Origin of the sequence: Nocardia sp. NPDC051787, from assembly GCF_040681325.1 — a bacterium.
In the GTDB taxonomy this organism is placed as follows: Bacteria; Actinomycetota; Actinomycetes; order Mycobacteriales; family Mycobacteriaceae; genus Nocardia.
Map to the genome: position 1 here is coordinate 1 of NZ_JBFAYO010000014.1, position 57,671 is coordinate 57,671.

The 57,671-nt window shown below is 68.3% G+C and carries 52 protein-coding genes and 1 pseudogene (1 of these 53 running past the window's edge); 42 read left to right on the forward strand and 11 right to left on the reverse strand.

Annotation, left to right across the window (positions count from 1 at the left end; genetic code table 11):
• The first annotated feature begins 879 nt into the window (after positions 1–879).
• The 6 genes from AB0M45_RS16640 to recN all read left to right on the forward strand — a co-directional run bounded on the left by AB0M45_RS16640 (position 880) and on the right by recN (position 7,118).
• Positions 880–1,836, forward strand: coding sequence for a hypothetical protein (locus AB0M45_RS16640; RefSeq protein WP_364329056.1), 957 nt, complete (start codon positions 880–882; stop codon positions 1,834–1,836).
• 531 nt (positions 1,837–2,367) lie between these two features.
• Positions 2,368–3,258, forward strand: a complete 891-nt coding sequence (locus AB0M45_RS16645) for an HAD-IIA family hydrolase (RefSeq protein WP_364329059.1) — start codon at positions 2,368–2,370, stop codon at positions 3,256–3,258.
• Positions 3,259–3,271: 13 nt separating this feature from the next.
• Positions 3,272–3,577, forward strand: a complete 306-nt coding sequence (locus tag AB0M45_RS16650; RefSeq protein WP_364329062.1) for a hypothetical protein — start codon at positions 3,272–3,274, stop codon at positions 3,575–3,577.
• Position 3,578: 1 nt separating this feature from the next.
• Positions 3,579–4,400, forward strand: a complete 822-nt coding sequence (locus tag AB0M45_RS16655; protein ID WP_364329065.1) for a TlyA family RNA methyltransferase — start codon at positions 3,579–3,581, stop codon at positions 4,398–4,400.
• The gene (locus AB0M45_RS16660; RefSeq protein ID WP_364329068.1) at positions 4,397–5,356 is read left to right on the forward strand and encodes an NAD kinase; all 960 of its coding nucleotides are present in this window, start codon (positions 4,397–4,399) and stop codon (positions 5,354–5,356) included. Before AB0M45_RS16655 ends, AB0M45_RS16660 begins: the two co-directional genes overlap by 4 nt.
• Entirely contained in the window at positions 5,334–7,118 is a 1,785-nt protein-coding gene (gene recN / locus AB0M45_RS16665) for a DNA repair protein RecN (protein WP_364329071.1), read from the forward strand. The genes AB0M45_RS16660 and recN overlap by 23 nt, the downstream gene beginning before the upstream one ends.
• A gap of 3 nt (positions 7,119–7,121) precedes the next feature.
• On the opposite strand, the gene AB0M45_RS16670 is transcribed toward recN, so the two are convergent.
• Positions 7,122–7,541, reverse strand: coding sequence for an SRPBCC family protein (locus tag AB0M45_RS16670; RefSeq protein WP_364329074.1), 420 nt, complete (start codon positions 7,539–7,541; stop codon positions 7,122–7,124).
• Positions 7,542–7,780: 239 nt separating this feature from the next.
• Here AB0M45_RS16670 and steA point away from each other — a divergent pair, with 239 nt between their 5' ends.
• The 13 genes from steA (at position 7,781) to AB0M45_RS16735 (ending at position 22,111) form a co-directional block, all read left to right on the forward strand.
• Positions 7,781–8,992, forward strand: a complete 1,212-nt coding sequence (gene steA, locus AB0M45_RS16675) for a putative cytokinetic ring protein SteA (protein WP_364329077.1) — start codon at positions 7,781–7,783, stop codon at positions 8,990–8,992.
• 13 nt (positions 8,993–9,005) lie between these two features.
• Positions 9,006–9,950: a copper transporter gene (locus tag AB0M45_RS16680; RefSeq protein WP_364329080.1), complete on the forward strand. Its 945-nt coding sequence runs from the start codon at positions 9,006–9,008 to the stop codon at positions 9,948–9,950.
• Positions 9,951–10,192: 242 nt separating this feature from the next.
• Positions 10,193–11,914: a CTP synthase gene (locus tag AB0M45_RS16685; RefSeq protein ID WP_364329083.1), complete on the forward strand. Its 1,722-nt coding sequence runs from the start codon at positions 10,193–10,195 to the stop codon at positions 11,912–11,914.
• Positions 11,915–11,989: 75 nt separating this feature from the next.
• Positions 11,990–12,667, forward strand: coding sequence for an NUDIX hydrolase (locus AB0M45_RS16690; protein ID WP_364329086.1), 678 nt, complete (start codon positions 11,990–11,992; stop codon positions 12,665–12,667).
• Positions 12,668–12,673: 6 nt separating this feature from the next.
• Positions 12,674–13,627 (forward strand): site-specific tyrosine recombinase XerD, encoded by a 954-nt coding sequence (xerD, locus tag AB0M45_RS16695; RefSeq protein ID WP_364329089.1) that lies wholly within the window; start codon positions 12,674–12,676, stop codon positions 13,625–13,627.
• 278 nt (positions 13,628–13,905) lie between these two features.
• Positions 13,906–14,370, forward strand: a complete 465-nt coding sequence (locus AB0M45_RS16700) for a cupin domain-containing protein (RefSeq protein WP_364329092.1) — start codon at positions 13,906–13,908, stop codon at positions 14,368–14,370.
• Positions 14,371–14,531: 161 nt separating this feature from the next.
• Positions 14,532–15,506 (forward strand): ParA family protein, encoded by a 975-nt coding sequence (locus tag AB0M45_RS16705; RefSeq protein ID WP_364329095.1) that lies wholly within the window; start codon positions 14,532–14,534, stop codon positions 15,504–15,506.
• A gap of 710 nt (positions 15,507–16,216) precedes the next feature.
• A complete protein-coding gene (locus AB0M45_RS16710; RefSeq protein ID WP_364329530.1) occupies positions 16,217–17,080 on the forward strand; it encodes a segregation/condensation protein A in 864 nt (287 codons plus the stop codon).
• Between the two features lie 13 nt (positions 17,081–17,093).
• Positions 17,094–17,750, forward strand: a complete 657-nt coding sequence (gene scpB, locus AB0M45_RS16715) for an SMC-Scp complex subunit ScpB (RefSeq protein WP_364329098.1) — start codon at positions 17,094–17,096, stop codon at positions 17,748–17,750.
• A gap of 9 nt (positions 17,751–17,759) precedes the next feature.
• Positions 17,760–18,833: a pseudouridine synthase gene (locus AB0M45_RS16720; RefSeq protein WP_364329101.1), complete on the forward strand. Its 1,074-nt coding sequence runs from the start codon at positions 17,760–17,762 to the stop codon at positions 18,831–18,833.
• Positions 18,834–18,868: 35 nt separating this feature from the next.
• Positions 18,869–19,576: a (d)CMP kinase gene (cmk, locus tag AB0M45_RS16725; RefSeq protein WP_364329533.1), complete on the forward strand. Its 708-nt coding sequence runs from the start codon at positions 18,869–18,871 to the stop codon at positions 19,574–19,576.
• Positions 19,573–20,991, forward strand: a complete 1,419-nt coding sequence (gene der, locus AB0M45_RS16730) for a ribosome biogenesis GTPase Der (RefSeq protein ID WP_364329104.1) — start codon at positions 19,573–19,575, stop codon at positions 20,989–20,991. Before cmk ends, der begins: the two co-directional genes overlap by 4 nt.
• Positions 20,992–21,352: 361 nt before the next feature.
• A complete protein-coding gene (locus AB0M45_RS16735) occupies positions 21,353–22,111 on the forward strand; it encodes an acyl-ACP thioesterase domain-containing protein (RefSeq protein WP_364329107.1) in 759 nt (252 codons plus the stop codon).
• Positions 22,112–22,113: 2 nt separating this feature from the next.
• Here AB0M45_RS16735 and AB0M45_RS16740 read toward each other — a convergent pair whose 3' ends face one another.
• Together AB0M45_RS16740 and AB0M45_RS16745 are read right to left on the reverse strand one after the other, a co-directional pair.
• Positions 22,114–23,562: a mannitol dehydrogenase family protein gene (locus AB0M45_RS16740; protein WP_364329536.1), complete on the reverse strand. Its 1,449-nt coding sequence runs from the start codon at positions 23,560–23,562 to the stop codon at positions 22,114–22,116.
• Between the two features lie 88 nt (positions 23,563–23,650).
• Positions 23,651–24,679: an NAD(P)/FAD-dependent oxidoreductase gene (locus AB0M45_RS16745; protein WP_364329109.1), complete on the reverse strand. Its 1,029-nt coding sequence runs from the start codon at positions 24,677–24,679 to the stop codon at positions 23,651–23,653.
• A 251-nt stretch (positions 24,680–24,930) separates the two neighbouring features.
• Between AB0M45_RS16745 and AB0M45_RS16750 the strand changes: the two genes are divergently transcribed.
• Genes AB0M45_RS16750 through AB0M45_RS16760 form a run of 3 tightly spaced genes read left to right on the forward strand, consistent with a single transcriptional unit; the run spans position 24,931 to position 26,679 of the window.
• Positions 24,931–25,410, forward strand: coding sequence for a DNA starvation/stationary phase protection protein (locus AB0M45_RS16750; RefSeq protein WP_364329112.1), 480 nt, complete (start codon positions 24,931–24,933; stop codon positions 25,408–25,410).
• Positions 25,383–25,850, forward strand: a complete 468-nt coding sequence (locus AB0M45_RS16755) for an anti-sigma factor (RefSeq protein WP_364329115.1) — start codon at positions 25,383–25,385, stop codon at positions 25,848–25,850. The genes AB0M45_RS16750 and AB0M45_RS16755 overlap by 28 nt, the downstream gene beginning before the upstream one ends.
• Positions 25,840–26,679: an RNA polymerase sigma factor SigF gene (locus AB0M45_RS16760; RefSeq protein ID WP_364329118.1), complete on the forward strand. Its 840-nt coding sequence runs from the start codon at positions 25,840–25,842 to the stop codon at positions 26,677–26,679. Before AB0M45_RS16755 ends, AB0M45_RS16760 begins: the two co-directional genes overlap by 11 nt.
• Positions 26,680–26,681: 2 nt before the next feature.
• On the opposite strand, the gene AB0M45_RS16765 is transcribed toward AB0M45_RS16760, so the two are convergent.
• Positions 26,682–27,011, reverse strand: a complete 330-nt coding sequence (locus AB0M45_RS16765; RefSeq protein WP_364329121.1) for a hypothetical protein — start codon at positions 27,009–27,011, stop codon at positions 26,682–26,684.
• Between the two features lie 297 nt (positions 27,012–27,308).
• On the opposite strand from AB0M45_RS16765, the gene AB0M45_RS16770 reads away from it, so the two are divergent.
• On the forward strand, positions 27,309–29,330 hold the full coding sequence (locus AB0M45_RS16770; protein ID WP_364329539.1) for an AMP-binding protein: 2,022 nt from the start codon (positions 27,309–27,311) through the stop codon (positions 29,328–29,330).
• Positions 29,331–29,406: 76 nt separating this feature from the next.
• Here AB0M45_RS16770 and AB0M45_RS16775 read toward each other — a convergent pair whose 3' ends face one another.
• Both AB0M45_RS16775 and AB0M45_RS16780 read right to left on the reverse strand, forming a co-directional pair.
• Positions 29,407–30,771: a wax ester/triacylglycerol synthase family O-acyltransferase gene (locus AB0M45_RS16775; protein ID WP_364329124.1), complete on the reverse strand. Its 1,365-nt coding sequence runs from the start codon at positions 30,769–30,771 to the stop codon at positions 29,407–29,409.
• Positions 30,772–30,967: 196 nt separating this feature from the next.
• Positions 30,968–31,618: a hypothetical protein gene (locus AB0M45_RS16780; protein WP_364329127.1), complete on the reverse strand. Its 651-nt coding sequence runs from the start codon at positions 31,616–31,618 to the stop codon at positions 30,968–30,970.
• Between the two features lie 254 nt (positions 31,619–31,872).
• Between AB0M45_RS16780 and AB0M45_RS16785 the strand changes: the two genes are divergently transcribed.
• Complete coding sequence (locus AB0M45_RS16785) at positions 31,873–32,385, forward strand: hypothetical protein (protein WP_364329130.1); 513 nt, start codon at positions 31,873–31,875, stop codon at positions 32,383–32,385.
• Positions 32,386–32,445: 60 nt separating this feature from the next.
• Here AB0M45_RS16785 and AB0M45_RS16790 read toward each other — a convergent pair whose 3' ends face one another.
• Together AB0M45_RS16790 and AB0M45_RS16795 are read right to left on the reverse strand one after the other, a co-directional pair.
• The gene (locus AB0M45_RS16790; protein ID WP_364329133.1) at positions 32,446–33,225 is read right to left on the reverse strand and encodes a hypothetical protein; all 780 of its coding nucleotides are present in this window, start codon (positions 33,223–33,225) and stop codon (positions 32,446–32,448) included.
• Between the two features lie 144 nt (positions 33,226–33,369).
• Complete coding sequence (locus AB0M45_RS16795) at positions 33,370–33,744, reverse strand: helix-turn-helix domain-containing protein (protein ID WP_364329136.1); 375 nt, start codon at positions 33,742–33,744, stop codon at positions 33,370–33,372.
• A gap of 349 nt (positions 33,745–34,093) precedes the next feature.
• Between AB0M45_RS16795 and AB0M45_RS16800 the strand changes: the two genes are divergently transcribed.
• From AB0M45_RS16800 to AB0M45_RS16815, 4 genes and pseudogenes are all read left to right on the forward strand, one after another.
• Complete coding sequence (locus tag AB0M45_RS16800; RefSeq protein WP_364329139.1) at positions 34,094–34,645, forward strand: nuclear transport factor 2 family protein; 552 nt, start codon at positions 34,094–34,096, stop codon at positions 34,643–34,645.
• A 5-nt stretch (positions 34,646–34,650) separates the two neighbouring features.
• A complete protein-coding gene (locus tag AB0M45_RS16805) occupies positions 34,651–35,901 on the forward strand; it encodes a hypothetical protein (RefSeq protein ID WP_364329142.1) in 1,251 nt (416 codons plus the stop codon).
• A 25-nt stretch (positions 35,902–35,926) separates the two neighbouring features.
• Positions 35,927–37,537 carry an acyl-CoA synthetase gene (locus AB0M45_RS16810; protein WP_364329145.1) on the forward strand — a complete coding sequence of 537 codons (1,611 nt, stop codon included), beginning with the start codon at positions 35,927–35,929 and terminating at the stop codon, positions 37,535–37,537.
• A 22-nt stretch (positions 37,538–37,559) separates the two neighbouring features.
• Positions 37,560–38,112 (forward strand): annotated as a pseudogene (locus AB0M45_RS16815) (steroid C27-monooxygenase); the annotation flags it as partial.
• 8 nt (positions 38,113–38,120) lie between these two features.
• On the opposite strand, the gene AB0M45_RS16820 reads toward AB0M45_RS16815, so the two are convergent.
• Positions 38,121–39,482 carry a cytochrome P450 gene (locus AB0M45_RS16820; protein WP_364329148.1) on the reverse strand — a complete coding sequence of 454 codons (1,362 nt, stop codon included), beginning with the start codon at positions 39,480–39,482 and terminating at the stop codon, positions 38,121–38,123.
• Positions 39,483–39,635: 153 nt separating this feature from the next.
• Here AB0M45_RS16820 and AB0M45_RS16825 point away from each other — a divergent pair, with 153 nt between their 5' ends.
• Positions 39,636–40,847, forward strand: a complete 1,212-nt coding sequence (locus AB0M45_RS16825; protein WP_364329150.1) for an MCE family protein — start codon at positions 39,636–39,638, stop codon at positions 40,845–40,847.
• Positions 40,848–40,928: 81 nt separating this feature from the next.
• Here the strand turns inward: AB0M45_RS16825 and aztA are convergent, their stop codons facing one another.
• Positions 40,929–41,612: a zinc ABC transporter ATP-binding protein AztA gene (aztA, locus tag AB0M45_RS16830; protein WP_364329153.1), complete on the reverse strand. Its 684-nt coding sequence runs from the start codon at positions 41,610–41,612 to the stop codon at positions 40,929–40,931.
• A gap of 23 nt (positions 41,613–41,635) precedes the next feature.
• On the opposite strand from aztA, the gene aztB reads away from it, so the two are divergent.
• From aztB to AB0M45_RS16850, 4 genes are all read left to right on the forward strand, one after another.
• The gene (gene aztB, locus AB0M45_RS16835; protein WP_364329156.1) at positions 41,636–43,678 is read left to right on the forward strand and encodes a zinc ABC transporter permease AztB; all 2,043 of its coding nucleotides are present in this window, start codon (positions 41,636–41,638) and stop codon (positions 43,676–43,678) included.
• Positions 43,675–44,592: a zinc ABC transporter substrate-binding protein AztC gene (gene aztC, locus AB0M45_RS16840; RefSeq protein ID WP_364329159.1), complete on the forward strand. Its 918-nt coding sequence runs from the start codon at positions 43,675–43,677 to the stop codon at positions 44,590–44,592. The genes aztB and aztC overlap by 4 nt, the downstream gene beginning before the upstream one ends.
• 24 nt (positions 44,593–44,616) lie before the next feature.
• Positions 44,617–45,786, forward strand: a complete 1,170-nt coding sequence (aztD, locus tag AB0M45_RS16845) for a zinc metallochaperone AztD (protein WP_364329162.1) — start codon at positions 44,617–44,619, stop codon at positions 45,784–45,786.
• 95 nt (positions 45,787–45,881) lie between these two features.
• Positions 45,882–47,729 (forward strand): hypothetical protein, encoded by a 1,848-nt coding sequence (locus AB0M45_RS16850; RefSeq protein ID WP_364329165.1) that lies wholly within the window; start codon positions 45,882–45,884, stop codon positions 47,727–47,729.
• On the opposite strand, the gene AB0M45_RS16855 is transcribed toward AB0M45_RS16850, so the two are convergent.
• The gene (locus AB0M45_RS16855; protein WP_364329168.1) at positions 47,730–48,677 is read right to left on the reverse strand and encodes a hypothetical protein; all 948 of its coding nucleotides are present in this window, start codon (positions 48,675–48,677) and stop codon (positions 47,730–47,732) included. It lies immediately after the preceding gene.
• Positions 48,678–49,317: 640 nt separating this feature from the next.
• Here AB0M45_RS16855 and AB0M45_RS16860 point away from each other — a divergent pair.
• The 9 genes from AB0M45_RS16860 to dmpG form a co-directional block, all read left to right on the forward strand.
• The gene (locus AB0M45_RS16860; RefSeq protein ID WP_364329171.1) at positions 49,318–49,536 is read left to right on the forward strand and encodes a helix-turn-helix domain-containing protein; all 219 of its coding nucleotides are present in this window, start codon (positions 49,318–49,320) and stop codon (positions 49,534–49,536) included.
• An 81-nt stretch (positions 49,537–49,617) separates the two neighbouring features.
• Positions 49,618–49,827 carry a hypothetical protein gene (locus tag AB0M45_RS16865; RefSeq protein WP_364329174.1) on the forward strand — a complete coding sequence of 70 codons (210 nt, stop codon included), beginning with the start codon at positions 49,618–49,620 and terminating at the stop codon, positions 49,825–49,827.
• Between the two features lie 936 nt (positions 49,828–50,763).
• Positions 50,764–51,870: a reverse transcriptase domain-containing protein gene (locus tag AB0M45_RS16870; protein ID WP_364329177.1), complete on the forward strand. Its 1,107-nt coding sequence runs from the start codon at positions 50,764–50,766 to the stop codon at positions 51,868–51,870.
• Between the two features lie 304 nt (positions 51,871–52,174).
• On the forward strand, positions 52,175–53,044 hold the full coding sequence (locus AB0M45_RS16875; RefSeq protein ID WP_364329180.1) for an alpha/beta hydrolase: 870 nt from the start codon (positions 52,175–52,177) through the stop codon (positions 53,042–53,044).
• A complete protein-coding gene (locus AB0M45_RS16880) occupies positions 53,041–54,069 on the forward strand; it encodes a VOC family protein (protein WP_364329183.1) in 1,029 nt (342 codons plus the stop codon). The genes AB0M45_RS16875 and AB0M45_RS16880 overlap by 4 nt, the downstream gene beginning before the upstream one ends.
• On the forward strand, positions 54,066–55,838 hold the full coding sequence (locus AB0M45_RS16885; RefSeq protein ID WP_364329186.1) for a bifunctional 3-(3-hydroxy-phenyl)propionate/3-hydroxycinnamic acid hydroxylase: 1,773 nt from the start codon (positions 54,066–54,068) through the stop codon (positions 55,836–55,838). Before AB0M45_RS16880 ends, AB0M45_RS16885 begins: the two co-directional genes overlap by 4 nt.
• Positions 55,835–56,692 (forward strand): fumarylacetoacetate hydrolase family protein, encoded by an 858-nt coding sequence (locus tag AB0M45_RS16890; RefSeq protein WP_364329189.1) that lies wholly within the window; start codon positions 55,835–55,837, stop codon positions 56,690–56,692. The genes AB0M45_RS16885 and AB0M45_RS16890 overlap by 4 nt, the downstream gene beginning before the upstream one ends.
• Positions 56,689–57,633 (forward strand): acetaldehyde dehydrogenase (acetylating), encoded by a 945-nt coding sequence (locus AB0M45_RS16895; RefSeq protein WP_364329192.1) that lies wholly within the window; start codon positions 56,689–56,691, stop codon positions 57,631–57,633. The genes AB0M45_RS16890 and AB0M45_RS16895 overlap by 4 nt, the downstream gene beginning before the upstream one ends.
• A protein-coding gene (dmpG, locus tag AB0M45_RS16900) for a 4-hydroxy-2-oxovalerate aldolase (protein WP_364329195.1) crosses the window boundary here: on the forward strand, positions 57,630–57,671 show its start. It continues 972 nt past the right edge of the window; 42 of the gene's 1,014 nt are visible here — the first part of the coding sequence; the start codon lies at positions 57,630–57,632; its stop codon lies off the right edge, out of view. The genes AB0M45_RS16895 and dmpG overlap by 4 nt, the downstream gene beginning before the upstream one ends.

Sequence of the window (57,671 nt, forward strand, 5' to 3'; positions counted from 1 at the left end):
CCATTCCGAACCCGGAAGCTAAGCCTGCCAGCGCCGATGGTACTGCACTCGACAGGGTGTGGGAGAGTAGGACACCGCCGGAACATCCTTCACGATAGGGGACCCAGAATCTGGGTCCCCTATCGGCGTTTGAGCACCGGGTAGTGCTCGGACGGAAATTGCCGTGCCCGGGTCCCACAGCGGGTACGTGATTGAATTTGTGGGTCCAACAGATTTTCACGCGAAATCCAGAAAGGGAGCACCGTGCCGGAACAAAACGACGATCGGAAGCCCTTCCGGCGTGGCGCTCCCGACTCCGGGTCCGGTCGGCGAGGCGATAGCGATGATGCGAGCCGACGGGGCGGTGGATTCAAGCGGCGGGCCGATTCCGGTGACCGCGGCAGCTTCACACGAGGAGGAGAGTCGGGCGGCTACGGTCGGCGCGACGATTCCTCCGACCGTGGTGGTTCCCAGCGACGCGACACCTCGGGCGGGTTCGACCGCCGGGGTGAGGGTGAGCGCGGCCGCCATGACCAGCGCGGCAGCTCGTCCGGTGGATTCCGGCGCCAGGGGCCCGGTGACCGTGGTGGTGAGGGCGGCACCTACCGCCGCGGAGACGATGGGCCGAGGCGAGGCGGATTCGAGCGCCGCGACGATTCCGGTGCGCGGGGCGGCTTCACCGGCCGCGGCGGGTCAGGAGATCGTGGTGGCTTCAAACGTTCCGAGGACTCCGGAGAACGTGGCGGCTTCAAACGCCGGAGCGATGCCGGTGACCGGCGCGATGAGTCCCGCGGCGGCTTCCGCTCGGGTGAAAAGTCGAGTCCTCGTGGTGATTCCGATCGAGGTGAGGCTCGGGGCGGATTCCGGCGTCGCCGCGACGAAACCGGCGACCGGAGCGATGTGCGCCGCGGCGAGCCCGGTGGAGGCGGACGGTTCGGACGCCGTGGTGGCTCCGACGAGTCCGGCGATGCCGGGCGGCGTGGCGAGTCGGGCTTCCGGCGTCGGGATGACGCGGATGATCGGCGCCGCCCGAGTACGGATCGGGGTGCCGATGCGCGCCGTAGCGGGACGGATCGTGACGACTGGGCATCGCGCGGCGAGGGGTCACAGGACCGTCGTCGTGGCGGCGAAGGGGCCCATGTCGGCGGCGGCCGGTCGTTCGACCGGCGTCCCCCGCGTCCGGAGGAACCCGATCTGCCGGACGACGTTCAGGCGACCGATCTCGATCCGGCCGTCCGGCGTGACCTGCTCAGCCTGGACAAAGGCAATGCCGAGACGGTCGCACGCCATCTCGTGATGGCAGTACGGCTCGTCGACGACGAGCCGGGTCTGGCTCTCGCGCACGCCCGGGCGGCCCGGCAGCGTGCCGGTCGGATCGCGGTGGTTCGCGAGACCGCGGGGGTCGTGGCCTACCACGCCGGTGAATGGGCGGAGGCTTTGTCGGAGTTGCGGACGGCCCGCCGGATGTCCGGTGGTTCCGGCCTGCTGGCCGTGATGGCCGACTGTGAACGCGGTCTCGGCCGACCGGAACGCGCGATCGAACTCGGCCGCAGCGAGGAGGGGCGTGCCCTGCGCGGAGACGAGGCAACTGAACTGCGGATCGTCGTCGCTGGCGCACGGATGGATCTGGGCCAGTACGACCAAGCGGTCGTAACGTTGCAGACCTCGGACCTCGACCCGTCCCGCACCGGTTCGGCCGCGGCCCGCCTCTTCTACGCCTACGCCGACGCCCTGGTCGCCGCGGGACGGACGGATGAGGGACTCACCTGGTTCCTCAACGCCGCATCGGCCGACCTGGACGGCGAAACCGACGCGGAAGAGCGCGCCGCCGAACTCACCGGCGACATCGATCTCTGACCGGCGATCCGGGCAGCACGCCCGATCGCAGCGAGCATCGGTTCGCGTTGGCTGGTTGCGGCACCGCCGTGCTCGCGGCTGCGAACGTTGGTGGCGACGGCGATGCCGTCTCGAGGATCGAGTCGGCTCCGCTGCGTCGCGCGATTTCCGCGGTCCAGACCGTAGCGGTGTGCACGGTCGCGGCGGCCATCGGACGGATCCGGCAGTGGGCCGGCTGAATGGGACGGTGCGACGGCCCGGATTCGCCGCAGCTGGCATCGCGCAGGGGGTGACTCCGGCGATGAGGCTCGAGTTGGGCTGGCGTCAGCGAGGGTTGTGGCGCCAGCCCGGTGCCGCCCTCCGTGTGGTGTATGTGGATTGCGTGATGGCGCTGGGTATCCGGCTTGGCGAGTGGCTGACGCCACGTCATTCCGGTCGGCCGTCTGGCGTAATGTTCGAGTGTCTCGGACTCGCCGAGCGGCTGTGCTGCTGGAGAGCCCGGCGGAATGCGAGTCGGCACAGCGCCGATCGGTGACACGGAGTGAGAGTGGTGTGAAGCGACTACGGGATCGCTACCGAGCCCTGCTGCTGGATCTGGACGGCACGCTGTATCGCGGGCACGAGGTGATCGAGGGCGCGCCGGACGCGTTGACCGCGAGCGGGGACGCGGCCCAGCGGCTGGTGTACGTCACGAACAATGCCAGCCGGGGACCGGCGATAGTGGCCGCGCATTTGGCCGAACTCGGCTTCCCCGCGTCCGCCGATGACGTGGTGACCAGCGCCCAAGCGGCCGCCCGGCTGCTGGCCGAGCGACTCGACCCCGGCGCACCGGTGCTGGTCGTCGGTACCGACGATCTGGCCGCCGAGGTGGACGCCGTCGGGCTGCGCTCGATCCGGCGTTTCGACGGCGCCGCGCCGGCCGCGGTGGTACAAGGCCATTCACCCCATACCGCATGGCCGGACCTGGCCGAGGCCGCCTATGCGTTGCGTGCGGACGCGCTGTGGGTCGCGGCGAACACCGACAAGACATTGCCGAACGAACGTGGCCTCGCGCCCGGCAACGGTGCGATGGTCGCCGCGCTGCGGGCCGCGTCCGACCGGGAGCCGCTCGTGGCGGGCAAGCCGTACCCGCCCCTGCTGGAGGACGCGCTCATCCGGGCGGACTCCCGCAGCGCACTGGTGGTCGGCGATCGCCTCGACACCGACATCGAAGGCGCAAACCGTGTCGGCCTCGACGCGCTGCTGGTGCTGACCGGCGTCAGCACCCTGGACGAGCTGCGCGAGGCACCGGACGAGCGGACCCCTACCTATGTCTCCGACTCGCTGGACGCTCTCAACCACGCACCTATCGACCTCGACCCGGATACCGACCTCGGTGCGGTCCTTCGGCGTAACCCGGGACGAGCTGTGACGGTCCGCGCGTCCGGTTCGGAAATCCGATAGCGTTGACGCCACGATGACTACACCTACGCCCCGTCCGAACGTTCCCGGAACGCCCGCTGGTGGGCATGGTCCCAGGCCCGGGGTCCCATTGCCCGGTCAGCATCCGGGTGCGCAAGGGCGCCCGGAGCCGGCCGACCCGGATCGGATCCGCGACGAGGTGGACAGTCTGCTCGCCGAGCTCGAGCGACCCGGCTCGAGCGGGGCGGCGCCCGCTACCGACAGCGCCGAAGCCGGAGTCGATATCACCCGGCGCGCTCGCATCCTGGAGCAGGCACATGACGTGCTCGTACAGGCACTGGCCACGGTGGACAAGATCTGAGGTGGCCAGACGCACGCGGGTGGACGCGGAACTGGTTCGCCGCGGATTGGCCCGATCGCGAGAGCACGCGGTCGAGCTGATCGGTGCGGGCCGCGTCCTGATAGCCGGAACGGTCGCGGTGAAGGCGGCGACCGCCGTCGAGGCGGGCACGCCGCTGCTGGTGCGCGAGGAACCCGACGAGGTCTCCTGGGCCTCACGCGGGGCCCACAAGCTGCTCGGCGCGCTGGAGCGGTTCGAGCCGGAGGGGTTGTCCGTCACGGGCAAGCGCTGCCTGGACGCGGGCGCGTCCACCGGTGGTTTCACCGACGTGCTGCTCAGCCGGGAGGCGCGGGAGGTGGTCGCGGTCGACGTCGGCTACGGGCAGCTGGTCTGGCGCCTACGCAACGACGAGCGCGTGCGGATCCTCGATCGCACCAACGTGCGCAACCTGACACCCGAAACAATCGGCGGCACGGTCGAACTGGTGGTGGGGGATCTGTCCTTCATCTCGCTGGGCTTGGTGCTGCCCGCGCTGGCGGCCTGCACGGCGCCGGACGCCGACCTGCTGCCGATGGTGAAGCCGCAGTTCGAGGTCGGCAAGGAGCGCGTCGGCTCCGGCGGCGTCGTGCGCGATCCGGAGCTGCGTGCCGAAGCGGTGTGCGCGGTCGCGGCCTCCGCCGCGGCCCTCGGCCTGCGTACCGTCGGCGTTGTGGCGAGCCCGCTACCAGGTCCGTCCGGCAATGTCGAATACTTCTTGTGGCTGCGCAACGACGGGCAGTGGGAATACGACCGCGAGCTGGTGGCGGCGCTGGTCGAGCGTGCGGTTGAGGAGGGTCCACAGTGAACGCGCCGGCCAAGCCCTGCGGCCGGGAGATCTTGCTGGTGTCCCATCCGGGGCGGGCGGAAATCATCGAGACCGCCCACCGGGTGGCGAAGATCTTCGCGGAGGCGGGCATCTGCCTGCGCGTGCTCGCCGACGAGGCGGACAGCACCCGATTCGAGGCCGAGCCGGGTGGCTATCCGGTGCGCGTGGTCGAGCACGGCCCGGAAGCGGCGGTGGGCTGCGAGATGGTGCTCGTGCTCGGCGGCGACGGAACCTTCCTGCGCGCCGCCGAGCTGGCGCGTCCCGCGGCGGTGCCGGTGCTCGGGATCAATTTGGGGCGCATCGGTTTTCTGACCGAGGCCGAGGCCGAGCACTTGGACGAGGCGCTTGCCCAAGTGGTCCGGCGCGATTACCGGATCGAGCATCGGATGACCATCGACCTCACCGTCCGGGTCGACGACGAAGCGGTCGAGAGCGGCTGGGCGCTGAACGAGGCGAGCATCGAAAACGCCTCCCGCATGGGTGTGCTGGAAGTGGTGCTCGAAGTGGACGGACGGCCGGTGTCGGCGTTCGGCTGCGACGGCATTCTGATCGCCACGCCGACCGGATCGACGGCGTACGCCTTCTCCGCGGGCGGCCCGGTGGTGTGGCCGGAACTCGAAGCGCTGCTGGTCATCCCGAGCAACGCCCACGCCCTGTTCGCGCGGCCGCTGGTGACCAGCCCGGATTCGCGGATCGCGGTCGAATCGGTGGCCACCGGACACGATGCGATAGTTTTCCTGGACGGCAGGCGCACGCTCGCACTGCCCAGCGGCGGCCGAGTGGAGGCGGTTCGCGGCGCCGAGCCGGTGCGCTGGGTGCGGCTGGACTCCGCACCGTTCGCCGACCGGATGGTGCGCAAGTTCCAATTGCCCGTGACAGGCTGGCGTGGCCGACGGCGAACGGAGAGCACACGTGCTGACAGAGATCAGGATTGACGGCCTTGGCGTCATTTCCACGGCGACCGCGCAGTTCCATGCCGGACTGACCTGCCTGACCGGCGAGACCGGCGCGGGTAAGACCATGGTGGTGACCAGCCTGCATCTGCTCAGCGGCGCGCGCGCGGACGCGGGCCGGGTCCGGCTCGGCGCGTCCCGTGCCGTGGTGGAGGGCCGATTCACCGTCGAGGACGTCAACGAAGCCGCCAAGGCCGAAGTCACGCGAGTGCTGGAATCGGCCGCGGCCGAGCAGGACGACGACGGCAGCATCATCGCGATCCGGACGGTCGGCAGTGACGGACGTTCCCGTGCGCATCTGGGCGGGCGCGGCGTGCCCGCCTCGGTGCTGGCCGATTTCACCGCGCCCCTGCTCACCGTGCACGGCCAGAACGATCAGCTGCGTTTGCAACGCCCCGACCAGCAGTTGTCCGCGCTGGACCAGTTCGCCGCCGACGCGGTGGGGCCGCTGCTGCGGAAGTACCAGGCGCAGCGCCGATCGTGGCTCGACGCGCGCGCCGAACTGCTCGAACGCACCGCGCGCAGTAGGGAGTTGGCGCTCGAGGCCGAACGGCTCGAGCACTCTTTGCGCGAAATCGACAGTATCGCACCCGAATCCGGCGAGGATGTGCGCATCGTCGACGAGGTCCGCAGGCTCAGCGATCTGGACTCGTTGCGCGAGGCGGCGGCGACCGCACACGACGCGCTGGCCGGACCGGCCGACACGCCCGAAGATGGCTCCGGCGCATTGGAATCGCTCGGCGCCGCACGCGCCCGCATCGAAGCGGCCGAGGACCCCGCGCTGGCCGCCCTCGCACCGCGCCTGGCCGACGCCATCGCGGTGGTGGTGGACGTGACCACCGAGCTGAGCGGTTATCTCTCGGATCTGCCTTCCGATCCGGGCGCGCTGGATTCGCTACTCACCCGGCAGGCCGAGCTGAAGACGCTGACCCGCAAGTACGCACCCGATATCGACGGCGTGCTGGCCTGGGCGGAGGACGCGCGCGCGCGGCTGGGCTCACTCGACGTCTCCGAGGAAGCGCTGGCCAAGCTGGCCGCCGAGGTGGATACCGCCGCCGGGCGGGTGCGCGAGACGGCGACGAAGCTGAGCGCGGCGCGGACCAAAGCGGCGGGCAAGCTGGCGGCGGCGGTGAGCGCCGAGCTGGGTGGTCTCGCGATGGGTAAAGCGCGTCTCGAGGTCGACGTGCGACCGCTGCCCGCGGGACCACAGGACTCGGCGCCGCTCACCGTCGACGGGCAGGAATTGCATGCCGGTCCGGCGGGTATCGACGAGGTCGAGTTCCGTCTGTCCGCGCATTCGGGCGCGCAGTCGCTGCCGTTGAGCAAGAGCGCTTCCGGCGGTGAGCTGTCCCGGGTGATGCTGGCGCTCGAGGTGGTGCTGGCCAGCTCCGATCATGGCGCGACGATGGTGTTCGACGAGGTCGACGCGGGTGTCGGCGGCCGGGCCGCGGTCGAGATCGGTCGCAGGCTGGCCCGGCTGGCGCGGACTCACCAGGTCATCGTGGTGACTCACCTGCCGCAGGTCGCGGCGTTCGCCGATACCCATCTGGTGGTCGACAAGTCCGACGACGGGAAGGGCGCCGTCAACAGCGGTGTTCGCGCGCTGACCAACGATGAGCGGGTCATCGAGCTGGCCCGCATGCTGGCCGGGCTCGACGACACCGAGACCGGCCGGGCGCACGCGGAAGAACTGCTGGCGACGGCGCGCGCGGAGAAATCCGGCGCCGCGGCGGTGACGCGCTGACGATCAGCGCACCGCTTTCCGCGCGCCCTTCATGAACACGCCGATCAGGTTCTTCAAGCCGAGCTCCACCACCTTGGCGGGCACGGGAAGCATGGGGTCGGATTCCATCGTGTAGGAGACCAGGGTGCCGTTGTCGGCGTCGGCGAAGGTGACGATGCCGACGTGCCGCTTCACCGGCGCGCCCTTGACGATCTTGTACTCCATCCGCTCACCGGGCACCAGCTTGGTGATCTCCTCGGTGACGCCGACCGGGCCGACCCCGATCAGGTGCTGGGCGCCGACGCCTTCGCGTTCGGTCAGGCCGGGCTTGGTCAGCTTGACCTGGACCGGCAGATAGGGGCTGATGCTCTCGCGGTCGGCGAAGAGCCGGTACACGATCTCACGTGGGGCGGCAATGACGGCGTCGACGGTGGTGCTGGCCATGGTTCTCCTCTTCGAGTTACCTGTGACGGGCAGCATATAGGTACTCCATCCGCCGCTCGGTGATCGTGTTGTCCGCGTCACAAATGGTGCCGATGTCGTCGGGGCTGCCTGCGGAGCTCGGAAATACTGGCCGGGGTCGGCTGTGGCCGAGTCTCGAACTGTCCGAGCGGGAGTAGCTGCTCATTCGCTGCTCGGCGCGCCTCCACCAATGGTTGAGGGTTTGCCGCCATCATCGGCGCATGAAAATGCTGGCGCTGTTGTCGAGGAACACCGAAACGCTGCCGGGGCTTACCGGGACAGCCCGGGTGGATCGCAACACCCGCCGACTGCTCGGGCGCGTCGGCCCGGGTGACATCGTCGTGCTCGACGAGATGGACCTCGACCGGATGACCGCCGACCGGTTGGTCGAGGCCCGTGTGGGCGCGGTGATCAACACCTCGCCCTCCATTTCGGGCCGCTATCCCAACTTGGGCCCGGAAGCACTGGTGGCCAATGGAATCCTGCTGCTGGACACGGTGAGTTCGGATGCGTTCAGCAAGATCAAGGACGGCGTGCGGGTCCGGATCGATGAGGGTGTCGTCTACGCCGACAAGCTGATCAAGAAGGAGCCGGAGGTCCTCGTCGAGGGCATCGAGCTCACCGAGTCCGCCATCGCGGAGCGGATGATCGAGGCGCGCAACGGTCTGGCCGATCACCTCGAGGCGTTCGCCGGCAACACCATCGAATTCATCCGCACGGAGAGCGCGCTGCTCATCGACGGCTTCGGTGTGCCGGAACTGGATCTGGTGCTGAAGCAGCGGCACGTGGTCGTCGTCGCCGACGGACCGGACCACGCCGAGGACCTGCAGCGGCTCAAGCCGTTCATCAAGGAATACGCCCCGATCCTGATCGGCGTCGGCCGTGGCGCGGACACGCTCCGGAGGCGGGGCTACCGCCCCGACATCATCGTCGGCGACCCGGACGAGATCACCTCCGCGACCATGAAATGCGGCGCCGAGGTGATCCTGCCCGCCGACACCGACGGCCACGCGAAGGGACTCGACCGCATCCAGGATCTCGGCATCGGCGCGACGACCTTCCCTTCGTCGGGTTCCGCCGCCGATCTGGCGCTGCTGCTGGCCGACCATCACGGTGCGGCGCTGATCGTCGTCGCGGGCGCTGCGGCCTCGCTCGACGACTTCTTCGATCGCGGCCGCCGCCACAGCAACCCGGCCACGTTCCTCACCCGGCTCAAGGTCGGGACCAAGCTGGTGGATGCGAAGGCCGTCGCCACGCTGTACCGCAACCGGGTGTCCGGGGTCGCCGTCGCGCTGGTGGTGCTCGCCGCGCTGGTCGCGGTGATCGTCGTGCTGCTGGCCTCCAACCGCGGCGCGGACGTCATGGACTGGGCCGTCGACAACTGGAACCGCGTCGCCCTCTGGGCGCAGGCGCGCACCGGTTCGTGGGAATAGCCGAGGGAGGACGATGATTACGATGCGCCAGCACGCCACCTCGATCGCCGCGATCTTTCTGGCGCTCGCCATCGGCGTGGTGCTCGGCTCGCAGACGCTCGCCGCCGATCTGCTGTCCGGCTTGCGGGCGGACAAGACCGATCTGCGCCAGCAGGTCGATACCCTCACCGATCAGAACCGGTGGCTCGCGGATCAGGTCATGGCCGCCGATCGGTTCATCGCCGGGTCGTCCGGGCGCATTCTCGGTGGCGCCCTCGCCGACCGCGGCGTCGTTGTGTTCACGACACCCGACGCCGATCCCGGTGACGTCGACGCGGTGACGAAAGCGCTGGAGACCTCCGGCGCGGCCGTGACCGGCCGGATCGCGTTCACCGACGCTTTCGTCGACGCGACCGAGGGCGACCGGATGCGCACCGCCCTCACCAACGTGATCCCGGCGGGGGCGCAGCTGCGGACCGGCGCGGTCGACCAGGGGAGCATGGCCGGTGATTTGCTCGGCCTGGTGCTGCTGCTCGACCCGGCCAACGGGCAACCCCGGAGCACTCCGCAAGAGCTCGGGCTGGTGCTGGAGACTTTGCGCGGCGGCGGCTTCCTCGCCTACGGCGATACGCCGGTCCGTCCGGCACAGCTCGCCGTGGTGGTCACCGGAAACGGCGTCGACGCGGCCCGGGACAGCATGGGCGCGAATACCGCTCGGTTCGCGGGCGCCCTGCGTGGCCGCGGTTCCGGCGTGGTGCTGGCCGGTCGCGCCGGCGCCGCCGAGGGAGAGGGGCCGATCGCCGTCGTCCGCACCGACGCCGCGCTCGCCGCCCAGGTCAGCACGGTCGACAACCTCGAAAAGGACCTCGGTCGCGTCACCACGGTTCTGGCGCTCGGCGAACAACTCAACGGCGGCGCGGGCCGCTACGGCACCGGTGCCGCAGCGACGTCGCTCACCCTGGCCGCTCTGCCAGGTTGAGCGGTCGATCGATGCGCCGTCGCGTCGGGGATGCACGTCTTCGGCGGTTTGGAGCTGCACAGTCGGCTTCCGCTTCGGTGAGTCGCTTCATCGGCACCGCAGCGTGGCGATGCGGCTGGCGACCGTGCCGCGACCCGTTTCACAGTCGGGATGTCTGTGCTCTGAAATACAGCCCGGCGATCGGTGGGCAAACGGGCGTGGCATTCGAACGGACGGGCGGATTCGTGTTACCGTGAAGACCCGTGGGTCAAACACGGATTCAGGCGCGAACGGCCACGAAGCACATCTTCGTCAGCGGTGGTGTCGCCTCCTCATTGGGTAAAGGTCTTACCGCCTCCAGCCTCGGGCAGCTGCTGACGGCGCGTGGGCTGCGCGTCACGATGCAGAAACTCGACCCGTACTTGAACGTCGATCCCGGCACCATGAACCCCTTCCAGCACGGCGAAGTGTTCGTGACCGAGGACGGCGCGGAGACCGATCTGGACGTCGGCCACTACGAGCGTTTCCTCGACCGGGACCTGTCCCGGGACGCGAATGTGACCACCGGGCAAATCTATTCGTCGGTCATCGCCAAGGAGCGCCGCGGCGAGTACCTGGGTGACACGGTGCAGGTGATCCCGCACATCACCGACGAGATCAAGAACCGCATCCTCGCGATGCGCGGCCCGGATCTGCAAGGGCAGACGCCGGACGTGGTGATCACCGAGATCGGCGGCACCGTCGGCGACATCGAGTCGCAGCCGTTCCTCGAGGCCGCCCGCCAGATCCGCCACGACGTCGGCCGGGACAACGTCTTCTTCCTGCACGTGTCGCTGGTGCCCTACCTCGCCCCCTCCGGCGAGCTGAAGACCAAGCCGACCCAGCACTCGGTGGCCGCGCTGCGCAACATCGGTATCCAGCCCGACGCGCTGATCCTGCGCTGCGACCGGGAGGTCCCGCAGGCGCTGAAGAGCAAGATCGCGCTGATGTGCGACGTCGAGGTCGACGCCTGCATCTCCACCCCGGACGCCCCGTCGATCTACGACATTCCGCGCGTGCTGCACCGCGAGGGCCTGGACGCCTACGTGGTGCGCAGGCTCGGCCTGCCGTTCCGCGACGTGGACTGGACCGTGTGGGGCGACCTGCTCGAGCGGGTGCACTCACCGCGCGAGACGGTCGAGGTCGCGCTGGTCGGCAAGTACGTCGACCTGCCCGACGCGTATCTCTCGGTCACCGAGGCGCTGCGCGCGGGCGGGTTCGCCTCACGCGCCAAGGTGAACATCCACTGGGTGCCCTCCGACGCGTGCGAGACCCCGGCGGGCGCGCAGCAGGCGCTGCGCGACGTCGACGCCGTGCTGATTCCCGGCGGATTCGGCATCCGCGGCATCGAGGGCAAGGTCGGCGCGATCCACTACGCGCGCACCCGCGGCATTCCGCTGCTCGGTCTGTGCCTTGGTCTGCAGTGCATGGTGATCGAGGCCGCCCGCTCGGTCGGTCTGGCCGAGGCCAACTCGGCCGAATTCGAGCCCGACACGCCGCATCCCGTCATCTCCACGATGGCCGACCAGGAACAGGCCGTGGCCGGTGAGGCCGATCTCGGCGGCACCATGCGCCTCGGCGCCTATCCCGCGACGCTGGCGAAGGGCTCGGTCGTCGCCCGGGCATACGGCAGCGAGCGCGTCTCGGAGCGGCACCGTCATCGTTACGAGGTGAACAACGCCTACCGGGACAAGATCGCCGAGAGCGGTTTGACGTTCAGCGGCACCTCGCCGGACGGACATCTGGTCGAGTTCGTCGAGCTGCCCGCCGACGTGCACCCGTTCTTCGTCGCCACCCAGGCGCACCCAGAACTGAAGAGCCGTCCGACCCGGCCGCACCCGCTGTTCGCGGCGCTGATCTCGGCGGCGCTGAAATACAAGGCGGCCGAACGGCTTCCGGTCGACATCCCCGACGACGAACTCGCAGGTGCGACGGAAAAGGCGTAGTCGCATGAGGGGCGGGCCCGCGCGCGGCGGTCCTCGTCACCGGGGAGTGTCCGCTCCTGCCGATAAGGTCGGGGCATGACCGACGACCGGGCCACGCTCACCGGAGGCGCTGCCGAACCGGGCAGCCACGAATTCGAGATCGTATCCAGCCGGACCGTCTACAGCGGCGCCATCTTGGCGTTGCGGCTCGACCAGGTGTCGATGCCGGGCGGTCGGGTCGTCGAGCGCGAGGTGGTCGAGCATCACGGCGCCGTCGCCGTCGCCGCGATCGATGGCGACGACAACGTGGTGCTGATCAACCAGTACCGCCACCCGATCGGGGCGCGGCTGCTCGAGCTGCCCGCGGGTCTGCTCGACGTGCCCGGCGAGGACCCGCTGCTCGCCGCGCAGCGGGAACTGGCCGAGGAGGCCGGGCTGGCCGCGCGGGAGTGGTCGGTGCTGGTGGATGTGATGCTCTCGCCCGGTTTCACCGACGAGGCATTGCGGGTGTACCTGGCACGGGACCTGTACGAGACCGACCGGCCCGAGCCGGAGCTGGAGGAAGCCGATCTCGAAGTGGTCCGGATACCGGTCGACGCGGCCGTGCGGGCGGCGCTGGCGGGGGAGATCGTCAACGCCACCGCCGTCGCGGGCGTGCTCGCGCTGGCGGCCGCGCGGGTCGGCGGCGCGGAGCTGCGTCCGCCGGACGCGCCGTGGTCCGGGCAGCCCACCGCCCTTCTTCGCCGCCAAGCGGCGCGGAAGTCCGAAGACTGAGCGGTCGTGCTCGCCCGCGAACTCGACGCCTACCTCGACCACCTCGCCGTCGAGCGCGGTCTCGCGCCGAACACTCTCGCCGCGTATCGGCGCGATCTCGGCCGCTACCTCGACTTCCTGAGCGGGCGCGGGATCGGCTCGCTCGGCCAGGTCGGCGAGTCCGACGTCGCCGAGTTCACCGTCACGTTGCGCTCGGGGGGCGGCGGGCACCCGGCGCTGGCGGCCAGCTCGGCGGCACGCGCGTTGATCGCGGTGCGCGGATGGCATCGCTTCGCCGCGGCGGAGGGGCTGACCGGCACCGATGTCGCACACGCTGTCAAGCCGCCCACGCCGGGCCGCAGGCTGCCCAAAGCGCTGCCCTACGACCAGGTACTGAAGTTGCTGGAGGCCGCGGGTGGTGGATCCGCGGACAAGCCGGACGCCGCGGCGGGCGCCGACGGGGGACCGCGCGGCCTGCGTGACCGGGCCCTGCTGGAAATGCTCTACTCCACCGGCGCCCGGATCTCCGAAATGGTCGGGTTGGACGTCGACGATCTGGACACCGAGGAACGGGCGGTGGTGCTGCGCGGCAAGGGCGGCAAGCAGCGCGTGGTGCCGATCGGGCGGCCCGCCCTCGCCGCCGTGGACGCCTACCTGGTGCGGGGGCGGCCGATGCTCGCCTCGCACGGGAAAGGAAACGCCGGAGCGCTGTTCTTGAACGCGCGCGGCGCCCGCCTGTCCCGGCAGAGCGCGTGGCAGGTGTTGCAGACCGCCGCCGAACGCGCGGGAATCGCGGCGGCGGTGTCGCCGCACACGCTGCGCCACTCCTTCGCCACCCACCTGCTCGACGGTGGAGCCGACGTCCGCGTCGTGCAAGAGTTGCTCGGTCACGCGTCCGTGACGACGACCCAGGTCTACACGCTGGTCACGGTCACCACGCTGCGCGAGGTCTGGGCTACCGCCCATCCCCGAGCCCGCTGAGCCTTCGGGCGCAGTCTTCCCGGGTTCCGGGCGCGTTCGGCGGCCAAATCGTGGTGTATTCGAACCCGCCGGGCCGGCGCAGGATCCCGACGATGCGATGACGAATCCCTATGGAGTCAGGGCTATTTCGGCTGGTCGGCGGATGCATCTGCGAACGCGGTAGGGGGCAGTACGATGCGCGGAACAAACAGGACCGCGGTCCGGTTGTTCGGTGGACGGAGTCCGCGGCGCTGCGGACGGCCGCGGCGGGAATCGGCGCACAACGCGAGGTGAGTTGCATGGCAAGGTCTTTCATCGTCCACGAAGCCGACGTCGAAGCGGTGACGCTGCCCGGCGGCGGGTCGTTCCGGCTGCTCGAGGACAGCGAGAAGTCCGAGGGGCTGTTCGGCGCCAATCGGCTGACCCTCGCCGCGGGAGCGGACGGCACTCGGCCGCATCACCACACCGAATCGACCGAGATCTTCTACATCTTGGACGGGACGATGGACTTTCTCGTCGATGGCGAACTGAGCAAGGTGAGCAAAGGCGGCCTGGTGGTGATCCCGCCGAATGTCGTGCACGCCTTCGGCGCCGACGCGGGCGGGCCCGCGGAGTTTCTGGCCGTCCTCACACCGGGTATCGTCCGCTTCGAGTATTTCCGGCAACTCGGCCGGATCGCACGCGGGGAGGCGGACTGGGACAGCATGAACGACTTGCACGACCGGTTCGACGTGCATTTCGACGGCGGCCCGCAATGGCGCTGACCAGCGCGGGGCGAACACGCCGCGCGCAGGCGCGGCACTCGAGTGCCGTCAAGCGGTAGCGTCTATCGAGAGCTGGGCCGTACGAAAGCGAGGTCGGGCACTGATCGGCCTCGCTACGCTCGGCGAGGCAACCGGCAGGAACGTATAAGGAGCAGCGGATCGTGACGACAGCCGGCGCGGCAGAGCCGCCGATGGGTGCTGGGGCGGAGCCGCTCAAGGGCCCGCGACCGGGTCCGTACTCGGACGCCGCGGCGGAAACGCTGTGGGGCACCGGGGCAGAGCCGGTCCCGGACGACGCGACGCTCGGCCCGACGGGCCGTCCGTTGCGGCTGGTCCCGGACCCGCCGCCGGTGGGGCAGCACGGCGACGCCCTGATCGTCGCCATGTGCAACCAGAAGGGCGGAGTAGGCAAGACGACCTCCACCATCAACCTCGGTGCCGCGCTGGCCGAATACGGCCGCCGGGTGCTGTTGGTCGACCTGGACCCGCAGGGCGCGCTGTCGGCGGGTCTCGGCGTGGCCCACCACACTCTCGACCAGACCGTGCACAACCTGCTCATAGGTTCCAACGTGTCCATCGACGACGTGCTGATGCAGACCCGCGTCCAGAACATGGACCTGCTGCCGAGCAACATCGATCTGTCCGCCGCGGAGATCCAGCTCGTCAACGAGGTGGGCAGGGAGCAGTCGCTCGGCCGCGCGCTGGCACCGGTGCGCAACCGCTACGACTACATCCTCATCGACTGCCAGCCCTCGCTCGGCCTGCTCACGGTCAACGCCCTGGCCTGCTCGGACGGCGTGATCATTCCGATGGAATGCGAGTATTTCTCGCTACGCGGGCTCGCGCTGCTCAACGACACCGTGGAGAAAGTGCGGGACCGGCTGAACCCGCGGCTGAGCCTGTACGGAATAGTGGTCACCATGTTCGACGCTCGACTGCTGCACTCCCGCCAGGTCATGGCGCGAGTGGTCGAGGTATTCGGTGACCTGGTCTACGACACCGCGATCGCGCGCACCGTCCGTTTCCCGGACGCCAGCGTCGCGGGCGAGCCCATCACCACGTGGGCGCCGAAATCCAGTGGTGCCGAAGCATACCGGTCGATGGCTCGGGAAGTCATCCACCGGTCGGGCCGGTGATCGGCCGCTCCGGCCCCTCGTCTGCGTCCACCGACAACTCATCCGGCCAGGGGTCTGCAGCACCCCCGCCCGCCGACCGTGCGCGCGCTGCCGATACCCCGGACGCCGCCGAAGAATCCACGCACCAGCCACTCGCTGGTTCCGGTAACTCGCCTGCGCTCGGAAACGCGGCCGCCGCGTATATCGCCGCGGGCCGGGGCGCGGCGGCGCAACGCCCGAATCCGGCCGTGGTCGGGGGTATCCCCGGCGCTCCCACGGACGACTCCTCTGTGACCTCACCCGCAGTGCACACCGAGTCGGCCGGGCCGGACATCCCAGCGGACCAAGGCAATCCGTCCGCCGCGCCGGAGGAACCCGCGGTTTCGGCGAGTGCCACGCCGGAGAATCTGCGGCAGGAGGCCGATTCGCCCGAGACACCGGTTGGTCCTGCACCGGGTGGTCCGCCTCAGGCGGCCGACACACCCACGGTTGCGCCGGGGAATCACCCGCAGGCGGCCGAGGACCCCACGTCGGGTGATCCGGCGCAGGAGGCTGACCATGGTAGAGCTCGGGCGAGTGCCGGGCCGAGCGGTCCAGGGCAAGCTGACGAGCGCGAGGTTCCGGCGACCGGCGTGCCGGGTGTGCGGCAAGCGGTCGATTCGCCCGAGACCACGCCCGGTGTCGCGCCGGAGGATGGACAGCAAGCGGCGGACCGAGCCGAGGTTCCGGAGATTGCCCCGCCGGGCGACTCCCCTCCGGAAGACACAGCGCAGCCGTCCGCATTCCGCTTGCGCCTGAGCAACTTCGAGGGTCCTTTCGACCTGCTGCTCACCCTGATCAGCTCGCGCAAGCTGGACGTCACCGAGGTGGCGCTGCACAAGGTCACCGACGAGTTCATCGCCTACACCAAGGCGCTGACCGCGAACGCGGCTCGGCAGAACACGTTGCGCGCGGACAAGATTCTGGACCAGACCACCGAGTTCCTGGTCGTCGCCGCCACGCTGCTGGATCTCAAGGCGGCACGCCTGCTGCCGTCCGGGGAGATGACCGACGCCGAAGATCTCGAACTGCTGGAGGCGCGCGACCTGCTGTTCGCCCGGCTGCTGCAGTACCGCGCGTTCAAGCAGGTCGCCGAGTTGCTCGGCGAGCTGGAGGCCGCGGCGCTGCGCCGCTACCCCCGCGCGGTCGGCTTGGAGGAGCGTTACGCCGACCTGCTGCCCGAGGTTACGCTGGGTGTCGGGGCGGCGGAGTTCGCCGCGATCGCCGCGGCGGCCTTCCGGCCCCGCCCGGTGCCGAAGGTCGGGCTCGACCACTTGCACACGCACGCGATCTCGGTGGCCGAGCAGGCGGCGCTGGTGCTGGAACGGCTCAAACAGCGCGGTGCGGGTGCGTGGACCTCGTTCGGCGAGCTGGTCGCCGATTGCGAAGTCCCCGTCCAGATCGTTGCCCGCTTCCTGGCGCTGCTCGAGCTGTATCGCGGCAAGACGATCGAGTTCGACCAGCCGGATCCGCTCGGTCCCTTGTCGGTGAGCTGGATCGGCGACGACGCGGCGGAACAGGCGGACGTCGTGACTATCGAGGAGGATTACGGGTGAGCGAGGCGCAGTCGTGAACGAGGCGGTGACGGATCTCACTCCGGAACCACTCGAGGACGCCGAATTCCGCTCGGCGCTGGAGGCGATGCTGCTCGTCGTCGACGCTCCCGCCCCGGTGGACCAGCTGGCGGCCGCGCTGGGCGATATCGCGGAGCGGGTGGAGAGCACCTTGCGTGCGATGTCGGCCGAACTGACCGCACGGTCCAGCGGCATCGATCTGCGTTTCGTGGGTGACGGTTGGCGCTTCTATACTCGCAGCGAGTACGCGCCGTATGTGGAGCGGATGCTGCTCGACGGCTCCCGATCGAAACTGACCCGGGCGGCGTTGGAAACACTGGCGGTGGTGGCATACCGTCAGCCGGTGACCAGGACCAGGGTCAGCGCGGTACGCGGCGTGAACGTCGACGGGGTGATGCGCACGCTGCTGGCCAGGGGACTGATCGCCGAGGCAGGCGTCGACCCGGAGACCAACGGGACGCTGTACTGCACGACCGAGCTGTTCCTGGAACGGATCGGGCTCCCGTCGCTGAGCGACCTGCCGCCGCTGGCGCCCCTGCTTCCGGGCGTCGACCTGATCGATGAGATCAACGAGAGCCTGGAGACGGACCCCCGTTACACCAGATTGAAGAAACCCGCCGAGGCCGACTTGGACCTCGGCACCGAAGAGTGACAGGACACGATGAATACGCCCGCTCGCCGAGATGGCACACCGGATCGTAGGAAACGCGGCGCACAGCCCGAACGGGGCGCGAGCCGCAGCACGAACTCACGCGACGCGCGTACGGCGCAACGGGGGAGCACCGCCCGCGGTGCCCAGCAGGGGGGCACGGGCCGCGGTGCGACGCAGCGCGCGGCCGCGGCGGCCCCGAACCCGCGGCACGCGAACCAGGGTGGCAAGAAGAAGCCGAAGCCGCAACGGCAGGCCGCGCAGCCGCCGCTGCTGAGCAACGCCAAGCCCGCGCGCCACCAGAACGTGGCGCCGGCCGAATCCGGAGGGCACACCAAACTGCCGTGGGGGGAAGGCGAGCGGCTGCAGAAGGTCCTCGCCAAGGCGGGCGTCGCCTCGCGTCGTGCCGCCGAGGAGATGATCGCGCAGGGCCGCGTCGAAGTCGACGGCATGATCGTGCGCGAACAGGGGCTGCGCATCGACCCACAGCACGCGGTGGTGCGCGTCGACGGCACCCGCGTGGTGGTGCGTGAGGAACTGGTGCACGTCGCGCTGAACAAGCCCAAGGGCTGGCAGTCCACCATGTCCGACGATCTGGGCCGTCCTTGCGTCGGCGACATCGTGGCCGAGCGGATCGCCGCCGGTCAGCGCCTCTTCCACGTCGGAAGGCTCGATGCCGATACCGAGGGCCTGTTGCTGTTGACCAATGACGGCGACCTCGCGCACCGGCTCATGCACCCCTCCTTCGAGGTCTCCAAGACCTACCTGGCGACAGTGCACGGTGAGGTCAACAACCGCGCGGTCGGCAAGCGGCTGAGGGAGGGCGTCGAGCTGGAGGACGGCTCCGCCAAGGTGGACCGTTTCCAGGTGCTGGAACTGGGTGAGGGACGTTCCCTGGTCAAGATCGTGTTGCACGAAGGGCGGAAACACATCGTGCGCCGCCTGCTGGACGCGGTCGGCCACCCGGTCATCCGGCTGGTGCGCACGAATATCGGTCCGGTCGCATTGGGCGACCAACGGCCCGGCACACTGCGCGTGCTCGGCCGCGATGAAATCGGCAAACTCTACGAGGCGGTGTCGTTGTGAACGGTCTGGAGATCCCGGTGCAGGCGCCGGCGCGGATGTCCGGTACGAGCCCGCTGGTGATCGCCATGGATGGGCCGTCGGGCACCGGGAAGTCGAGCGTTTCGCGGCGCCTGGCCACCCGGCTCGGCGCGCAGTACCTCGACACCGGCGCCATGTACCGTGCGGCGACGTTGCGCGTGCTGCGCGCGGGCATCGAACTCACCGACACCGCGGCCATCGCCGCCGCGGTCAAGGAGCTGCCGCTGTCCATCGGCACCGAGCCCAGCCGCGAGGTGATCGAGCTCGACGGCGAGGACGTCGCGTCGGAGATTCGTGGCGACGCCGTCACCAAGGCCGTTTCGGCGGTCTCCGCGGTGCCCGAGGTGCGCGAGCTGCTGGTCGCGATGCAGCGCGACATCACGGCGGTCGCGCGCCGGATCGTGGTGGAGGGCCGCGACATCGGCACCGTCGTGCTGCCGAGCGCGGATGCCAAGATCTACCTGACCGCCTCCGCGGAGGCGCGGGCGCACCGGCGCAACCAGCAGAACATCGCCGAGGGCCGGGGCGACGACTACGCGGGCGTGCTCGCCGACGTGCAGCGCCGCGACACCCTCGACTCCACCCGCAAGGTGTCCCCGCTGCGCCCCGCCGCGGACGCGGTGCTGGTCGACACCAGCGAGCTGTCCATGGACGAGGTCATCGACGAGCTGTATCGCGTTGTCGCACAGCAGCTTTCGGCGCTCCCGGCCGGAGGTGACCGGTGAACGGTGACGTGCTGGCCGGTGACGGCGTCTGGAGCGACGAAGCCGACTGGGAGCTGACCGATCTCGAGGGCGAGTTCGAGGATCAGGCGCACGTCGCGATGCCGACGCTCGCGGTGGTCGGCCGCCCGAACGTGGGCAAGTCGACGCTGGTGAACCGGATTCTGGGCCGCCGCGAGGCGGTCGTGGAGGACATTCCCGGGGTGACCCGCGATCGCGTGTCCTATGAGGCGAACTGGGCGGGTCGCCGCTTCCTGGTCCAGGACACCGGCGGCTGGGAGCCCGACGCGAAAGGGCTGCAGCAAGCGGTGGCCAGGCAGGCCGAACTGGCCATGCAGACCGCCGACGCGATCCTGCTCGTGGTCGACGCCGTGGTCGGTGCCACCGCCACCGACGAAGCGGCGGTGAAGAAGCTGCGCCGCTCCTCGGTCCCGGTCATCCTGGTCGCCAACAAGGTCGACGACGAGCGGGTGGAAGCCGAGGCGGCGGCGCTGTGGTCGCTCGGTCTCGGCGAGCCGCGCATGGTCAGCGCCGCGCACGGCCGCGGCACCGGTGACCTGCTCGACGACGTGCTCCAGGTGCTCCCGGAGACTCCGCGCGAGGGAACCGGCGGCACCGGTCCACGCCGCGTCGCTCTGGTCGGCAAGCCCAACGTGGGCAAATCGAGCCTGCTGAACAAGCTGTCCGGTGACGAGCGCTCGGTGGTGCACGATGTCGCGGGCACCACGGTCGACCCGGTCGACTCGCTCGTCGAATTGGGCGGGAAAGTCTGGAAGTTCGTCGACACCGCCGGGTTGCGCCGCAAGGTCGCCAACGCCAGCGGCACCGAGTTCTACGCGTCGCTGCGCACCAAGTCCGCGCTGGAGGCCTCGGAGGTGGCGATCATGCTGATCGACGCCGCGCAGCCGATCACCGAGCAGGACCTGCGGGTGATCAGCATGGTCGCCGATTCGGGGCGCGCGCTGGTGCTGGCGTTCAACAAGTGGGATCTGGTCGATGAGGACCGTCGCCTGCAGTTGGAGCGTGAGGTCGACCGTGACCTGGTCCGGGTGCCGTGGGCGCAGCGGGTGAACATCTCCGCGCATACCGGCCGTGCGGTGCAGAAGCTGGTACCGGCCATGGAAACCGCGCTCGAGTCCTGGGACAAGCGCATTCCGACGGGCAGGCTGAACACCTGGCTGAAAGACGTGATCGCCGCGACCCCGCCGCCGATGCGGGGCGGCCGGTTGCCCCGGGTGCTGTTCGCGACCCAGGCGACTACCCGGCCGCCCACGTTCGTGCTGTTCACCACCGGCTTCCTGGAAGCGGGCTACCGTCGCTTCCTGGAGCGCAGACTGCGCGAGGAATTCGGCTTCGCCGGTTCGCCGGTCCGCATCTCCGTGCGGGTGCGCGAGAAGCGGGATCGTTCCAAGAAGTAGCCCCTTCGACGACGACCGAGGCGATGAGGTGCGGGAGTCCCGGCGCGGGGCTTGCCGCACCTATCGTCGGGTGCTCGGTGCCGGCCCGCTCGATGATGGCGGAACCCAGGTCGGCGCGTGTGTGCAGGACGACGAGCGCTTGTGCGTCGTCGTGGATCTCGCCGCGCCACCGGGCTCGCCGCGGTGAGGTCGGCGGACAGCTGCGATCACGCAGTGGTCGACCCGGTGGCGAATGTTCAGCGATCGTAAATGAACCACTGAGCGGCGGATTTATCTGGCATGGATCTGCGTATTTGTTTCGTGTGTGTTATGTGACGTAGTTGCTGACGTGCCGGTAGCAAATATCTGGCATCATCCGGTCATGGTCATTCCCAGCGTCCTGCCGGAGAGCCGAGCTCACGTGCCCGTGTTCGAGACGGGATGGCCGGTGCGCCTCGCCGACACCGGAAGCGACCAGCGCCTGCGGCTGGACGGCGTCGCACGGTATCTGCAGGACATCGGCTACGACCACCTCGAGGTCCTCGACGACGGTGACATCCATCGCCTGTGGGTGGTCCGCAGAACGGTGATCGACGCGATCAAACCCATCGAGTTCGGCGAGTGGGTCACGCTGCGGCGCTGGCCCTCGGCGACCTCCACCCGCTGGTGCAACATGCGCGTGCAGATCTGCGGTAGCGGTGGTGGCCTGGTGGAGACCGAAGGGTTCCTGATCCACTTCGGCACCGAATCCGGTGTCCCGGCCCGGATGAGCGACCGCTTCCTGGCGCCCATGCTGGCCTGTACGACCGAACACCGGCTCCGGTGGAAGGCGGAACTGACCGACTCGATGCCGCAGGCCGGCGAACCCGGTGTGCGGATCCGTCCGTTCCCGTTGCGCGTCACCGACATAGACCTGCTCGATCACGTGAACAACGCGGTCTACCTGACCGCGCTCGAGGAAGTTCTCGCCGATCACGCCGAACTGAAGTCCAACCCGCACCGAGTGGTGATCGAGTACGGAAAGCCGGTACGGTCCGGCGAGGATCTCCGGCTCGTCTCCCGCCGCGCCGGCTCGCGTCTCGACGTCTGGTTCGCCGTCGGCGCGGACTCGCGCGCGGTCGCCCGCGTCACGCCGCGGTGATGCTAATGCGCCAAGGCCTCGACCGTGGCGTGGGCGCCTTTGGTGTGCAGTGAATGCAACGCTGCCAGGTATGCGGTCACGAACCGAGGCCGGTCGATCAGATCGCCGAATACCGAACGCTCGCCGAGGAAGGCGGTTGGCTGCTCGCGCTCCCGCCGCGCGAGCGGAATCAGCTGGTCGCGGAGGCGGTCCACGACCTCGATCGGCGCACCCTGCTCGTCCATGCCCTCGGCATAGCGCGCCCAACTCGCGACGACCGCGGCCGCGCAGTCGATCTCGCCGCCGGAGGCGAGCTGCGCCCGGATCACCGGTAGCAGCCACTTCGGGATGCGGTCGGAGGATTCCGCGCACAGCCGGGCGATGGTGTCGCCGATCGCGGGGTTGGCGAACCGCTCGAGCAGCGTCCGCTTGTAGCGATCCAGGTCGACGCCGGGCACCGCGCGCAGCGTCGGCGTAGCCTCGGCGTCCATGTAGCGCAGCAGGAATCGCCGGATGGCCGGGTCCTGCGCGGCCTCGTGGACCAGCCGATAGCCGCTCAGATGGCCGAAGTAGCACAGCGCCTGGTGGCTCGCGTTGAGCAGCCGCAGTTTCATCAGCTCATAGGGCGTGACATCGTCGACGAGCTGGACGCCGACGTCGCCGAAGGCGGGGCGGCCGAGTCCGAACGAATCCTCCAGCACCCACTGCGCGAACGGTTCGGTCAGGACCGGCCAGCGGTCGGTGATTCCGTAGCGTCGCTCGATCTCGCCGGTCGCGGCCTGCGGCGTCACCGGAGTTATCCGGTCCACCATCGAATTCGGGAAACGCACCCGTTCGGCCACCCAGGTTCCGAGTCCGGGATCGCGCAGCGCGGCGAACGCGCCGAACATCCGGCGCGCTACGTGCCCATTGCCCTCGATATTGTCGCACGAGAGCACGGTGAACGGCGCGATACCGCGCGACCTTCGCCGCACCAGAGCCTCGGTGACCAGCCCGAACACTGTGGCGGGCGGCGTGTTGCCTGCGAGATCGGCACGCACGCCGGGATCGTCGGCGTCGAACTCCCCGGTGTCGGCGGCGACGCGGTAGCCACCCTCGGTGATGGTGAGCGAGACTATCCGGGTGGCCGGATCGGCGAGCTTTTCCACCACGGCCTCGGGATCGTCCGGCGCGTACCGGTACTCGACGATCGAACCGATGACCCGCGTGGCCCAGGTGCCGTCCGGCGCGACCGTCGACAGCGTGTACAAGCCGTCCTGCGCCGCGAGGACGTCGCGCATTCGACGATCGCCGGGTAGCACGCCGACCCCGCAGATGCCCCAGTCGTGCGCAAGGCCGCGTTCGAGCAGTCGGTCGACATACATCGCCTGATGTGCGCGATGGAATCCGCCGACGCCGAAATGCACTATGCCGGTGGTGATCCGGGATCGATCGTAGGTGGGTGTCGAAACGCGTCCGCTGCACTCCGGCATCGTCGCCGCCCGCAAGGGCGTCGCCGAATCCGCTGGCATCCCGCACCTCCCGGTGTTGTGTAGCTCACATACTAGGGCAGGAGGCCGGTCAATTCGGTGGCGTCGGCAGCAGCGAGTCCAGACCGTGCCGCCGGGTGCCGAGCACCCGCTGCGAGTTCGCCCGCTCGATGTCCGCGGAGAATCCTGTCGCGCGCCACCGATCGACGGCCTGCTGCGTGTCCTCCTCGATGAGATCGGCGTTGATCGCCGCACCGGCCGTCACGCCACTGGCGGCGGCCTGCACCACCCCGGCGGCGATGTCGGTGGCATTGCCCGCGACCCGGACTCCCGGAACCGAGGTGCGTCCGCCGGCGTCCGCGGCGACGTATGTGCCCGATCCCGAAGGGTGCTCGGCTGTTTCGACGCCGAGACCGAGCAGGAGGGTGTCGCGGGCCACCAGTCGCGGCGCGATCGCCAGCGCGGCGATCGGTACCAGACGGCCGGAGTCCAGCCGCGCACCGGCGAGGCGATCGTCCACGATCTCGAGAGCGCTGACCACGCCGTCCACGACGGCGATGCCGCGGGCCGCGAGCCGCTCGGCCTGCTCGGCGCTCGGCGGAGGCGAGGAGTGCCGCAGCAGCGTCACCTGCGTGCTCCACTGCCGGAACAGCAACGCGTGGTGCACCGAGCCGAGTACCCCGATCGGCCGGTCGCGGATCTCCCAGCCGTGGCAGTAGGGGCAGTGCACCACGTCGCGGCCCCACCGTTCCCGCACACCGGTGATCGGCGGCAGCTCGTCCACCAGGCCGCTTGCCACGAGCAACCGGCGACCGCGAAACGATCCGCGATCGGTGTCCACCACGAAGCCATTCGGCGTCCGTCGCGCGGATTCGGCGCGCCCGTAGACGATCCGCCCGCCGTACTGCTCCACCTCGCGTGCACCGACCGCCACCAGCTCGGTAGGTGGCATGCCGTCGCGCGTCAGCCATCCGTGCACACCCGCGGCGGGACCGTTGCGCGGCTCGCGGGCGTCGACCACGACCACCGAGCGGCGCGCCCGCGCCAGGGTCAGTGCCGCCGACAACCCGGCCGCTCCGCCACCGATAACCACTACGTCGACCTGCGTTTCATCAGCCATGCCCTACGGTGCCGTGGAAGTAACGAGTTCGGCAAATATCATTGCTACTTTGGCAACCCACCCCCGACGTCCCCGGCATCACCGCCCGTCGCATCAGCGGTCACGTCCGGGTCGGTGGTCTCGGCGGCCGTGGCGCACTGCCCGCCGGAAAGGCGCGGACCTCGGCGGTCGACGACCCTACCGGGAGGTTTATCGCGGCACAGCTGGGTAGACCGTCGATGACCAGCATCAACGCCAGAAAGGTAGGAGCGATGTCGGAACCCATCACGAGCACCCTGGACCCCGACCAGCAGCGCATCGCGGGGGAGACGCTGCGCGGGACCGTCGTCGACCTGATCGACCTGTCGCTGATCGCCAAGCAGGCGCACTGGAACGTCATCGGCGCCAATTTCCGGTCGGTCCATCTGGCGCTGGACGAATTGGTGACGGTCGCAAGGGAGTTCACCGACGCGGCCGCGGAACGCGCCACCGCGGTCGGCGTCAGCCCGGACGGACGCGCGTCGACGGTGGCCCGGGATTCCGGCGCGCTCGGCATCGGCGAAGGCTGGCAGCAGGACACCGACGTGATCGACGCGATCGTCAGCAACCTCGCCGCCGTGATCAAGCGACTACGCGAGCGGATCGCCGCGACCGAGAAGGCCGACCCGGTGACCCAGGATCTGTTCCTGGACATCGCGGCGCGGCTGGAGCAGTTGCACTGGATGTGGCAAGCGCAGCTCGCCACGGTCTGATGAAGGTGATCACCTGCGCGTTCGGCGCGCATGCCGCCGAGACCACCACGGTCGCGGTGCGGATTCCCGCCGACGAGCGGCACCTGTCCCTGATCCGCGGGCTGGCCGACACCGTGTGCCTGGTCGCCGATCTGCCGCTCGGTGCGGCCGCGGACATCCGGCTGGCGATCAACGAGCTCGCCACGATGCTGGTCGCGGGCGCGGTGCCCGGCTCGATGCTCGGTTGTGAGTTCACCTACGGCACCGATCGCATGAGCATGCGCGTCGACGCGATCGCCGCGACCGAGGACGAGGCCGGCGGCGATCCGCTGAGCTGGGAACTGGTCCGGATGCTCACCAGTTCCCTGTCGATTTCCCGTGACCCTTTTGACGCGGATGTTCGTGGGTATCCGACCGTCATCGAATTCAGTTGGGAACGAGGACCATTTGATGACACGTGAGTTCACGACCGACCGGAACGACATGGCTGGGCGCACGCGCCGAGGCGACAGCTACGACAACATCGAACCGTGGTTCGAGAAGCTCGCCGCGGTGGAGGAGACCGACCCGCACCACGCGGAGCTACGCGACGAGGTGGTGCGGCGGTGTCTTCCGCTCGCGGAACACATCGCGCGCAAATTCGCCGGGCGCGGTGAGTCCTTCGACGACCTGCTCCAGATCGCCCGCGTCGGCTTGGTACTGGCGGTGGACCGGTTCGACATCACCCGGGGCAGCTCGTTTCTCGGGTTCGCGGTTCCCACCATCATGGGCGAGGTGCGCAGGCATTTCCGGGACAACACGTGGTCGCTGCGGGTGCCGCGCCGGCTCAAGGAGATCCAGTTGCGCATCGGCCCGGCCACCGAGACGCTGTCGCACCGCCTCGGGCGGATGCCGACCGCCAGGGAGATCGCCGCCGAGCTGGACGTCGAGCTCGGCGAGGTCACCCAGGCGCTCATCGCGGGCAACGCCTATCAGACCAATTCGCTGGACTCCGCCAACCGGCACGACGACGACGGGACGCCGCAACCGCTCGCGGACACCCTCGGCGCCGACGAACCGTGCTACCAGCTGCTGGAGCAGGCGATGGCGGTGCGCCCACTGATCGCCGAGCTGCCGCCGCGCGATCGCCAAGTGCTGATCCTGCGCTTCTTCGAATCCCGGACCCAGGTCCAGATCGCGGAACGGCTGGGCGTCTCCCAGATGCAGGTCTCCCGAATCCTGGCCCGGATTCTCGCGCAACTGCGCGAGCGGGCGCTCGGTACCGAGGACGGAGCGTCCCGGGCCGCGTGAACTCAGGTCACGTGCGGGGGACGGGTGCCGGAGTCGGTCATCGACGTGGACGAGACTTCGCCCGTCCACCCGCACGGCAGCGCGCAGCCGGCGATCACCTTGGTCTCCATGTCGCCGTTGTCGTAGCGCAGCGTCGTGGTCTCCGCGTAAGCGGGATAGCCGCACGCACGGCATTTGCCGAAGAAATCGAGGATCTCTTCCGCGCGGGAATGCGCGAGTCGTCGGGTGGGCTTGCGGTCCATCACCTCTCCAGCCAGCGTATTGTCCTGCCGAGCAGGCGCCTGCGACGTTAGGAGCGCCGCTGCGCGGGGCGCCCGGATTCCGGTGATCATTGGGTGGATTCACAGGTTTCGCCCCGCTCGATTGGATCCGGTCCCAGGTGCAGGTGAATGCTGGGCAATCGCAGGGGTTTTCGTGTGTTTCGCTGGTAGCGGCGATGAGGCCCGAGATACTTGACCTCGCTTGTGACTGACGTTACAAAGGAGCTACCCGCCAACCCGAAGTTCTTCGAACCGGCCGACGAGAAGTGCGCCAAGTTGGTTACCGATGTCATCGATGTAGTCGCGGAGTTCGCGATCGCCCGCAAAGCCATCTGGGATCTGCTGCTCGAACCGCAGACCTATCCGCGCATGTTCACCGGTATCGGCGCGTGTGAGCAGATCCAATCGGCCGACGGCAATATCGTGTGGCAGATGCGCGTCGGCACCCACGAGACCGGTATCCGCACGCACCAGATCCGGCTGAGCGTGGGCCGCTGGTACGAAAGCTTCGAAATGCAGTACGCCGCGCTGGGCAGCTTCGCGTCGGTGCGGCTGCACGGCGACGAGGAGCGCACCAAGGTCACGGTCACCTACTTCGCGCCGAGCCGGGTGCACCCGCGCGTCGCGGACTTGTCCAATGTGGCCATCGCGGACTGGACCAAGAGCGGATTGCGCCGGGTGGCCGATGTCGCCAAGGGGGCGCGGACGTCGCTGATCGTCAACGGTGAGGATTCGCCGATCCGGCGGAACGCGGGCGTCGCCCGGCAGATGGTGGCCTCCGGGGTCGTGCTGCCCGCGCGTCTGGATCGCAGCTTCAAACAGCTGCGCTCGCTGGCCAAGTGGGGATTCAACCTGGCCGGTGGGTACGCGGCGGGCGCGGCGTTCGCTCCGGAGCGGACCGCGATCATCGACGACCGCGGCACCAGGTCCTTCGCCGACATGCACGAGCGGACCAACGCGCTCGCCGCGGCGATGGCCGCGCTGGATCTCGGCCCCGGCGACGCCATCGGACTGCTCTCGCGCAACCACGCGGGCATGGTCGAATGCATGGTCGCCGCAGGAAAACTCGGCGTGGACGTGGCCCTGCTCAACTCGGGCTTGGCCGGTCGCACGATCGAGGAGATCGTGCAGCGCGACAGGCTCTCGGCGCTGTTCGTCGACGGTGATCTCGAGCAGTTGGTGCAGTACCTGCACGCCGACATCCCGCGCTACTACACCGACGAGCGACCGCCGGTACCCGGCCGGATGACCGTGAACGATCTCGTCGCGCAGGGGCACAGCACGTTTCGCACACCAGCGCAGCCGGGACGGCTGATCGTGCTCACCTCAGGGACCAGCGGGACGCCGAAGGGTGCGCGCAGGCCGCATCCGAAGGGCTTCGGGTCCATCGCGGCGCTGCTGTCGCGCATCCCGATGCAGATGAACGCGACCATGCTGATTCCGGCTCCGCTGTTTCACACCTGGGGGCTGGCCGGGCTGCAGCTGAGCACCGCGTTGCGCGCGACGGTGGTGCTCGCGGAACGGTTCGACGCGGAGGACTGCTTGCGCGGCATCGCCGAACACCAGGTCAACACGGTGATCGTGGTGCCGACCATGGTGCAGCGCATCCTCGATCTGCCCGCGCACGTGCGCGCACGGTACGACACCTCCAGCCTGCGTCACGTGATCAGCTGCGGCGCACCGCTCGCGGGTGCCACCGTCGAGCGATTCATGGACGCCTACGGCGACGTTCTGTACAACGTCTACGGCTCCACGGAGGTCTCCTGGGCCACCGTCGCCACCCCGGAGGATCTGCACACCTCGCCGACCACGGCGGGCCGCCCGCCATTGGGCACCAAGATCGCCGTTCTCGGGCCGGATCACCGCAGGCTGCCGATCGGCGCCACCGGGCACATCTTCGTCGGTAACCACATGCTGTTCGACGGCTACGTCAACGCGGCGCCGCCGGACGAGGCGCACGGCATGCTCGACACCGGCGACCTCGGCTACCTCGACGCCGCGGGGCGGTTGTTCATCGCGGGCCGCGACGACGAGATGATCATCTCTGGTGGCGAGAACGTCTTCCCGCGCCCGGTCGAGGAGGCGCTCGCCCACCTGCCGCAGGTCAGCGACGTCGCTGTGGTGGGGGTGCCGGACCACGAATTCGGCCAGCGCCTGGTGGCCTTCGTGGTCAAACGCGAGGGGGCCGGGCTCGATTCGGACATGGTCCGTACCTATATCCGAAACCGCCTGAGCCGCTTCTCCGTGCCACGTGAGGTCACGTTCCTCGCGGCACTTCCGCGCGGTGACACCGGCAAGATCCTCAAACGCCTGCTGGCTGGTCCCGGCGCGGCGCCACAGCAGCTGCCGCCCTCGATCAACGGACTCGGCACGGCAGGCTCGACGTGGTAGCCGAACAGGGTCCTGCCAGCCGGCGAGTCGAGCGCCGAGCGGCCCGTCCGCTTCATCGACCGACCGCGGTGGGCCCTCAGCAAGCGGTGTCTTCCAGATCGGACAGCGCCGTCTCGAGGTGGTCGAGCAGCGTGGCCACGTCCGGCACGCTGCGGCGGCAGGCGACGATGCCGATGTCGAGGCTGTCGGCATTACTGGTGAGCGTGATGTTCACCGCCTGGCCGTCGAGCGGGATGGACAGCGGGTAACCGGCATCCAGGCGGGCACCGTTCCAGTACCGAGCTTCGTGCGAGCCGGGAACGTTGGAGATGACGATGTTGAACGGCGGGTTGGTCAGGGCGGTCGTGGCGGGAACGAGCAGGGCCAGCGCCAGCGGGCTCAGCGTCAGCGCGGACAGCGAGACCGCCTGCACCGGGGAGAGTTCGCGATAGATCTCCTTGCTGCGGCGCATCGAAGTGCTGATCGCCGCGAGCCGCTGCGCTGGATCGGCCAGATCGGTGGCGAGACCGCACAGCAGCGCCGCCACCGCGTTACCGCCGGTGTGGCCGTCGTCGGACTCCGGGCGCAGCGAGACCGGCACCATCGCGACCAGCGGTTTGTCCGGCAGGGCGTGATGGGCGATCAGGTAGGAGCGCAGCGCGCCCGCCGCCATGGCCAGCACCACGTCGTTGAGGGTCGTGCCGGTCATCTTCTTGACCTGGCGGAGGCGATCCAGCGGCCAGGAGCGCACGGCGCAGCGGCGTGCCCCGCCGATCGGGACGTTGAACAGCGTGCGCGGCGCGGCGAAGGGCAGCGTCAACTGCTGCTCCACGAGCGCGGTGCGGGCAAGGCGCAAGATCGCGGGTGCCGAGCCCGCCGCGGCGAACATCGCCCGCGCCGCCCCGCCGAGCGTGCGCGGCCGCGGCGGATTCTCGCCGCGTCGGTCCGATGGCGGCAGATGCCATGGCACCAGCGCATCGCGGGAGTCCGGGTCGCTGGTCAGCGCGCGCTGCAGCACGCGCTGGGCGGCGACACCGTCCATGAGGGCGTGGTGCATCTTCGCGTACAGGGCGACGCGGTCGCCGGCGAGCCCTTCGATCAGGTGTATCTCCCACAGCGGCCGATGGCGGTCGAGCAGGGTGCTGTGCAGTCCGGCGACCATCTCCACCAGCGGGTCCGGGGCCCCGGTTTCCGGTAGCGCCCACCGCTGTAGGTGGTAGTCGAGTTCGATGGTGCGCTCCACCGCCCACGCCAGCTGCGGTGTGCCGAACAACCGCGCCGGGCGCTTGCGGAAGGTGGGGTGGAAGTTCTCCTCGGCCGCCAGCGTCGCGTACGCGCGCCGGGCGAACTCCGGTCCAGTGCTGTCCATCGGGTCGAAGATCTGGAGTGCTCCGACGTGCATCGGGTGCTCGCGTGATTCCGCGATGAGGAACAAGGCGTCCAGCGGCGAGATGAATTCCATGGGCGGTTCCCTCCTGGCGACGCCGCGGCGGCGCCACGGTCCGGTTCGGCACGGGGAGTGTCGGCGACGGGCATGCCGCGGGAGCACATGGCGCCGGAGGGGAACTGCGCCGGTCGAACGACAATCCACCAACCGATGATTCGATGCCGAATCCGGACCGGCTGGGCGGTTCGCCGTGGATTGTTCCGCGGAAGCCTCAGGACAGGCGGCTCACCGGCCAATCGGCCGGCAGCTCCAATCGCTGGCTGATCAAGTGGATCGCGCTGTGCAGGGCCTGGATCTCGTCGACGCCGCTGGCCACCGAGGCGCCCTGCTCGCTGATGTGGAACCGGCACAGATGGTTACGCCGGTCGGCGGCTAGATAGGGCCTGCCGATGATGATCGACAGCGAGCTGTCGGCATCGCGCAGCGAGCGCGCCGCGATGAGGGCCTGCCGCTCGTGCACGGCGGTCGTGGCGGCACGCGACGGGCGGGTGGGAGTGGCGGGGAACCGCGGATCGGACGGCTCGGCCACTTCGAAGTGCGCGCCCCGGCTGTTGGCCTGGCGCAGCTCGTCGGCGATCTCCTGAAACGCGCGGTACAGCGCCGCGATGGAATCGGCGCCGTGCGCCCATCGCTCGCCGATGCCCTGGATGCGGAATCCGCACACCACGCCGGTGTCACCCGGCGCCATCTGTGGTTTGCCGACCTCGATCGACACTTCCCGCGCCGCGTCGGCGACGGTACGGGTCGCGATCACCTCCCTGATGCGACGCCATTTCATGTTCGCGATCGCACCGCCGTGTTCGGACTCGCGCACTGCGGGCGTGGTCGTGTCCCCAGTGACCCGCGCCGGTATCGCTCTCATAGGAAAGGGAGTACCCAACTCCCTCGCCGGTTATCCTGCGGATCGAGGTGACCTGGACCGCAGAGCCGGTTCGGGACCATAATCGCCGGATGGTCCGGTGTCGGCGGAACCGGACCTGGCCGCAATGGGAATTGTGATCTCCAGACACGCCGGAATCGAAAGAGGGCTACCGGGTAGTTAACTTGCTGCGGGTTTGGCAGGCTGTCGTCCAGATGTGATGGTGGGGCCCGCAACGACGAGGAGGGGCGGACGAAGTGGTAACGATTGCGCAGTTACGAGCGGTTCTGTCGATTCTCCGGGTCGACCCGGACGAGGTCGGTGCGCAGCTGGGAGACACCGGTCTGCGCGGTCCGAACGCGGAGCGTGTCCTTTTGGTCGGTTTGCTACACCGCGTCGCGAGCAGCGAACTGCGGCAGGTCATCACCACGACCATGGACGACGCGGGTGCCGCCCGCGCCGCCGCGGTGAGCACCCGTCCGGTGGATGGCGAGAATCCCACGGAACAGGCACGTTTCGACGCGCACTGGTTGCACGACCGCATCGGCGCACTGGCGGCGGGCACCACCGTGGAGCCGGTTCCGGTCCTGCTGGACGCCGCCGCGCGTTCGACGGATGCGGCCGAGTCCCTGCTTCTGCTCAGCCACAACCCGCGCGGCTACGAGGCGGAGATTCGATGGGAGCGGGCGCTGGACGACTTGGGTCGCGCCTACCACTTGATCAATGACGAACGGGTGGGACGCTCGAACACGACGACCGCGCCGCTGTAGCGACGGTTCGAGGACGAGGCGTTCGTCCCGGCTGCGCCGTGTGCGCTGCCGGGACGAAACTCACTTGGGTTGTGCCGGGGCGGCTTGCGCGGGCTTGTCGGCGAAACGTGTGGTGCCGTCGGCCGCCTGCAATGTGGTGAGCAGGTCGACGCCCGCGACGACGAGGGTAGGGCCACCGACCGCGATGGTTCCGAGGATCCCGCCGAGGCTCGCGCCGGTCATCAGACCGGCCACACAGCCGAGGGCGATGGTGACCAGACAGCCGATCGTGGCGCCGATGGCCGTGCCGATGAAACCGCCCACGGCGGTGGCGAGCCCGAATTGGCTGGCGAATTCGTCACGGGCGCGCCGGTTCTCGGTCATCGACGCGATCGGCGTGGCGACAAGCGTTTCGGTGATCGCGACGCCCTCGGGACGGGTCGGCGTCAGCTCCAGCACCATGCTGTCCTTCTTCAGCTCCGGCCGCACCGGGATCGCGGTGCCCGCCAGCCGGAAGTCCAGCGGCAAGGTCATGGCGACCCGGCCGTCGCGGTCGCGGATATCGACCACGTCGATCACCTGCGCGACGTCGGCGCGGTCGCCGTTCCGGTCGACGAGCGCACCGTCACGCTCGGTCAGTCGGGCGTTCGCGTCGGTCGCCTGGTCGCGTAGCGCCCTGGACAACTCGAACGTTCCGCCTCGAAGGGCGGCGACCACCGTCCGGTCGACCAGCTTGGCCGAGTAGGTGATGTCGGCGGCCGGTTCGGCGTGTGCCAGGCCGGCGCCGATGATCAGCGAGCCGATGACCGGTATTGCTGCCGCAGTGATGCCGCGGAGTTGCATGTCTGTCCATTCCTTCACCAGGATCCACCTGCGTCCCGCATGGCCGGACCCGCGCCTCCGGCGGCGCAAGAGCAGTCGCTGAGGGGTCGCAGAGCAGCATAACGGGCCCGGCCGGCCGGAGTTCGAAAGACTCTCCGACCGGCCGGTTTTCGAACCGTTGAATCAATGTGCCGCGGCCAGCTCGCCCGCCACGCCGTCGCGCAGGATCGTCGCGCTGGTGCCCGGCGTCCAGCCGAGCCCCGCGTCCAGCTTGTCCAGCACCTCGGCGCTGGGGTGCGGATTGCGGGACCGCTCGATCTCGCTCAGCGCTTTGGCCGGCGGGCCGCCGTTGCCCGCCACGTCCGCCTGCGTCCACTTCATCTCGCGGCGCCGCGCACGCACTCGTGCGGCCAGCGCGTCTAGGTCCAGCGCGGCGTCGACCTCGACGGTCGCCGCGAGTTCCGGCGCCGGGTCCGCCGAATCGCCAGGCTCTCTCGTTTGCTGTTTTTCGCGCAGGATCCCGCTGGTGATCAGCCTGGACCGCTTCCGCCTACCCATTTTCGCCACACGCTCTCCCATCCTCGGTCGAGTCGATCTATTGCGGCGCACGGCGTCGGCGCCGGGCGGCGCCCACCGCGCCGATGAACGCTGAACATCATGGGGGAGCGCGGTTGCCGACTCGATGCGACGCGCCGGGCACCGGCCCGGCCGCGACGAATGCGCGGACACCCCGATGTGGCGAGGGATCGGCCGTTCGGGGATTGTCCGGCCAAAACCTCAGTGGTACTGTCCAGACAACTGTCCAGCTAAGTGTCTCTCGGGAGCGTCGCCGGGTGATCACGGCCCTCACCAAGGCTCGTCGATCGCCGGCGACGGCGAGACCGCCCCGGCCCGAAAGGTTCGACTGATGCCAGGTTTCGACCGCGCCGAACTCGACGAAATGATCCAGCGTTGGATCGTGGAAAATCAGCGCTGCGAGGAGAACGGTGACTGGAAGCCGCTGGCGCAGATGTACACCGAGGACGCCACCTACGGGTGGAACTACGGTCCCACCCAGGAGTTCATGGCCGTCGGCCGCGACGAGATCCGCGATCTCGCCCTCGGCCAGGAGATGGCCGGGCTGGACGGCTGGACCTATCCGTACCAGGAGTTCGTCGTCGACGAGCGCACCGGCAGCGTCATCGGTTTCTGGAAACAGATCAGCGCGGCCGAACGCCCGGACGGGCGCAACTATTCACCCGAGGGCATCGGTGGCAGCTGGTTCCGCTACGGTGGCGACTTCCAATGGTCCTGGCAGCGGGACTTCTTCGACTTCGGCAATGTCTCCGCGCTGTTCCTGGAGATGATCACGAACAAGGCGCTCACGCCGGGCATGCAGCGGCGCATCGAGCGCTCGGTCTCGGGCGGGCCGCTGCCCGGGTGGTATCGGGTCGGCGAAGCGCCCGTCTCGCTGTGGTGACCGCTATGACTGCACCACACAGCCGATTCGCCGACCTGGATCGGACGACCCTGGCCGCACTCGTTCCCGAACTGCTCCTGTGCGGCCACCTCATCGACCGCTCCGGGATGGCGCACTCCATCGCCGCGTTCGGCCGGGAGGGCATGACCGCGGTCGCGATCGAGGAGTGGCAGGTGGCCAGCCCGGTCTACACCCGCCGCATGCAGCGCGCACTCGGCTTCGCAGGCGACGGCGTGGAGACCATTTTCAAAGGGCTGCAACTGGATATCGGCGCGCCACCGCAGTTCATGGATTTCCGTTTCCGGGTCGACGATCACCGTCATGGCGAGTTCTGGCTCGACCACTGCGGCGCGCTCGCCGACGTGGAGCCGATGGGCGAGGACTTCGTCGTGTCGATGTGCCATGACATCGAAGACCCGACGTTCGACGCGACCGCCTTGGCCACGAATCCGCACGCCCAGGTCCGGCCGATACACCGGCCGCCGCGGCGGCCGGCCGACCGGAAACCGGTGTGCGCCTGGACCGTGCGCATCGATCCCGCGCACGTGCCACCGCCGGTGCCGCCCAACGCCGAACTCGTCGCCGGGTCGGTGGCGGCGGGGCTCGAACTGCCCCCGATCGACCGCGATGACGAAGGGCGGCCGGACTATTCGGGGCCGTTGCTCAGCGATGTGCGCTTCGCCGACTTCTCCCGTTCGGCGCTGGTGCGCATCGCCGAGGAGGTCTGCCTGCAACATCACCTGCTCACCCTCGGGTTCATGATCGCGGTGCGCGCACGGCTGGACGTGCCGGCGGCACTGGAGATCGGGCGCAAACAGTTCGCCGGGATCGCCGGGCTCACCAGTGAGCGCCTGCGCGACTGCCTCGGCCGCGCCGATGACGCCGGGGCGCTGGCGACGGTCCTGCGCCTGCATCCCGCTCTGAACCCGCTGTGCTACACGGGGATCGAGGTCGACGAAGCCGGGGGTCGCGTCGGGATCACGTTTCCTGCGGTCAGCGGCGCCCACACCGACGGCACCTGGCCGTCGATGCTCGACCCCCACCACCTCGGCCCACTGAACGCACTGGTGCGTGGCGTGAATCCGCGCTTCCGCGCCGAGGTCGTCGCCGTCACCGAGCAGGGCTGGAGCGCCGAGATCGCGCTGGGCGACCAACCGTTCCGGGAGGCGACGGAGGTCGCGCTGACCCGGTTCAGCACCGGCGCCGCGTTCACCTTCACCGACCGCGGGATACCTCTTCCGCTCACCGTCGTGTGACAGCTCCGCCCAGAGATGGAATGACATGGCCAACAATTTCGCCGACCTCTTCGAGCATTCCGTGGACGCCATGCCCGAGCGGGTGGCCCTGATCCAGCACGACCGCCGGGTGACTTTCCGCGAACTCGACGTCCGCGCCAACCGGCTCGCACACCATCTGGTGACGGTCGGCGTCGGCGCAGGGACCCACGTCGGTTTCCAGATGCACAACAGCATCGAGACGATGGAGACGCTGATCGCCTGCTTCAAGCTCGCGGCCGTCCCGATCAACGTCAACTACCGGTACCGCGCCGCCGAACTGGCCTACGTCTACGCCAACGCGGATCTCGAGGTACTGGTGCACCACGCCTGCTACGCCGAGGCCGTTCGCGAAGCGCAGCTGCGCACGCCCGGTGTACGGCACACGATCTGCGTCGACGACGATTCAGCGCGCCCCGCAGACGATTCCGCGTCGACGCCCTACGAAGCCGCCCTCGCCACCGGGAGCAGCGAACGTCCGGTGGTCCGGCGCAGCGCCGACGACCTGTTCATGATGTACACCGGCGGGACCACCGGCATGCCGAAGGGCGTCATGTGGCGCCAAGAGGACATGTGGCGGGTCCTCGGCGGCGGCATCGACTTCTACACCGGCGAACCGGTCGCCGACGAGTACCAGCAGTCGCGCACCGGCGCCGAGCGCGATCCGAGCACCTGGCTGGTGCTACCGCCGCTGATCCACGCCGCCGCCATGATGCCGACCTTCACCGCGCTGTGGTCGGGCAACACCGTCGTGTTCGAGCCGCGCTTCGACGCGGACCGGGTGTGGCGGACCGTCGCCAGGCGACGGCCGCAGGTCATGGTGATCACCGGAGACGCCATGGCCAGGCCGCTCATCGAGGCGTTCGGTCGCGAGCCGGTGGATGCGTCCTCGCTGCTGGCGATCGCCTCCGGCGCCGCGCTGCTGTCGCAATCGGTGAAGAACACCCTGCTGGAGCTGTTTCCCCGGGCGGTGGTCTCGGACTCCATCGGATCCTCGGAAACAGGCTTCGGGGGTATCGGTTTCGCGCAGAAGCACGACGATCCCGTGCGCGGTCCCCGCGTGCAGACCGGCCGCGGCTCGATCGTCGTGGACGACGATGGCCGCCCCGTACCGCCCGGTATGGAAGGTCGGCTGGCCAAGATCGGCAACGTACCGCTGGGCTACTACAACGATCCCGGCAAGACCGAGAAGCTGTTCCAGACCGTCGACGGCGTGCGCATGGTCGTCACCGACGACCGAGCCCGCGCTGAGACCGACGGATCCATCACCCTGCTCGGCCGCGGCAACATGGTGATCAACACCGGCGGCGAGAAAGTGTTCGTCGAAGAGGTCGAAAGCGTGGTGAAGGCGTACGCCGCGATCGACGACGCGATGGTGCTCGGCGTGCCACACGAACGCTGGGGGCATCAGGTCGCCGCGGTCGTGTCGCTGTCCGCACCGGGGCCGATCGAGTTCGCCGGCCTGAGCGCGCACGTGCGCCGCTTCCTGGCCGGATACAAAGTGCCCAAACAGATCTGGATTGCCGACGTGGTCGTCCGCGCGCCGAGCGGCAAACCCGACTACCGGTGGGCCCAGCAGTACGTCGCCGGTCGGAGACCCGACCACAAGGTGGACTGACGTGATCGTCTAGGAGGTAGCCATGGCAGCACCGGCATTACCCGCGGGCTTCGACTTCACCGATCCCGCGCTGTGGGCAAACCGAAGTCCGGTCGAGGAATTCGCGCAGCTACGCCGGACTGCCCCGGTGTGGTGGAACGAGCAATTCGACGAGACCTCCGGCGGCTTCCGCGACGGCGGCTACTGGGTGGTGAGCAGGCTCGCCGACATCAAGGAGATCTCGAAGCATCCGGAGCTGTTCTCCTCGCAGCGGAAGGGTGCCATCATCCGCCTGCCGGGCGATATCACCCAGGAGCAGATAGAGCTGACCGGCGCGCTGTTGGTGAACATGGATCCGCCCAAACATGCCAAGATCCGCCGGATCATCTCCAAAGGCTTCACACCCCGCGCGGTGGAGAGCCTGCGTGCCGCGCTCACCGAGCGCGCTGCCCGCATCGTGCACGAGGCCAACCGTGCGGGCGGCGGCGACTTCGTCCAACAGGTGGGATCCCGCCACGGCCTCGGCGCAACTGCTCGGGTACGCCTGGAACCTGGCCGAGCGGCGCCGCGGCTGCCGGGTGGACGACATCGTGAGCGGCCGCCCTCACGCTTCGCCGGGTTTGCGCCGCCGGTAGCGGACGGTGCAGGGCTGCGCGAGCTGCACGACCATCTTGGAGTGGTCGTTGCGGTAGCTGTCCGGCGGCTGGGTCATCTCGAACTCCCAGTCCCGCAACAGGAGTGAGAAGATCGCCTTCACTTGCATGAGCGCGAAGGCGGCGCCGACGCAGCGGTGGCGGCCCGCGCCGAACGGAATCCAGGTCCAGCGGTTGACGATGTCCGCCTGGTTGGGGTCGATGTAGCGGCCGGGATCGAAGGCGTCCGGATCGGGGAAGTCCTCCGGAATCCGATTCGAAATGGCCGGGGTGGTGGCCACGTGGTCACCGGGGGAGATGCGATGACCGCAAACATCGAACTCGTCGCGAGCCACGCGCATGAGGATGATCAAAGGCGGGTGCAGGCGCAGCGTTTCCTTGAGAACCGCTTCGAGCCGGGGGATCCGGCGCAGCGCGCCGAAGCTGATGTCGGAGCCGTCGGCGTAGAGCTCGTCGAGTTCGGCGACGACCTGACGCAAAACCTCGGGGTGGCGCAGCAGTTCGATGATCGTCCAGGCCGCCGTGCCGGAGGTGGTGTGGTGGCCGGCGAACATCATTGAGATGAAGATGCCGGTGATCTCGCTGGCGCTGAACCGCGGCCGGCCGTCGTCGCCCGGGATCGAGATGAGCACGTCGAGCATGTCCCGGTCGTCCTTGCCCGTGGGCGGGTTCGTGGCCCTGCGGTCCATGATCGCCTGGACCAGGTCGACCAACTCCGCGCGCGCCTGGTCGCGGCGGCGGAAGCTCTCGATCGGGGCATACGGATCGACGTAAGCCAGTGCGTCGGTACCGCGTTCGAGATCGTGGTAGAGGCGGGCGAAGCGGTCGTCGAGTTCGTCACGGAACTTCACGCCGATCAGGCAGGCCGAGGAGGTGTAGATGGTCAGCTCGGCGAAGAAGTCGAGCAGGTCGATCTGCCCTTCGTCGCCCCAGCGCGCCAGCATCCGCTCGACCTCGCGGGCGATGGTCGCCGCGTGCCCGCGCATGTGCTCGGCGCGCAATGCCTGGTTGTGCAACATCTCTTTGCGGCGTTCCGGGCTGGCGTCGAAGACGACCCCGTCGCCGAAGATGGGCTTCATGAACGGATAGGCGGCAGCCTGGTCGAGGTCTTCGTCACCGGAACGGAAGAAGAATTCGTTGGCCTCTGCGCCGGACAGCAGGATGACCTGTCGACCCGCCAGATCGAATGCCCCGACATCACCGCACTCTTCGCGGACCCGGCGCATCAGCCCGATCGGATCGACGCGGAACTCCTCCAGATGACCGTGCTCGTGGTCGCCTCCGGATACCCGCCGCGGTGTCACCAGCGTCATGTGGAAATCCCTTCCCCGGATCGGTGCCCGAGATCTATCATGGACACGTGTCTGGACAGTACTACGGCCAGGAAGTGCCGGGCAAGAGGACCGACTCGCTGCCGTCACTCGGGTCAGGGCCTCGCCACACAGCCCCGCAGTAAGAGGTGATCGGTGCATCCGAAACAAGATTCCAGCCGGCCGTCGGTCCTGGTCGTGTGGCGGGTGCTTCGATGGAAAGTCGCGGGGGCGGCGATGCTTCTGCTGATCACCGCGGTCATCGTGCTCGCCGTCTCGATGTACGCGGGGCGGTTCCGGTCCCCCGTGACGATCACCGTCGAGGCGCCCCGCTCGGGGTTGGTTCTCGATCCCGATGCGAAGGTCCGGATGCGGGGAGTGGAACTCGGACGGGTCAGCGCGGTGGAATATCGCGACGACCGGGTGCGCCTGCGGCTAGCGCTCGATCCCGAGTTGCTGCGGCTGGTGCCCGCGAACGCGACGGTGACCATCCGGTCCACCACGTTGTTCGGCGCCAAGTACGTCATCTTCGTCGTGCCGCGCACGCCGTCGCCGACGCCCATGCGACCGGGCGCGACGATCCGCACCGACGCTGTCACCGTCGAGTACAACACACTGTTCCAGCGGCTGAGCGATATCCTCGCTCAGGTCGAACCCGGCGAGCTCAACGCCACGCTGACCGCGCTGGGCACCGCACTGCACGGTCGCGGCGACCAACTCGGCGATCTCCTCACCCGCGCCGACGACTATCTGCGGCAGATCAATCCGAGCCTGCCCGCGTTGCGACGGGACCTGTCGGCTGCCGGAGCTGTCGCCGAACTGTATGCGGACACTTCTCCCGATCTATTACGCACCGTGGACAACGCGACCGTCACAAGCGAGACGATCACCACGAGCGCACGAGACTTGGATGCGGTGCTGCTCAACCTCATCGGGCTGGCCGGCACCACGCGGGCGGTGCTCGCCGAGAACGAGCGCGGTGTCGCCGCGGCGGTGGAACTCCTGCGCCCGACCAGCTCCTTGCTCGGCAGGTATTCACCCGTGCTGTACTGCGTGGTCGTCGGCATCGCGAAGGCGATGCCCGCGGCCGAAGCCATCATCGGCGGAACCGTGCCGGGCGCCATCTTCAACGCCAGTTTCATGTATGGTGCTCGCCCCTATATCTACCCTGACGACCTGCCGAAGGTGAACGCCACCGGCGGCCCGCGCTGCGACGGGATCCTCGACCGCCTCCCCGGCAGCCACGCCGACTATGCCGTCACCGACACCAACGAGGGCGCGCCCTATGTCCCATCGGCGGCGGTCACGTTCAACGCTCCCAGTGTCTTTCGGATTCTCTTCGCTGGAATGCCAGGAGTGCCACGCTAGGCCGGTTCGCCAGCGGCACCTCCACGTCGAGCGGTCGGGCGCCGCCGCGAAATGCCGAGACCCGGCCTGCTCGGCGGCGCTTCAGGCCGGTTCCGTGGTTCGTTCCGCGTGCAGGGCGGTGTGCGGGTCTCCCTGACCGGTTATCCGTCCGTCGCGCAAGAGCAGACAGTGGTCGGCGCGCAGTGCGTCCTCGCGGCTGTGTGTGGCGTGCACGACCGTGACGCCTTGATCGCCGACGCGGCGGATCGCGTCGGAAATCTCCTGCTGTGCAAGCGAATCCAGACCGGTCGTCGGTTCGTCGAGCAGAAGTAGGCCGGATTCCTGGGCGAGTGCCTGGGCGAGCAGTGCGCGCTGGCGCTGGCCGCCGGAGAGGGTGTCGAGCCGGCGGTCGGCGAGGTCGGCGATGTCCATGCGGTCGAGGTATTCGCGCACGATCGTCCGATCCCGCGGGGTGAGGCGGCGCCACGGGCCGCGGTGCGCCCAGCGGCCCATGGCGACGGTTTCGCGGACTGTGATCGGCAGCGTCGTGGGGACGCTGCTCTGTTGCACGACGAATGCCGGTCGGGCATGTCCCGGGCTGATCGTTCCCGCCGTGGGCGTGATGACACCGGCGAGGACACCGAGCAGGGTGGATTTGCCGGACCCGTTCGGTCCCACGAGCGCGGTCACCTGTCCGCCCGGAATCGTGACGCTGAGCTCGTGCAGCACCGGACGTCCCCGGTATCCGGCCGTCAGCTCGGCGATGCGGATATCAGGCGGCGGCATCGAAAACCCCCTCACTCGTTGAAATGATAATCGTTATCATTGTAGAGTGCTGCGCCATGGAGTGGTTGGTCGCCCCGTTCGAGGTTTCCTTCGTTCAGCGGGCCTTGTGCGGCGGGCTGCTCGTGTCGTGTCTGTGCGCCATCGCGGGAACCTGGGTTGTCGTGCGCGGCATGGCTTTTCTGAGTGACGCGATGGCGCACGGAATGCTGCCGGGTGTCGCGATAGCCGCCCTGCTGGGCGGAAATCTTTTGCTGGGCGCGGCATTCAGTGCGGCGGCTATGGCGGTCGGGGTCTCGGTGCTCGGCCGCGGCACCAGATTCGCGCCCGACACCGGCATCGGGCTGTTGTTCGTCGGAATGTTGTCGGTGGGTGTGATCGTCGTGTCGCGTTCGCCGTCGTTCGCGGTCGACCTGACCGGATTCCTCTTCGGCGACGTGCTTGCTGTCGGGGAACGTGATCTGTGGTATTTGGCGGCCGCATTGGTTCTCGCGGCCGTCGTTTCGGTGCTGGGCCACCGAGCGTTCGTCGCGCTCACCTTCGATCCGCGCAAAGCGCACACCCTCGGGCTGCGACCCCGGTCCGCACATGTGGCGCTGATCGGTCTGGTGACCCTGGCGATCGTCGCGTCGTTCCATATCGTCGGCACGCTGCTGGTCTTCGGCCTGCTCATCGCGCCGCCCGCGGCCGCGGTCTACTGGGTGCATCGCATCCCGTCGATCATGCTCACCGCCGCGGTGCTCGGTGCGGTGGCCACGGTGGCCGGACTGGTGATTTCGTGGCACGCGGGCACCGCGGCGGGCGCGACGATCGCTGCGACCGCCGTCGCCCTGTTCTTCCTCTCTGCGCTGTCGGCCTGGCTGCGTGATCGAGTTCGCTCGGCAGGTTCGACGTCGAAACCGCTGGTACTGGGGCTGATCCTGGCTGCGATCGCGCCTCTGCTCGGCTGCGGGGAGCGCGGGCCGTCCCAGCCGGTGGAGGCGACACCGCACGGTTATGTCGAGGGTGCCGAGGAGACCGCGGAAGCGCAGCCGCGTCTTGTCGTGGCCGACAAGGGGACCGGCGCCGTGCGGGTTGTCGATCTCATCACCGGCGACGTCATCGACCTCGGCAGGACGGAAGGCGTCGAGGGTATCGGCGGCGACGGCCGTTTCGCGTTCCTGTCCGGCCGTGGCCGGGTGCGTACCGTCGACGCGGGCGCGTGGACGGTCGACCACGGCGACCATGTGCACTACTACCGGGCGCCCGCGCGGGATCTCGGTGAATTCCCCGGTGGTGTGGTGTCGGCCGCGCACGGCGCCGGCAGTGTCACGGCGGTCGCTTTCGGAACCGGTGGCACGACCCTGCTGGACCGGTCCGCACTCGGCGCCGGCTCGCTGCACGAACGCGGCGTGATCGCGGACGGGGTGGCGGTGCCCTACGCCGAGCACCTGCTCGTGTCTGTACCTTCGCGGGGAGCCGTCGAGGTCCGTACCCGGGACGGTGTACCGGCCGCCGTCGTCGCGGAGCGGTGCCCGGACCCGCGCGGCTCGGCGGTGACTCGGCGTGGCGTTGTCTTCGGTTGCGCCGATGGGGCATTGGTGGTGACGGCGCGAGACGCGGTTTTCACGGGTGCGAAGATCCCGTATCCGCAAGCTGTCGCCGACGGCGACCGTGCGGCCGAGTTCTTCCATCGCCCCGGCAGCGCGACGCTGGTGGCCAGGGCAGGGCGGCGCGGAGTCTGGTTGCTCGACATCAGGCGCGGGACATGGACCTTGCTGGAGACGGGTCCGGTGGTCGCGGTGAACACGGCGGGGGAGGGCACCGCGGTGCTGACCCTCACCGAGGACGGCCTGCTGCATGGTTACGACCCGGCGTCCGGGCGCGAGTCCACCGCGGCGCGACCATTGATCGCGCCGGTAGCCGCCGATGCGGAAGCGCCGGTGATCCTCGTCGACGACCACCGCGCCTATGTCAACGATCCTGCGGCACGGGTGATCCACGAGATCGACTACGCGGACAACCTCCGCGGCGCACGAACATTCCCCCTCGGCATCAGCCCGACGGTGATGGTGGAGGTCGGCCGATGAAGCCCGCGATCCGGCTGGGCGCCCTGGTCGCCGCGGCACTGCTCGCGCTGACCGCTTGCCTGAATTCCGGCGCCGACCGCGACGGAATCATTGTCACCACCAATATTCTCGGCGACCTCACCCGGACCATCGCGGGCGACGAGGTCGAGGTCACCGTCCTGATGCAGCCGAACGCGGACCCGCACTTCTTCGCGATATCCGCCCAGCAGGCGGCCCAGCTCGAACGCGCCAGCCTGATCGTCTACAACGGTCTCGGCCTCGAGGAGAACGTGCTGCGCAACGTCGAGGCAGCCGAGAAGTCCGGGGTCGCGACCATCGCGATCGGCACGGAGATCGATCCGATCCGCTACTCCGCCGACGACGCGAACGGCCGGCCGGATCCGCACTTCTGGACCGACCCGCGACGCGTGCGCAGGGCCGTGGAGGTCGTCCGTGATCGGATCATCGAGGAAGTCGACGGCGTCGACGCCGCCGCGATCCGCGCCGGGGCAGACCGCTACCTCGCCGAACTCGACCAGCTCGACCGCTGGATGACCGATCGGTTCGCCACGATTCCCGCCGAGCGACGCAAATTGGTCACCAATCACCACGTCTTCGGTTATCTCGCAGAGCGATTCGGCTTCGACGTGGTCGGCGCCGTGATCCCGGGCGGCACCACGCTCGCCTCGCCGAGCGCGTCGGATCTGGCCGCGCTCGCCGGAACGATCCGGGCCGCCGGGGTCAGCGCGATCTTCGCCGATTCCTCCCAACCTGATCGCTTGGCCAGGGTGCTCGCCGAACAGGCCGGGCTGCACGTGCAGGTGATCCCGCTGTACTCGGAGTCGCTCACCGAACCGGGCGGCGGCGCCGGCACCTACCTGGACATGATGCGCGCCAACACCGAGTCCATCGTCCGCGGTCTCACCGCCGGTTAGCGCCCGACCAACAGAAGGAAACCCATGCAGTTACGATCGCGAACCACGAAATCGGCGGCCTTGGCCGGCCTGATGACCGCCGTGCTCACCGTCGCCGGTTGCGGCGCCGATACGGAGGCAGACCAGGACACCCGGCGAAAGCACATCGCCGACCCCATCGCGCTCACGCATGACAGTGGAATCTACGTGCTCGACGGAACCACTCTGGAACTCGCGGGCACGGTCGGCCTCGACGGCTTCAACCGGCTCAACCCGGCAGGCGACGACCGTCACCTGATCGTCTCGACCAAAGACGGATTCCGCGTTTTCGACGCGACCGCCGCCGAATTCATTGGCGCGCAGTTCTCCGGCCCCGAGCCGGGCCACGTGGTGCGCCACGCCGGGCGAACCGTGCTCTTCAGCGACGGCACCGGTGAAGTCACCGTCTTCGATCCCGCCGATCTCGCCGAGGGCACACCGAAGACCTCGACCTACCGGGCCGCCGCCCCGCACCACGGCGTCGCGATCGAACTCGCCAACGGCGAACTCGTCGTCACGCTCGGCACCGAAGAAAAGCGGACCGGGATCGCGGTGCTCGACAAGAACCGCACCGAGAAAGCGCGCAACGAGGACTGCCCCGGAGTACACGGCGAGGCGACCGCCGCGGGCGAGGCCGTCGTGATCGGCTGCCAGAACGGCGTGCTCGTCTACCGCAACGGGACGATCGGCAAAGTGGTCAGCCCCACCGAATACGGCCGGATCGGCAACCAGGCTGGCAGCGAGACCTCGCCCATCGTGCTCGGCGACTACAAGCGCGACAAAGACGCCGAACTCGAACGGCCACAGCAGATCTCGCTGATCGACACGGTCACGGGCACGCTGCGCCTGGTCGATCTCGGCACCAGCTACACCTTCCGCTCGCTGGGTCGCGGCCCGCACGACGAGGCCCTGGTCCTCGGCACGGACGGCCGTATCCACGTGATCGATCCGGTCGCGGGCGCCGTCGTGCGCACCATTCCGGTCACCGGACCCTGGCAGGAACCGCTGCAATGGCAGAAACCGCGACCGGCGTTGTTCGTCCGCGGCGGCACAGCGTACGTCTCGGATCCCGCCACCAAGCAGGTGCACCGGATCGATCTGGAGACCGGAGCGAAAACGGCGACCGTCACGTTGCCCGGCACACCGAATGAACTGAGTGGCGTCATCGGCCACTGAGGGCACGTGGTCCGACGGGTACGTAGGACCGCAGGGAAACGCCGCTGCGAACGAGGGATGGGTTCCGGAGCCCGCCGGCGCTACCGTGGGATGACATGGACACTGCCGCGCTCGTCGTGCCGGAGCCCGTGCGCGTCCCTCGGCCGCCCTCGTCGGCGAAGTTCCGCTTGCCTCGGAGGGTTCGGAATGCGCGGCCGGTGGTCGTCGCGGCCGGATGTCTCATCGTGGTGCAGCTGGCGATCCGCTGGTGGGTAGCCGGCAGCGGCTTCTTCTATTGGGACGATCTCATACTGGTCGGCCGGGCGGCCCGATTCCCGCTGTGGTCGGCGGATCTGCTGCTGTACAACCATGACGGGCACTTCATGCCGTTGGCCTTCGCCACCGCGTGGGCGGTGACCGCGGTGGCGCCGCTGGCCTGGGCCGGGCCGGTGGCCGTGCTGCTGGTACTCCAGCTCGCGGCATCCGTGGCCGTATTGCGGATGCTGATGGTGTTGGTGGGTGTGCGGTGGATGATCCTGCCCCCGCTGGTCTTTTATCTGTTCTGCCCGCTGACGCTGCCGGCGTTCGCGTGGTGGGCGGCTGCCCTGAACGCGCTGCCGTTGCAATTCGCCGTTGCCTGGGTGATCGGCGATGCGCTATTGCTGGTCCAGAGTGGTCGGCGCCGGTACGCCCTCTCGGGCGTCGCGGTGTTCGCGGTGGCGCTGTTGTTCTTCGAGAAGTCGGTGATCGTGCCGTTCGTTGCGTTCGCGGCCGTCGTTCTCGTGCGCTATGTCGAGGGTGGTGAATCCCCGGTTCGCGTGGTCGCGCGACGCGGTGCGGCACTGTGGGCCGGTTCCGGTTCGGTGCTGGCCTGCTGGCTGATCGGCTATTTCGCGGTGGTCGGCGGCCCCGCCGCGCCCGACGACCTGCGCGAATTGCGGGACTTGCTGCCGGGCGCGGCATCACTGGGCATCGTTCCGGCATTGTTCGGCGGCCCCTGGGTCTGGGAACGGTGGTTGCCGTCCGCACCGTGGGCGGATCCGCCGGGCTGGGCAGTGGTGTCGGCTTGGGTCGCGCTGGTCGCGCTGGTGGTTTTGTCGGTCCGTGCCCGGCAACGGGTTGCGCCGGTCTGGCTGGCGATCGCGGCGTACATTCTGGTCGTCCAGATAGCGGTGGCGCTGGCCCGCGGCGGACCGAATACCGCCGCGGAACTGATGCAGTCCCTGCGCTACTTCGCCGACCTGGCGGTGGTGCTGGCTGCCGCGGGTGCGCTGATGGTGCGTGCCCGACCGAGACCGCCACGTGCAGCCGCTTCGTTCCCGGGCCGCCGTCTGGCGGTTGCCGCGCTGGTGGTGTTCCTCGTGAGCAGTCTCTGGTCCACGTACACCTTCGTGCGATCGTGGCGTGCCGGCCCGACCAGAACCTATGTGACCAACGTGAAGTCGGCGTTGAACGAGTGGGACGGTGTACCGCTGCTCGAGCAGGAAGTGCCGTGGCATGTGCTGAATCCGCTGGCGTATCCCCAGAATCTGACCAGTCAGGTGCTCTCGCCCATCGCCGCTCCCGGAACCTTCGCCGACTCGACGCCGCATCTGCGGATGATCACCGATACCGGCGAGATCGTCGAAGCGCAGGTCTGGTGGAATCGAATCATCCTGCCGGGTCCCCAGCCGAATTGCGGGTACCGGATCAACGGCGCCACGCTGGTTCCCCTGCTCCTCGACGGGCCTATGTTCGAGCATGAATGGACCGCGCAACTCAACTACTTCGCCAACCAGGACGGCCGGATAACTGTCGGTTTCGAACACGGGAAAGCCGTCGCGGCCCCGGTGCGGAAGGGGCCGAATACGGTATTCGTTCGTATTGTCGGAAGTGGGTCCTCGCTCAGGATTTCGTCTCACACGACAGGACTCGATCTGTGCCTCGGCGTGGGGCCGGTCGGCGTCGCGTCGTACGACAACTGATCACGGGTGACGTGCGATGTCGATTCGGATGTTGTCGCTCATGTCGATGATGAAGACGCGGTCGCGCTTCGCTTTCCAGTCATAGGGGATCAAGAAATAGCGATCCGGGGTCCGGGCAAGGAGGGTCAGACCGCTGTAGACGTAGCGAAACTTTTCGTCCGGCACGGTGATCGGGTCGACGCGGGAGGCGCCACCTTCGATAGCGAGCCGGTCGACGCTGAACAACAGCACCAAAGGGCGGTCGGTGAAGTGCGTGGCCTCCGCGGTCGTAGCATCCTTTTTCGCCTGGTCGGCGGCGTAGCCACCGACCGCCCACAGGGTTCCGATGAAGCCGAGGGTCAGCAGCGCCAGCACGGTCAGCCAGGGTGAGTCCGTCGAGCGGCCGCTTCGCCGATGCCGTCGCGGGCCGAGTTGGACGGGAAACCACATTCGCAGCGCTATGGCGTAGCCGAGCAGCGCCGCGCCGGTGATCAGCATGAGGGGCAGATAGCGACTCATCACCGCAGGTAACTGCGCACGCAGCAGGATCCCGGCCGCAACTGCCGCCAGCAAACTCGCACCGAGTGTGACGACGAAGACGAACCAGCGGCGCAACGTTCGTCGTGGCTGCCTACTTCGCACGGCAACGAGGATGGGGATCGGACGAAGCCCGGCGAGCGCCACCGTGGCGAGCAATGCCAGCACCGCGGGCCAGAAGGTGCCGTTCATGCTGCGAACGACGTACTCGGGAATCGAATATCCGAGCATACCGACGTCGATCCCGAAGTGCGCGAACCATGTTCGCGTGTACACCTGCCCGAAGTAGTAGAGCATCGCGGTCACGACCAGCGCCTGGGAAGTGATCGCGCCCGCGGTCGACAACACGATACGGAGCCCGCGCGGAAGATCCGAGTGCTGCCCCGCGGCAGGGCTCGTTTGGTCGGGTTGCACGAAGTCGGTGGTGATCACCGGCTGGACCTCGGTGCGGACGTCGTGGCGGGCGGGATCGTGGTCGGTGTCCGTGTCGCAGAACCCGTTTCGACTCCCACTCCTGATCCGGCACGGCCAGGGGCCACCCGCGACGTCGTCGGTATGACAGTCGAGACCGTACCGCTCGGCGTGGGCGGCGAGTTCGCCGGTGGCGCAGTCGGTGCGGTCACTCCCACCTCCCCATTCTGCTGCGCTGGGGGCGGCGCTGCGGTCGGAGGAAGCACCCGCTGCCCAGCGGAAGACGGTGAGAGTGGCTCGGCGGGCGCGTTACCTGAGGTCGCAGGCTCGCTCGACGTGCTGGCCTGCACGGTGTTGGCGGGTGGAATATTCGGCCGCTCCGGAGGCTGTGGACTGCAACCGCAAAGAACACCGGAACCCATAGCGCCGATAGCTACGACTATTGCGGCGAAACGCATCAGACCCCCTCGCCGGACCACCCGATTGACGAGAATCGTGCCACAAATACCAAGTGACACAAGATATCCTATGACGGGACCATGTACCGGTCAGTCGGCCATATGATGTCATCGAACGGGACCTGCGGGCGGCATCCGGGCCCTGTGCGATCGAACTCGAGGCCGTGCTGACGCATCTGGTGCGACATCGGCGCGAAGGCGATGTGACCGTCGGTGATCTGCCGAAGCCCTATCGCCTGGCTTCACGCGTGCGGCGCCTGTCCGGCCGGGAGCGTGCCGAACTCGAGGCCATCATCGAGGCCATGCGTCGCCACAACGGGAACAAACTCGAGGCTGCGCGAGATCTCGGCATCAGCCGGACCACTTTGTGTGCCAGGCTCAAGGCATTGCGGATCACCGACGGCGGATTGTCCATTTCCTGAACACTTCGCAGCCGCGTTGCGTCCCTAGTGTGGGTGTAGTCGACACCACAGGCGAAGAGCGCGACGTCAGGAGGCATCGGGATGACCGCGGGCGCCCTCAAATTGGCCTTTCACGCGTCGGATGACCATGCCAGGAGCGTCTCGGAGGCGCTGGGTCGTACCTATCCGCACCTCGGCCTGGTCGTCACCATCGACGATGAGGTGGCCGAGGGGCTGCCCCAGCTGCCGTGCGCCACGTGTGCGCCACGAGGCGCCGATATCCATGTTGGAGGTGAAATGACTCCGAAGTGATTGTGTCGCAGCATGATTGCTGTAGCTGGGGCAGCCTGATCCGGGAGACGCCGGGGAAGGCGGGAAGCAGCCCCGACAAAGCCGGGACGTGCCAGTACTGCCGAATGGTGCGGGTCCGGTGAGCGTGGGACAGAGGTGGACGCGAGGAACCGGTGTCATAAAGCTCCTCAAGCAGTGGGTGCCAGCTCGAACTCGGCGGATCTGGGCTGGATTGCGGCGCGTATCCGACCCCTCATCACGGGTCGGAGAACTCTCTCGAGGCCTGTTGGGGCCGACAGGGAGGTCATGGTGAAGGGCTGCGGCGTAGCCGTGACGAGGCCGCTGGGGCAAAGCCGGCCACCTCCTGTCCCGAATGGATATCGGTGAACGTGGGAACCATCCCGTTTCGCCCACTGTGATTCGTAGCCAATGGGTTTCGGTGGGCAGGCTCGTCGTCGGCTGATGGGGCGTGGATGGGGCGGAGGGGTCGTAGTACTCCGAGCCGGGGAAAGCCCGGCACATGGGGAAGGACCCCAGTGGATGTCGACAGCGAGGAACTGTAATGGACGGAGACATTCGTGAATTCGGATGAGTCGTGGCCCGACTTCGAGGAAGCCTGGCTGCGGGTACGGCGGATGCAGGCCAAACTGTACTTGTGGGCGACCCGCGATGCGGGTCGAGTGTTCGACGATCTGCACAATCTGGTGTGTGATCCGGCGTTTCTGATGTGTGCCTGGGAACGGGTGCACGACAACACCGGCGGGCGGACCGGCGGGGTCGACGGTGTCGTTCCCCGGTCGATCCCGAAAGCGTCCACCGTATTGTTGTCACGGCTGCGAACCGAGCTGCGGGACAGGGTGTTTCGACCGGACCGTGTCCGGGAGAAGCTGATCCCCAAGCCGGGAAGCCCGTTGAAGAGACGCCGGTTGGGTATACCGACGAACAGCGGACCGGGTAGTGCAGGCCGCGCTGAAGTTGGTGCTCGAGCCGATCTTCGAGGCCGGATTCCAGCCCAGCTCCTACGGGTTCCGGCCGCGAAGGCGTGCTCAGGACGCGATCGCCGAGATTCATCAATTCGGCTCCCTGGGTTATCACTGGGTGTTGGAGGCGGATATCGAGGCGTGTTTCGACCGGATCGACCATTCGGCCCTCATGGAGCGAGTCCGTGGCCGGGTCGGTGACAAGCGCGTTCTGGCTCTGATCAAAGCTTTCCTCAAAGCCGGTGTGCTCGGCGAGGACAGCATGAATCGGGATACTCACACGGGAACTCCGCAGGGTGGGATTCTCTCGCCGCTCTTGGCGAATATCGCCCTGTCGGTGCTGGACGACCACTATCAACATAAGTGGGACGCCCACGGTGAGGGTCGAAAAGACCCGAAAAGTCGGCGTAAGTACCTGCATCAAACTGGAAGAGCGACCTATCGGTGCGTCCGCTACGCGGACGATTTCGTGGTCCTGGTCCACGGCGGGCAGCATCATGCCGAACAAGCCAGGACTGAGGTCGCCGAGGTTCTCCGGCCGATGGGACTGACCCTGTCACCGGAGAAAACTCGCGTGGTGCACATGGATTCGGGGTTCGACTTCCTCGGCTGGCGTATCCAGCGCCGGGCGAAGCGAGGCACGGACCACAGAAAGATGGTGATCTATACCTACCCGTCGAAGAAATCGCTGCACTCGATCGTCAGGAAGATCAGGATCATCACCCGCAGATCGACAACCAGCAAATCGCTGGAGGATATGCTCAAACTCCTCAACCCCGTGGTCCGGGGATGGTGTATGTATTTCAAGCACGGTGTTTCCTCCGACACGTTCAGCTACCTCCGCCACTACATGTGGCGGGAGGTGACTCACTGGATGAAGATGAAACATCGTCGTGTGAGCTGGCGGAAACTCAGACACCGGTATTCGGATCCTGGGCATCCGCTCTATCAGCCAGCCGAGAATGGGACCGTGCTCTATGACCCCGCGACAATTGTCGTCGAGAGATATCGATGGCGGGGTTACACGATTCCGACACCATGGAGCGCTCGGGCAGAACAACTCGAAGCACTCGCACAGGCATGACATCCATGGAGAGCCCGGTGCGTCGAGAGGCGCACGACGGGTTCGGCGGGCGGCCACGGGAAACGGACCCGAGGGCAACCCGGGCACCGCGCCCGTGGCCGACCCAACTCTGGGAGTAGGCCGCGCGCTGTCGCGGGCCAGGGGTGCGCCCGTTCTGCAGTCAGCCGTTCGGCCTCGGTGCTCACGGTCAGTCGGCGGCCACTAGGTGATGAAGAACCACAATTCTGACAATTTCATCATTTTCGCTTGACAGATCGTTTCCTCGTGACTGATGATTTCATCAGTAACGGACGTGGAGGTAGCTGTGACGAGCATCGACAAGGGTGTCGGCACCGGGCGGACGGTCCGGGTCGGCGGGCGCGAGATTTTCTTCACCGAGGCCGGGTCCGGCCCCGCGGTGGTGTTGCTGCACGGCGGCGGGCCGGGGGCGACGGGGCTGTCGAACTATTCGCGCAACCTCGCCGCGCTGGCCGGGCGTTTCCGGGTGATCGTGCCGGACATGCCCGGCTACGGGCGTTCGGCGAAGTGGGTCGATCAGTCCGATCCGTTCGGATATCTCGGGCGGGCGGTCGGGGGCCTGCTGGACGAACTCGGCATCGCCTCGGCGCATTTGGTCGGCAACTCCTACGGCGGTGCCGCGGCGCTGCGGCTGGCGATGGACCGGCCGGAGAAGGTGGGTCGGCTGGTCCTGATGGGTCCGGGTGGTATCGGCACGACTCGCGCATTGCCGACGAAGGGTCTGCAAGAACTGCTGGCCTACTACGGCGGCAGCGGGCCGAGCCGGGAGAAGATCATCCGGTTCATCCGCGAGTACCTGGTGTTCGACGGCGCCGCGGTGCCCGACGAACTGATCGAGGAACGCTACCGGGCCAGTATCGATCCGGAGGTGATCGCGAATCCGCCGCTGCGCCGCCCATCCGGCCCGCTGGCGCTGCGCACGCTCTGGCGGATGGATTTCACCCGCGATCCGCGCCTGCGTGCGGTCACCCATCCCACGCTGGTGATCTGGGGTGCCGCGGACAAGGTCAACCGGCCCGAGGGCGGTCGCATGCTCGCCGACGCGATGCCCAACTGCGATCTGTACTCGGTGGCCAACACCGGCCACTGGGTGCAGTGGGAACGCGCGGACCTGTTCAACACGCTGGCCACCGCGTTCCTCCAGGCGGGCGCATGAACAGTTTCCTGCGTCCCAACATCGACGATTCGGTATTCGGCGCGGTCCATCTCGGTTACATCGTGGTGCAGTCGCAACGACTGACCGACTGGCGGCGTTTCGGCGCCGACGCGATCGGGTTGCATGTCGACGAGCTCGGTGCGGACTCTCTGCGCTTCCGTCTCGATGACCGCGCCTGCCGGTTCCTCGTCCACCGCGGCTCGGCCGAGGATGTCACCGCGCTGGGCTGGCAGGTCGACGATCACGAGACCTTCGACCGCATCATCGCCCGCGTGGCCGACCGCGGTGTGCCGATCATCGAGGGCAAACCGGAGGACGCCGCGCTGCGTGGCGTGCAGCGATTGTGGTGGTTTCCTGGTCCGAAAGGCATTGGGCAGGAGATCTTCACCGCGCCGGTGACAACGCCGGAGCCGCTGCGGATGCTCAGCTCGGGGTGGGTCACCGGCGAGGCGGGCATGGGGCATGTGGCGATCGTGTCGCGGGAGCCGGAAGCGATGCGCGGCTACTACCACACGGTTTTCGACTCGCGTCTGACGGACTATATCGACGAGAACGTCTCCGGGCTGAAGATGAAGATCCGATTCCTGCGCGTCAACGAACGCCATCACTCGATCGCCATCGCCAATATCCGCGGCGTCAAAATCGATCCGATTCGCACTCGGGTGCAGCACATCAACATTCAGTCCGCGACGCTGGACGACATGCTGGCCGCGTACGGCCGGGTGACCGATCTCGGTTTCCGCATGGCGTGGTCGGTCGGCCAGCACACCAATGATCGCGAGCTGTCGTTCTACTGCGCGACCCCGTCCGGTTTCGAACTGGAGGTGGGCTGGAACCCGGTGGTGATCGGTCCCGAGCTCGAATCCACCTGGGAGCCAACTACATATCAGGGCATCAGCATCTGGGGGCACACCACGGTAGGGGAAACGGTGCTGGACAAGTTCGCGCAGTTCCGCCAAGCGCTGCGGACCGTGCGGACGTCGGAGACCACCGTTCCCGAACTAGCGGGAGGACTATCGCGATGAAAACCACCGACTACGACGTGGTGGTCGTCGGCCTCGGCCCGACCGGCCTGACCCTGGCCAATCTGCTCGGCCGGCGCGGAGTGCGCGTGCTGGTGCTGGAACGCGAGCCGGAGTACTACGGGCTGGCGCGGGCGGTATACACCGACGACGAAGGCATGCGCGTCTTCCAAACCGCCGGTGCGGCAGACGAACTGGCCGCGGATATGAACGTGGACTCGACCGTGCAGTGGGTGCGGGGCGACGGCCGGGTGCTGGTGCAGTTCCATCAGACCGACCGGCCGCTGGGGTGGCCGGTGGTCAATTTCCTGTATCAGCCGTATCTGGAGATCACGCTCGAGCAATCGCTCGAACGGTATCCGCACGTCACCGTCCGTCGTGGCCGGGAGGTCGTCGACTTCGACCAGGACGCGCACGGTGTGAGTGTCGAACACGCCGAATGCCGCGGGACCGGATACGGCAAACGGGAACCGGACACGGACCCGCGCACCGCCGAGCGGGTGCGGGCGAAGTTCCTGGTCGGCTGCGACGGGGGCCGCAGCGTGGTGCGCACCGAGCTCGGCATTGATATGAGCGGCACCAGCTTCCCGGAACGATGGCTGGTGGTGGATCTGAAGGCCCGCGACGGCGTGGACGCGTTCCGGCATCTGCCGTATTTCGATTTCGTCTGCGATCCGCGGCTGCCGATCGTGTCGTGCCCGCAGCCGGATCGCCATCACCGCTTCGAGTTCATGCTCCAGGAATCGCAGACGAAGGAGGAGATGGAGGACCCGGACACCGTCCGCCGCCACATCGCCCGCTTCGTCGATCCGGACGAGGTCGAGGTGCTGCGCCAGCTGGTCTACACGTTCAACGCCGTCGTCGCCGACCGCTGGCGGGACGGGCGGATCCTGATCGCAGGCGATGCCGCGCACATGACACCGCAGTTCATCGGTCAGGGCATGAACTCCGGGGTGCGGGATGCGGACAACCTGTCCTGGAAACTGGCCGCGATCATCAACCACGGTGCCAGCCTGCGGATTCTGGACAGTTACGAGTCCGAACGCCGTCCCCACGCCAAGGCGATGATCGATCTGTCGGTATTCAACAAGAGCCTCGTCTCCATCGACAACAAACTGGTGGCCGCCGTCCGCGACCTCGCACTCACCACCTCTTTGCGGGTACCAGGCCTCGGTGGCTGGATACGGGGCGCGAAGATGAAGCCCGCGCCACGCTTCCGCCGCGGCGCATACCTCGGCCTGCCCCGGCGTCGGCTGAGCGGGGTGGAGGGAGCGCTCGCCCCGCAGCCCGACGTGCGTAGCTACGACGGCCGCCACCAGCGCTTCGACGATGTGCTGGGGCTGGGATTCGCGGTGCTCGGCTACGGTGTCGACCCGCGCGCCGCGTTCGGCGCCGACGATCTGGCGACGCTGCGGGCGTGGGGCGCCCGATTCGTCACCGTCTACCCACTCGGCGGGCGACCGCAGGGCGAACCCGTCGATCGGCCCGGCGCCTGCGACGATTACGCCGATATCGAGGACCACACCGGAGCCTTGGCGAAGTGGTTCGCGAAGGCCGGAGTCGGTGTCGGCGGCCTGCTCCTGCTTCGCCCGGACAGATATGTCTTCGGCACCGCCGCGGCCGGTGGGGGCGGTCTCTTGATCGCCGAACTCTTCCGGCAGCTGACCGAGTCCGCCGATCGCCCAACGGTGCCGGAACGACCGGCTGCGCTGCCGGATCCGCTACCGGCGGCTTCGGTGAGCCAGGACTACCCCTTCGAGGAGGCTCGATGAATGCAGCATCACGTAGCGATTCGGTACAGCGTGGTGGCTGGGGTGGGTCCGTGACCGATTCCCCCGCGGTGCGGGCCGCCGCCGAGCGGCTGGCCGCCGCCGCCACGAACGGAGCGCCGATCGCTCCGGTCCGTGATTTGATCGGTCCCGACGACGTCGAGCGTGCGTACGCGGTACAAAGTATCGGCACCCGGAGCCGCCTGGCCACGGGTGCGCGGGTCGTGGGACGCAAGATCGGGCTCACCTCACCGGCGGTTCAGCAGCAGCTCGGCGTGAACCAGCCTGATTTCGGTGTGCTGTTCGACGATATGGACGTCACCGCAACGCCGGTGGCGCGTCGGCCGTCCCTGTTGCAGCCGAAGGTCGAGGCCGAGCTGGCCTTCGTGCTCGGCGCCGATCTCGACCATGACCAGCTCGATGCGATCGGAGTACGCGGGGCGGTGCGGTACGCCGTCGCCGCGCTCGAGATCGTCGACAGCCGCATCGCCGACTGGGACATCAGCTTCGCCGATACCGTCGCCGACAACGCCTCCAGCGGATGGTTCGTCCTCGGTGCCGACCGGCTTTCGCTGGACGAGTTCGAGCCGCGCGAGGTCGCGATGACCATGGCGATCGACGGCGAAGTCGTCTCCACCGGAACCGGTTCCGCCTGCCTGGGTGATCCGCTCAACGCGCTGGCGTGGCTGGCCGGCACCGCCCGCGACCTCGGCGACCCGCTGCGCGCGGGCGAGATCGTCCTGTCCGGCGCACTCGGACCGATGGCGCCGCTGCGCCCGTGGGCTCGGGTGCATTCCGAAATATTCAGCAGCACAAAGACACTCGGTACCGTCGACTTCACGCTGGAGGAAAGATGACCCGCACCAAAGTCGCCGTCATCGGCTCGGGAAACATCGGCACCGACCTGATGATCAAAGTGCTGCGGTTGTCCGACACGCTGGAGATGGGCGCCATGGTCGGGATCGATCCGGCCTCCGACGGCCTGGCCCGCGCGGCTCGGCTCAACGTGCCGACCACCGCGGGCGGTGTGGCCGGCCTGATCGAGATGGAACATTTCGACGAGATCGATATCGTCTTCGACGCGACCTCCGCTGGTGCGCACAAAGCGAATGCGGCGGCACTCGAGCCCTACGGGAAGCGGCTGATCGACCTGACACCGGCCGCGATCGGTCCGTTCGTCGTGCCCGCGGTCAATCTCCACCAGCACCTGGACGCGCCCGACGTCAACATGGTGACCTGTGGGGGACAGGCGACGATCCCGATCGTCGCGGCGATCTCCCGCGTCACCGAGGTTCCCTACGCCGAGATCGTCGCCTCGATCGCGTCCAAGTCCGCCGGTCCCGGCACCCGCGCCAACATCGACGAATTCACCGAGACCACCTCCGAGGCCATCGCCGCGGTCGGCGGAGCCCGGCGCGGGCGGGCCATCATCATCCTCAACCCGGCCGAACCGCCCTTGATCATGCGCGACACGGTGCTGGCCCTGATCACTGACGGCGACCCGGAAACCCATGCGGCGGTACGGGAATCGATCGAGACGATGGTCGCCGACGTCGCGGCCTACGTGCCCGGCTACCGGCTCAAACAAGCCGTCCAGATCACCCCGCTCGCCCCGGACGCGGCGCTGCGCACGCTTGTCGGCGATGCCGTTGTCACGCACCAGGTTTCAGTGTTCCTGGAAGTCGAAGGCGCCGCCCACTACCTACCCGCCTATGCCGGGAACCTCGACATCATGACCTCGGCCGCGTTGCGCGTCGCCGAACGTATGGCCGCGTCCAGCCTGGAGGGTGTGCGATGAATGAAGTCTTTCTGCAAGACGTGACGCTGCGCGACGGC

Bases quoted from the DNA above. Each gene is read 5' to 3' on its own strand.
- AB0M45_RS16880 (WP_364329183.1), top strand. From the start codon at position 53,041: ATGAACAGTTTCCTGCGTCCCAACATCGACGATTCGGTATTCGGCGCG.
- AB0M45_RS16890 (WP_364329189.1), top strand. From the start codon at position 55,835: ATGAATGCAGCATCACGTAGCGATTCGGTACAGCGTGGTGGCTGGGGT.
- cmk (WP_364329533.1), top strand. From the start codon at position 18,869: ATGTCCGGTACGAGCCCGCTGGTGATCGCCATGGATGGGCCGTCGGGC.
- AB0M45_RS16750 (WP_364329112.1), top strand. From the start codon at position 24,931: ATGTCGGAACCCATCACGAGCACCCTGGACCCCGACCAGCAGCGCATC.
- AB0M45_RS16650 (WP_364329062.1), top strand. From the start codon at position 3,272: ATGACTACACCTACGCCCCGTCCGAACGTTCCCGGAACGCCCGCTGGT.
- AB0M45_RS16795 (WP_364329136.1), bottom strand. From the start codon at position 33,744: ATGGGTAGGCGGAAGCGGTCCAGGCTGATCACCAGCGGGATCCTGCGC.
- AB0M45_RS16775 (WP_364329124.1), bottom strand. From the start codon at position 30,771: ATGGAATTCATCTCGCCGCTGGACGCCTTGTTCCTCATCGCGGAATCA.
- AB0M45_RS16850 (WP_364329165.1), top strand. From the start codon at position 45,882: ATGGACACTGCCGCGCTCGTCGTGCCGGAGCCCGTGCGCGTCCCTCGG.
- AB0M45_RS16770 (WP_364329539.1), top strand. From the start codon at position 27,309: ATGTTCACCGGTATCGGCGCGTGTGAGCAGATCCAATCGGCCGACGGC.
- aztB (WP_364329156.1), top strand. From the start codon at position 41,636: ATGATAATCGTTATCATTGTAGAGTGCTGCGCCATGGAGTGGTTGGTC.
- aztC (WP_364329159.1), top strand. From the start codon at position 43,675: ATGAAGCCCGCGATCCGGCTGGGCGCCCTGGTCGCCGCGGCACTGCTC.
- AB0M45_RS16720 (WP_364329101.1), top strand. From the start codon at position 17,760: ATGAATACGCCCGCTCGCCGAGATGGCACACCGGATCGTAGGAAACGC.
- AB0M45_RS16700 (WP_364329092.1), top strand. From the start codon at position 13,906: ATGGCAAGGTCTTTCATCGTCCACGAAGCCGACGTCGAAGCGGTGACG.
- aztD (WP_364329162.1), top strand. From the start codon at position 44,617: ATGCAGTTACGATCGCGAACCACGAAATCGGCGGCCTTGGCCGGCCTG.
- AB0M45_RS16800 (WP_364329139.1), top strand. From the start codon at position 34,094: ATGCCAGGTTTCGACCGCGCCGAACTCGACGAAATGATCCAGCGTTGG.
- AB0M45_RS16670 (WP_364329074.1), bottom strand. From the start codon at position 7,541: ATGGCCAGCACCACCGTCGACGCCGTCATTGCCGCCCCACGTGAGATC.
- AB0M45_RS16805 (WP_364329142.1), top strand. From the start codon at position 34,651: ATGACTGCACCACACAGCCGATTCGCCGACCTGGATCGGACGACCCTG.
- AB0M45_RS16765 (WP_364329121.1), bottom strand. From the start codon at position 27,011: ATGATCACCGGAATCCGGGCGCCCCGCGCAGCGGCGCTCCTAACGTCG.
- AB0M45_RS16760 (WP_364329118.1), top strand. From the start codon at position 25,840: ATGACACGTGAGTTCACGACCGACCGGAACGACATGGCTGGGCGCACG.
- AB0M45_RS16820 (WP_364329148.1), bottom strand. From the start codon at position 39,482: ATGACGCTGGTGACACCGCGGCGGGTATCCGGAGGCGACCACGAGCAC.
- AB0M45_RS16680 (WP_364329080.1), top strand. From the start codon at position 9,006: ATGATTACGATGCGCCAGCACGCCACCTCGATCGCCGCGATCTTTCTG.
- AB0M45_RS16740 (WP_364329536.1), bottom strand. From the start codon at position 23,562: ATGCCGGAGTGCAGCGGACGCGTTTCGACACCCACCTACGATCGATCC.
- AB0M45_RS16895 (WP_364329192.1), top strand. From the start codon at position 56,689: ATGACCCGCACCAAAGTCGCCGTCATCGGCTCGGGAAACATCGGCACC.
- AB0M45_RS16810 (WP_364329145.1), top strand. From the start codon at position 35,927: ATGGCCAACAATTTCGCCGACCTCTTCGAGCATTCCGTGGACGCCATG.
- aztA (WP_364329153.1), bottom strand. From the start codon at position 41,612: ATGCCGCCGCCTGATATCCGCATCGCCGAGCTGACGGCCGGATACCGG.
- AB0M45_RS16735 (WP_364329107.1), top strand. From the start codon at position 21,353: ATGGTCATTCCCAGCGTCCTGCCGGAGAGCCGAGCTCACGTGCCCGTG.
- steA (WP_364329077.1), top strand. From the start codon at position 7,781: ATGAAAATGCTGGCGCTGTTGTCGAGGAACACCGAAACGCTGCCGGGG.
- AB0M45_RS16780 (WP_364329127.1), bottom strand. From the start codon at position 31,618: ATGAGAGCGATACCGGCGCGGGTCACTGGGGACACGACCACGCCCGCA.
- AB0M45_RS16865 (WP_364329174.1), top strand. From the start codon at position 49,618: ATGACCGCGGGCGCCCTCAAATTGGCCTTTCACGCGTCGGATGACCAT.
- AB0M45_RS16885 (WP_364329186.1), top strand. From the start codon at position 54,066: ATGAAAACCACCGACTACGACGTGGTGGTCGTCGGCCTCGGCCCGACC.
- AB0M45_RS16745 (WP_364329109.1), bottom strand. From the start codon at position 24,679: ATGGCTGATGAAACGCAGGTCGACGTAGTGGTTATCGGTGGCGGAGCG.
- AB0M45_RS16690 (WP_364329086.1), top strand. From the start codon at position 11,990: ATGACCGACGACCGGGCCACGCTCACCGGAGGCGCTGCCGAACCGGGC.